This is a genomic window from Actinoplanes italicus, assembly GCF_003001815.1.
Taxonomy (GTDB): Bacteria; Actinomycetota; Actinomycetes; order Mycobacteriales; family Micromonosporaceae; genus Actinoplanes; species Actinoplanes italicus.
Genome location: NZ_PVMZ01000021.1, coordinates 169,848 through 226,528, shown reverse-complemented (window position 1 = coordinate 226,528; position 56,681 = coordinate 169,848). Strand labels below are relative to the sequence as shown.

The following is a 56,681-nucleotide window of genomic DNA, read 5'->3' as shown; positions in this document are numbered from 1 at the left end:
GATGTCACCCGGGTCGAGCTGACCGACAAGCCGACCGAGGCGGGCACCGAGGGCCTCAAGACCGTCTGGGTCGGTGACCAGCAGTTCTTCGCCCGCGCCGTGATCCTGGCGACCGGTTCCGCGTGGCGTCCGATCGGTGTGCCCGGCGAGCAGGAGCTGCTCGGCCACGGTGTGTCGTCGTGTGCCACCTGTGACGGCTTCTTCTTCCGCAACCAGCACATCGTCGTGGTCGGCGGTGGCGACTCGGCGATGGAGGAGGCCACCTTCCTCACCCGGTTCGCCGAGACCGTGACCATCGTGCACCGTCGCGACTCCTTCCGGGCCAGCAAGGTCATGCAGAAGCGGGCGCTCGACAACCCGAAGATCAAGATCGAATGGAACTCGGTGGTCGAGGAGATCCTCGGCGAGGACGGCAAGGTCGTCGGTGCGCGTCTGAAGAACGTGCAGACCGGCGAGTCCAAGGTCCTCGACGTCACCGGCGTCTTCGTGGCGATCGGCCACGACCCGCGCAGCGAGCTCTTCAAGGGCCAGATCGAGCTCGACGACGACGGTTATGTGAAGGTGCAGTCGCCCAGCACCCGGACCAACATCGCCGGCGTCTTCGCCGCCGGCGACCTGGTCGACCACACCTACCGGCAGGCGATCACCGCCTCCGGCACCGGCTGTGCCGCGGCGCTCGACGCCGAGCGCTTCATCGCTTCATTCGTAGAGCTGTAAGGCCCGGGAGGCCCTCGTGGGAGCAACAAAGGTCGTCACCGACAAGACCTTCGCCAGTGACGTGCTTCGTTCCGACAAGCCGGTACTGGTCGACTTCTGGGCCGAGTGGTGCGTGCCCTGCAAGAAGGTCGACCCGCTGCTGACCGAGATCGCGGCCGAGCTGGGCGACCAGGTCGAGATCGTCAAGGTCAACATCGAGGAGAACCCCGAGACCGCCATGGCGTACGGCGTGATGACCGTGCCGACCCTGACGATCTTCAAGGACGGCGAGCCGTTCAACTCGGTGACCGGTGCCAAGCCGAAGAGTGCCCTGGTCAAGTTCATCGAGACGGCGCTGTAAATCTTCCGTCGCGTACGCCCCGCGCCCACACTGGGCCGCGGGGCGTACTCTCCGGGAGGTTGTGTCCTTTCTCGCCCTAGGGAGTCGTGAGTGCGGTCCATCCGACGCGGAGACACCGGTGTGGCTGTTTCCGAGATCCGGTCGATCCTGGTCGGCCTGGAATTGCTCGACGACGCTGAACCCGACGTCTTCGACGACGCGCTGGAGACCGCGGTCCGGGCCTTCCAGCAGGACCGTGGGCTCGGCGTCGACGGCATGGTCGGCGACGAGACGTGGGGCGCGCTCGACGCGGCCCGCTGGCGTCTCGGTTCCCGGGCGCTCTATCACTCGGTGCCCGACGCGCTGGTCGGCGAGGACGTCCGGGCACTTCAGGAAAGACTTCTGGAGATGGGGTACGACGCCGGCCGTCCCGACGCCGTCTACGGCGCCCGGACAGCCCGTGCGGTGGCCCAGTTCCAGCGCGAGGTCGGTCTCGTCCAGGACGGCTCCTGCGGCCCGCAGACCATGAAGGCGCTACGTCGGCTCGGCCGCAAGGTCGTCGGCGGCCGCCCGCAGTGGCTGCGCGAGGCCGAGGCGTTCCGCCAGTCCGGCCCCAACCTGGTCGGCAAGACCATCGTCATCGACCCGGGACACGGCGGCGGTGACGACACCGGCGTGGTGGTGCCCGACGGCCAGCGCCGGTGGAACGAGGCGGACCTCGTCTTCGACCTGGCGTCCCGCCTCGAGGGCCGGCTCTCCGCGGCCGGTATGCGGGTGCACCTGACCCGCGGTCCGTCGCCGTCCACGCCGATGAGCGGCGCCGAGCGGGCCGCCCTCGCCAACACCCTCGGCGCCGACCTGCTGATCTCGCTGCACCTGGACGGCCACTCGTCGACCGCGGCCGAGGGTGTGGCGACCTACCACTACGGCACCGGCAACGGTCTGAGCTCCACGGTCGGCGAGCGGCTCGCCGCGCTCGTGCAGCGGGAGATCGTCGTCCGCACCGGTATGCACGACTGCCGGACCCACGCCAAGACCTGGGACCTGCTACGGCTCACCCGGATGCCGACGGTCCGTGTCGACCTCGGCTACCTGACCTCCCCGGTCGACCGGGTGCGTCTCATCGACCCGATGTCGCGCGAGCAGATCGTCGAGGCGCTGCTCGCTGCCGTACAACGGATGTATTTCCCGGTTGAAAGAGACGTCCCCACCGGTTCGATCGACGTCCGGCAGCTCCGAATGGCACTCGCAGACAAGGGCTAGCAGCTCTAGTTGTCGGCTGATCTTGTTGCGGTGACCGGGCGGACCGGGCGCAGCAGGGTCTCCGGGCTCATCGAGCCGAGCAGCTTCTCCAGCGCGTACTCGACGTCGGACTTCCAGGACAGGGCCGTCCGCAGCTCCAGCCGCAACCGCGGATAACGGGGATGCGGGCGGACCGTCTTGAAGCCCACCGACAGGAAGAAGTCGACCGGGGCGATACAGGCCGACTGCTCGTCGTTGTCGTCCGGCTTGGCGTCGCCGAAGGCCTCCACAGCCTTCACACCACGCTTGGTGAGGTCGCGGGCCACTCCCTGCACCAGCATGCGTCCCAGGCCGCCACCGGCGAAGGCAGGCACCACCTTGGCCGTGGTCAGCAGAGCGGCGTCGGCGCTCACCGGCGAGGTCGGGAAAGCCATGCCGCGCGGCACGTAGGCCGGTGGTGCGTACATCACGAAACCGGCGGGCATCCCGTCGACATAGGCCAGCTTGCCGCAGGATCCCCACTCCAGCAGCGTCTGCGAGACCCAGGCCTCCTTCTCCAGGCCGGGATCGCCGGTGGCGCAGGCCCGCTCCGCGGAGACCGGGTCCAGCTCCCAATAGACACACTGCCGGCAGGGCCGGGGCAGGTCCTCGAGGGTGTCGAGGGTCAGATTGACCAGGCGTCGCGACATGTGCCGACCCCTTGCAGTTCGCAGACGGAACACGGACCGGACGCCGCCGCGCCCCCGCCGAATCTTACGTCGGAACCACCATGAACGGGAGCAGGTCGGGCAAGTGCCGGGCGGGGCTAGGATCGGTTCCCGACGAACTCTACTGAGAGAGGTGAGAGCCGCATGACCGGTACGACGCAGGATGATTACACCGATCGGTACGCGCGACGCGTACGCGGGATGACGACATCGGAGATCCGGGCCCTCTTCGCCGTGGCGAGCCGCCCCGAAGTCGTGTCGCTGGCCGGTGGATCGCCCTACATCGCCGCGCTGCCCCTGGACGCGGTCGGTGAGATGCTCGGCGATCTGGCCGCGCAGCAGGGTGCCACCAGCCTTCAGTACGGCATCGGCCAGGGCACCATCGAGCTGCGCGAACGCATCTGTGAGGTGATGAGCCTGTCCGGCATCACCAACGCCTCCCCCGACGACGTGGTGGTGACCGTCGGCGGCCAGCAGGCCCTCGACCTCATCGCACGCCTCTTCCTGGACCCGGGTGACGTGGTGCTCGCCGAGGGGCCGACATACGTCGGCGCACTCGGCGTGTTCCAGGCCGCCCAGGCACAGGTCCGGCACGTGGCAATGGACGCAGAGGGCCTGATCCCGGCAGCACTCGAGGAGGCCATCGAGGCCACCGCGAGGGCCGGTCGCCGGGCCAAGTTCCTGTACACGATCCCCACCTTCCAGAACCCTGCCGGAGTCACCCTGTCGGAGGAACGGCGCGAGCAGGTCCTCGACATCTGCGAGCGGGCCGGGCTGCTGGTGGTGGAGGACGATCCGTACGGGATGCTCTCCTTCGAGGGCGACGCCCCGCTGCCGCTGCGAGCGCGCCGGCAGACCGGGGTGTTCTACTGCTCCACGTTCTCCAAGACGTTCGCGCCCGGTCTGCGCGTCGGCTGGGTCCTCACGCCGCACGCCGTGCGCGAGAAGCTGGTCATGATGAGCGAGGCCAACGTGCTCTGCCCCAGCGCGTTCGCCCAGGGTGCCGTCACGCAGTACCTCTCCACCATGCCGTGGCAGGAGCAGATCAAGGTCTATCGGGAGATCTACCGGGAACGCCGGGACGCGCTCCTGAGCGCTCTGGAAGACCTGATGCCAGCCGGTACCACCTGGACCCGGCCGACCGGCGGACTCTTCGTCTGGGCGACCCTGCCGGACGGTCTCGACTCCAAGGCGATGATGCCGCGGGCCATCGCCGCCCGCGTCGCGTACGTGCCCGGTACCGGTTTCTACGCCGACGGCACCGGCCGTGGCAACATGCGGCTCAACTTCAGCTTCTCCTCGCCGGAGCGGCTACGTGAGGGTGTCCGCCGCCTATCCGGCGTCATGGAGCAGGACCTGGCCATGCGCGCCGTCTTCGGCGGTGCCGGCCTTCAGCCGGGCCATCAGCGGCGTCGTGGTCCGGCCGCCGCGGACGCTCCCGGTCCCGACTTGGCATGATCATCGACATGGGTACGCGTGACGAAGTGCGAGTTCTGGTCCTGGCCGGCGGGCTGTCCTACGAGCGGGACGTGTCGCTGCGTTCCGGTCGCCGGGTCCTCGACGCGCTCCGGTCCACCGGCCTCACGGCCGAGATGCACGACGCTGACGTGTCCCTGCTACCCGCGCTGCAGGCCGACCCGCCGGACGCCGTGGTGATCGCCCTGCACGGCGCCACCGGCGAAGACGGGTCACTGCGGGGGGTGCTCGACCTGTGCGGCGTGCCCTACGTCGGCGCCGACGCGCGTGCGGCCCGTCTCGCCTGGGACAAGCCGTCCGCCAAGTCGATGCTGCGCGAGGCCGGGCTGCCCACCCCCGACTGGGTGGCGCTGCCGCACGACCGGTTCTCCGAGCTCGGTGCGGTGGCGGTGCTCGACCGGATCGTCGAACGGCTCGGGCTGCCGCTCATGGTCAAGCCCGCACAGGGCGGGTCCGGGCTGGGCGCCGCCGTCGTGCGGGACGCCGCGGATCTGCCGGCCGCCATGGTCGGCTGCTTCGCGTACGACTCGACCGCGCTGGTCGAGCAGTACGTGACCGGCACCAACGTGACGGTCTCGATCGTCGACACGGGCAACGGTCCGGAGACGCTGCCGATAGTGGAGATCGTGCCCCGCGACGGGGTCTACGACTACGCGGCCCGGTACACGGCCGGTCTCACCACATGGCACGTGCCGGCCCGGCTCTCGCCGGAGGTCGCGCAGCGGGTCTCGGAGACGGCGCTCACCGCGTACAAGGCCCTCGGTCTGCGGGATCTCTCCCGGATCGACGTGATCGTCACTGACGACGGGGAGCCGCACGTGCTGGGTTGCAACGTGTCGCCCGGGCTCACCGAGACGTCGCTGCTGCCGCTCGCGGTGCAGGCGGCCGGTGCCGATCTGGGGACGGTGCTGAGCGCACTGGTCGCACGTGCGGTGGCGCGGCGGGAGATCTGACAGCTCGTCGGACACGGACAGGCCCGGCGGTTTTCCCGCCGGGCCTGTCCGTTGTCGTCACACTGCCCTGTCCCGTGCTTCATACCTCGGCCGCGCTTGCCACGGCTGCGTTTGCCACGGCTGCGTTTGCCACGGCCGCGTTAGCCACGGCCGCGTTAGCTCCGGCTGCGTTTGCCACGGCCGCGTTTGCCACGGCCGCGTTAGCTCCGGCTGCGTTTGCCGCGGCCGCGCTTTATGCCTCGGCTGCCTCGACGTCCCCCAGGGTCGAGGGCCGGCGGTCGTTGTCTCCGTCCATGCCGGTCGGAACGTCGATCGTGGCCGGCGACTCCCACGCGATGTGGGCCGGCTCGGCATTGGCCTGACCCCCGAAGTCGGCGAGCCAGGCGGCGACGAGAGCAAGGTTCTCCCGCCACTGAGACTCGGGAACGACCGGCAGGATGTCGTCCCACAGCGACAGGAAGGTCCCCCGCAACTGCAGCCGACCGTACGGCCGGGCCAGGAACCACATGTGCAGGTGTGCCGAGCCGTCCCCCCAGCGATTCACGTGGACCCGGGCCACGCCGTCCAGCGATCGGATCGCCCGCTCGAGCCGGACCGTCATGACACCCAGCTCCGCTGCCAGCAGGTTCGGCAGGTCGCCCAGATCGAGGTGCGAGCGGCATTCGAGGATGAGGACCATCGGCAGCCCGGTCGGCCGATCCATGGCCCGGACACGCCACCGCTCACTGACCCAGATGTAGGAGTCGTCCGGCGTACCGCAGGCCACGCAGTCGGATGCGTCCTCTCCGCTCCGCGGCGGTTCCACCTCCACCGGCGGAGCGAGCTTCTTGACCCGCATATCCCCTTCGAAGGGGAACGACGGCCAGCGAGTGAAGTCAGGCAGGGGGGTGGTGTTCTCAGACACGACGTGACCTTAGCCCAGCCAGGAGCACCTGTCCCGGGTCAATTTCGCACGACGGAGGGACCCGCCTCATGTTGACGAGGATGAAATTGAGTCCTTACACACACCCGTCCCGAAGTTATCCACAGGAGTTATCCACAGGCACTCCCGTTTCACGTGAAACACGACGTAGAACGCTTGCGCACCCTGTGGATAGAGCGGTGGACGACCCTCACGACATCGGCGTCGTTTCACGTGAAACACCGCCCGCCCCAGCATCAACAGGCGCAACACACAGGTTGTGGATAGTGGGGTTCACGCATGTCTGCCGCGCTGCGGCCCCCACCCTCACGTCGGCGGCGTCGCGCCTGTCACCGGCGCCATGCAGACCGGATGGTGAGCTCATCTCAGTTGTCTCGCCACTCGTCACCTCGCCATGAGAAGAAGATTCACACAACGAACGTGGTGGTCCATCAACCCCACCCGCGGGTGCGGTGCATGGGTCCAGGGCGCGGTGCCGTAAGGCCGGTTAGACCCCGCAGCAGCGATTGAGGTGGTCACAGGGTCTGGGTCGGAGTTCGACTCGAGCGACCAGCTGACGACGCCGAGGCCCCAGCCCTCGTAGTCACAAACCGGCCGGGTCTAGAGGTGCGCCCCGGCATCTTGGTAAGAGCAACCCCGTGCGCCTGATCCCCTCGCATCAGGACGCAACTCGTTCCCGCGACACATCCGCCGGGCTTGCGAGCTTCACGGCGCATGTTGCTGACTGCTCCTCACGGTCGGCGTCATGAGGGCTGCGCCGGCCTTGATGCAACGCAACCGGCTTCGCTGGTCGCCCACATGCTCACGCCAGTCCGCTGGCGAGCCGTTTCACGTAAAACATCGCGGCCACCAGTGCCCCTCACCCTGGCGTTGGGACGCGGTTCCCGCCCGGCCATACCGCCCTGCCGACGGGCTCGAGTGGGCATCTCAATCTTGCTGGAGCAGCGCCTGGAGGCGACGTTTGGTGGCCGGATTCAACGGTGCGCAAAGAGGCCGCTCAAACGGTGCAGCCCACCTCTGGTGTCCTGCCCGAATCACCCACGGAACGCCGAGCGATCACCTAACCATCCGCATGGCATACGGCACACGACGGAGACACCTACCAGCTCGCCCGGCTATAAAGCCCCCGGTGCTTGAAGTCGTACGGAGCATCCGCCATCCACCAAGAGCCCTCGCCGCAGAGATCTTCGCCAAACTTGCCGAGCCCACCATCCTGATGTCCCGACACTCGTCCCGAACGTTCGAGAGCACCGCCCCCGCGCTCGTCTCGAAGCTTGACGAACACAACGGAACACTGCACCTGCTCTCTCGCCCGCCTGACGAACGCAATCAACATCGCGCCGCCCCTGGCCGTCTCACCCGATGATGCCGTCCGTATCACCGCCGTGCCGGCCTCGACAGCCTGCTCGACGTCAGCGTCAAAATTGCTCTCTGCAGCCTGGCGATCGGCGTCGTCATCACCAACCCGAAGTCCGGCCTCGTGGGCCGTCAGTGTCAGGCCCTCTCGGGTTCCCTCCAGATCTCCACGAACGAGGGTGGCATCAAAGCCTGCCTCATATCGAAGCTCCGCAGAGATTGTCGGCAACCAGGGTCGAGCTGCTTGCCGTAGCGCGCGAACGCCATCGCGACTCAGCTCGTGTTCGCCTCAGAGAACCCGCAGATGGGACTCATCACAACCGCAATGGCACCGGCCGCCTGAAGCCCGAGCACCATCCATGGAGTTCGGGCCAGCACCTCTGTGCCACGCCTACAGACGTACAGTGCGAAGACGAGGCGTCCTAATTCGAAGTAGGCCCCTTTGCGAGGCCGCCTGCCCGGCTGCACACCAAGAACAGGACCAGCCTTCCGGAACCTCTCTGCAGTGGCCTGTCCCTGTCCGGCCGAATCGCGTCGCTAAGCGGATTGGCACCCCGATCCACTACATCCCCAAGCCGGTGTCCTTGAAGCACCCGCGTGCCATCTGTCCCAGATGCGATCCAGACATCCACCCCCTCGCCTACCGCAAGCGACGTCTCGCCTTACGCGGTTGACTATGTCCAGATGCCTCGGTCTGCCGAACGCTTCAGCGCCACTTCGACTCGCACCCGAACCGCGCTTCGACTGGCCTCGGACTCTTTGCCGGTGCTCTGGCCTCGAATCCGAGTCGTAGGAGGCGGCATGGTGACCAAGCTCCCGGCTGCAGGTACTTAAAGATGCCGGCCACCCGGGGACACCCGTCCTGCCAGCGACGTCCGACGAACGATGCCCTTCCGGCGGAGCGTCCTGCACGCGGAACGTCCTGCAGATGGAGCGTCGCCAACGAAGCATGTCACCTAGCGCCAGGGCTCCAGATCGTAGAGATGTCTTGGCGAACACGACTTCCACCGAGCATGTCGGTTCCTCGACTCCAAATGACTTAGGCACCGTAGAACGGCCTCGACACGAGCCAAGGCTCCAACGCTTGACTCTGGCGATCAAGCGGACTTCCCATCCCTCACTTCTCGCCTGGTTTCCCGAGTTAGGGAGTGGCTTGGACCATCCGGAACGCAGCTGCGGTGTGGCTCTCTTACTGGCTACAGCCAGGCACCGGCGACCGTGAGACGGATGAGTGGCGGGGCTTCGGCGACCGACACGAGCCTCAACAAAGATTTGGAGCGTCAGGATTTAGAGCAGTCACAAGAGCCCTCTCCGGTCCGTACCTACTCCTCCGCAAGCCACAGAGGTCCCGGAACTGTCAGCCAGTCCCGACCGTATAGCTCTTCACGCGGTCGAGGACCGTAGCTTCCACCTTCCACCGGCCGTGGCGGTCAACCGTCCACGGTCGTGCCCTGGCTGCGATCCGCAGCCCATTGAACCGCAGATTCCACAACACCTCGAGTACTACAGCTTCCAGGCACGGGTCAAAGATCCCTAGCGACACAACCACTTCCAGACCAAGTCGATGGCCTGAACTGTCCAGCGTCAACTCCCGGGCCGGCTAAGCGCGCGGGCCGTCGCCGAACATCTCGGCTAGGTTCCCACTGATGAATCCCATCCCCTGCCGAACAGGTTCGAGCCTCTGCCAGTCAGGAACTAGAACCCCACGGGCGTCGGGAGCCAGATCATCGACACCCAAAGGCCCTCAGCCACATGGAACGTCACGGCGCCCGACCGACCTGACTCGCTAGACAGTTATCGCGGCCAAGAGGGCGAGCACCCCCTCGAGGAAACAGGCGGGCGGCTGCTCACGACGCTCTCACGATGGACGAGTGGCTTAGCCCCTTCTGGGCCGACGCCCACGGTCCGTTCATGCATTGCAACAGCGCTACGCCATGTGTCACTGAGCAGTCTGTTCAATGCGCGCTACGTCGTGAATCTCGTGAAACAGAGGCACCCCGTTTCACGTGAAACGCCACCGGGCCACCGGGCCACCGGGCCACCGGGCCACCGGGCCACCGGGCCACCGGGCCACCGGGCCACCGGGCCACCGGGCCACCGGGCCACCGGGCCACCGGGCCACCGGGCCACCGGGCCACCGGGCCACAACCCGATTGATGGGCGCGCGGTTTCACGTGAAACGGCCAATCACTCGATCGAGAAGTAGAAGAGTCAAGCGGCTGCTCCCCGCTGCCAGTCCTCGACCGTCCCGCCGTCGCCGGGCGACCTATCGAACCGACTAGCCGAGGGTGGGCACCTCAAGCCAGCTTCGCAGCTCATCGGTTGGAGCATCAGAACGAGCAGCAAAGGCCGACGATCGGCAGTGCCCAGTCCAGCCCGAGTCAAGTCGAGACAAGATGACTGAGAACGGTCTGGTTTCGCGGCTCCCGTGGCGGGTGTGTAGATAGGCCAACCAGACTTCTTCGCGATCACCGCGGGATTGGCCATTCATCACCTCATGAGCGCTCCACCGCAAGCTCGGCCATAGGCTCATCCCCTAGCCAATCCCGCTCGCAACGGCGGCCGCTGATGCGAACGAATCGCAGTCGCGGACGGACACCGACGGATGCGCACCACGGCGCGCCACCACGGCGCGCCACCACGGAGCAGGCACCACAGAGCAGGCACCACGTTTCACGTGAAACATGTCCCCTCGCAGTGCCTGGGTAGTTCGCGCCGCCAATAGTCATTCGCCACCAGAAGCGCGATCCGCATGCACAGTAAGAGCTGCTGCACGGCGGGCAAGAACAGCGATCCTGAGGCCGGATACCAGCGGAACCAGGTCAGCTCCTAACCAACGAGCAGAGCGCGTCTGGCCTCCCCGGCATGCCATGTCAGAGACCGACTGCATCCACACGCCCAGACGGAACACCGGACAACATTCACTGCGGCTAGGCAGCCGGCCCGGCCGGCTTCCAACACAACACCGAGATCCGATACGCCTGCCTCGAACGCAGCGGACAGCAGGTGGGCGCCGCGGTGCCGTCGACGCCGATCCCTGCCGCTGGCAACACCAAACTGACGCGGCCCGGAGCCCTGGCGTAGGTCCCGAAGACGACATCCAGTGGCCAGGCTCCATCGTCTCGCCACGGGAGCTGACAAGTCCGGGCACTCAGCACCCGGCGATGCACTTCGGGCTGCCGCAGCAACGCATTCGAGCCGCTATGGCAAATCCTCAAGGCAAAGCCCCGCCGGTCCGACCGGTGCCGCCGGAGCGTGCAGTCCGCAGGGGCCAAATCACACGGCACATCCACGGGTGCAGGCGGGCGCACGAATCCGGCACAGGGAACCTGCAGTGGTCGGCGCTTAGTCCATCGATTCACACAGAGTTTGCTCCGCGAGAGGTGGAAGCGCCGCAGTTTGGGTTGGCGAGCCTCTTGTTGGCTAAGGCCGTTTGTCGGTGACGGGATTCTCGAGGCGGTACCCGCCACCGATGTAAAAGTCGTTCCTCTCCCGCGGCTCGGGTGGGGGTGTTGATGGATTCGGTTTCAACGTGGCGATCTGAAGGTTTGCGGTTCGGATGCGCTGAGGGTCGTAGGTGAGGGTTGATACTGGCGCGTCATCAGGGCGCAGATTCATTGGTCGCCAACCCGGTTGCGGCCTTCGTTGTCTGTAAGCCGAACTGACGTCGCCGACCGATCCCTTCACCTCGGCGGCAGTCATGGTGTTCTGCGGCGGTGGGCTGTTTCACGTGAAACGCGGCACGGTGGCGTGGTCACATCTTGCAGCTCCCGACTGAACGAGTTCGCCCCATGTGGCGAAGATCAGCGTCGGGAGAGTCTGGGAGCGGATGACGCTGCAGCTGGATACCTCGCTTGACAGTGCGCGGCGCCTCAAAGCCCTTATCGACTTCGCCCACCTACCAAAGGGGCATACAGCCGCTGATTCAAGACGATCACGGGTACAGGAACGGAGCACCTACAAGGCGCCACACGCAGCGGAACGCAAACAAGAGCGAAGCAACCCAAGAGCGAAGCAACCCAAGAGCGACCATCAAACCCCGGAACCGAACACCATCAACCGCCGGCCCCAGAAGGCGTCAGAGGGCTTTCACGGAAGGGTGCGGCCGTCCGGCCGGAGCTCAGCCACGGAATCCGGCTGGCATTGAGCAAAGGCTAGCGACGAGATTGCTGGCTGCGCCAAGGCGTGCGGCCTGTTCCGGTGCCCGGGAGTGCGGTGGTGGTGGAGACCTGGTGCTGCGGCGGTGGAATCGCACGTAGCGGCTGCGCGCGACCCTGCCGTCGCGATGGCGACGGTGAGCATCCCCAGACTCGCAATGTAAGGCTTCCCGTCGTCGCTGGCGACGGGAGCACACGCGCAAGCCAGATGTGTAGTCCACGACTCGCGGGCAGGTACGGCGCAGGCCTAACTATCCGTCGTGATCGCTTCGACATCCCATGTTGCGTAGGACCGCAACGGCGGGTAGGGAGCTGTGGCCGGCCGCGACCTACGGATGAGTTGCGAAGCAAAGAGTCCCGGCAACCGCGAAGCGGACAGCCCGAGGAACCGGGCCGTCGGACGGGAACCGGATCCGCACCCGTTAGCAGCACAGTGCCGAGGACGTCGACCACGAAGGTTCACATCAGAGGCCAATGCAACTACCCACGCCCTGGCAACCCACGTCCGACGTTCACATCAGAAAATCTCGCACCAACCAGGTTTCCCACATCGACAGGCGAGACCGCTCACCCAGAAAGATGAACAAGTCTCAGCCAAGACAGCCGGGATGTGAGCGGCCATAGGACCCACCCACCCCATGCTCAGGAGCGCCGATCCAGTTCTGTCAGAACGATTCTCCTGGGATTTTGCCATGACAGCCGAGCACCGGCCCAGCACTTCAAAAAGCGAACTTTGCCCGTTTCGAAGCGCAACACGTCAACCTCAGCCAAAAGGCAAAGGAAAAGGCGCGTGACAACTCACGCGCCTCAACATCACATCGGAAGGGAAGGTCTACTCCTCCGGCTCGCCACCATCGCGAACCGACCCCTCTTCCTCCACGCCGATCATGCTGACGATCCGCTCAAGATCATCAACGGTGGCGAACTCTATCGTGATCTTCCCCTTGTTCCGGCCGATGTCGACCTTCACCCGGGTATCGAAGCGATCGGACAGCCGCTCGGCAAGATCATTCAACGCAGGCGCATGCACCTTGGCCCGCCGGGCCGGCGACGTCTTCTTGACCGCCGTGTCCTCGGACGCGGCCAGATGAACGATCTCCTCGGTGGCCCGCACCGTCAGCCCTTCGCGAACGATCCGCTCAGCGAGCGCATCCTGAGCCGCGCTGTTGTCGAGTCCGAGAAGCGCCCGCGCATGCCCGGCCGACAGGATCCCGGCCGCAACACGGCGCTGCACTGCGGCCGGCAGATTCATGAGCCGAATGGTGTTGGAGATCTGCGGTCGGCTACGACCGATCCGCCGCGCCAGCTCCTCGTGTGTGGCTCCGAACTCCTCGAGCAACTGCTGGTACGCGGCCGCCTCTTCAAGCGGGTTGAGGTTGGCCCGATGGATGTTCTCGAGCAACGCGTCCCTGAGCATCGCGTCGTCGGGGGTGTCGCGCACGATGGCCGGGATCGTGTCCTTACCGACGGCCTGCGCGGCCCGCCAGCGCCGCTCACCCATGACCAGCTCATACCGGCCGTCGCCGAGTTCACGAACCACGATCGGCTGAAGGAAGCCGACCTCCTGGATGGAGGTCTTGAGCTCATCAAGCGCTTCCTCGTCGAAGACGTGCCGCGGCTGCTTGGCGTTCGGCTCGATGGCCGAGACCGGCAACTCCGCGAACCGAGCTCCTGGAACCGGAGCGAGCTCATCATCTGCTACCGATGACGACACCGGAGACGACACCGGGGCGGACACCGGGGCGGTCGCCGAAGCGGAAACGGGAGAGGGCGGCGCTGCCGAAGACACGGCCGGCTCGGCGTCGGAGGAGGCGATCGCCGGCGCGGTAGACAGCTCCGCAGGCGAATCCGGGACCGTCGGTTCACCAGCGGGTGCCGTCGGGATCAGCGCGCCCAGGCCGCGGCCCAGGCCACCCCGCCGGTTCTTCATGCCGTGCCTCCTGTGTTGACCCCACGCACCGCGAGTTCCAGGGCCGCCTCGAAGTAGCTGGTGGCTCCTCGTGAACCCGGATCGTAGGTCATCACCGACTGGCCGTAGCTAGGAGCCTCCGATACACGCACGTTTCGGGGGATCACCGCGTTCAGCACCTTCGTGCCGAAGTGGTTTCGAACATCCTGTTCCACCGCATCTGCCAGTCGTGTACGCCGGTCGTACATCGTCAGCAAGATCGTAGAGACGTCAAGGGTGGGGTTGAGGTGCTGACGCACCAGGTTGATGTTGTTGATCAGCTGATTGAGACCTTCCAGCGCGTAGTACTCACACTGGATGGGGATCAGCACCTCCTGCGCCGCGCACAGGGCGTTGACGGTCAGGAGGCCGAGCGACGGCGGGCAATCGATGAAGACGTAGTCGAACTTCTCGGGGTGTCCGGCGATCGCCCGGGCCAGCCGGGACTCGCGGGCGACCACCGACACGAGCTCGATCTCGGCGCCGGCCAGGTCGATGGTGGCCGGCACACAGAACAGGTTCGGGATGCCCTCCACCGGCTGGGCGACCTCTGCCAGGGGCACGTTGTCGATCAGGCAGTCGTAGACGTCGGGCACACCCGCGTGGTGGGGCACGTTCAGGCCGGTGGACGCGTTGCCCTGCGGGTCAAGGTCAACCACCAGCACACGGTTGCCGTGAAGCGCGAGAGCCACGGCGAGGTTGACCGTCGTGGTCGTCTTCCCGACGCCGCCCTTCTGGTTGGCGACGCAAATCACCCGGGGGTGGTCTGGGCGCGGCATGATGATCTCGCCGCTCGGGTTGAGGATCTGCACAGCTCGCAACGCTTCCATAGCGAGGGGCGGATCGTCCTCATCCGGCACTGGCGTTTCACGTGAAACATGCTCGGGGGACTGAACCGGCACCCCAGAAGAAGGAGCGGCCGAAGCCGGCACACCGGGCATCGGCGCACCGTACTCATATGCCGCTCGAGGCTGCGGAACACCTTGATCGCCAGCGTGCAGCCCGCCCACGCTCACTCCCGACGGCCCGTCGAGAGGCGACTCGGTTTCACGTGAAACACCGTACTCATGCACCGCTTCATCCCTGATGGTTAGGAAGGGGTTGGCCGGCAGAACGTGCGCCCCGGCTGGTAGATCCGGTCCACACTATCGACATCCGGCCAGCCTACGGGTGTCGGGCATGTGTCGCCATGGTCGTCCGTCCGACGAAACGGCACAATGCCGCTCCATCGTCTTCCAACGACGCCGTAAAGACCATGACGCCGGGCACAAGCATCCGGCGAACATCCGGACACGACAAACCCGACCTTCAAAACCTTGCTGTCGTACGGCCAAAGCCCGCCGACAACCGCAACAACGGCACCCTCAAGGATCCCGCAACCCTCTCAGCACGTCGTTGAAGCAAAGAAACCGCCGGACCTGCCCCGCGATCGATACGCACCGCAAACGTGCCTCAGGAGCCACATGGAGCGCCCTTGTCACCCCCGGCGGCCCCGACCACCACGGCGCGGGCCGGCCGATGAGGGGGTTCGCTGCCGCCCGGGCACGACGTGCCGCTCCTTCACGATCTCCACGACGGTCGTCGGTGGTTCGATCAGCCCTTCGCCACACAACCGGATGACCGGCTCGGCGCCACCGAGCGTCGCGATCGCCGCGCCGCCCTGGACGATCTCCTCAGCCGCGGAGGAGCCCTTCATGGCCAGCAACCGTCCGCCGACCGCGGCAAGCGGCAGGCACCATCCGGCGAGCTTGTCGAGCGCGGCCACCGCCCTGGCGGTCACCACGTCCGCTCCGGGGAGCGTTCCGACGACCTCCTCGGCACGCCCGCGGACGACCGTGACGTTGTCGAGCCCGAGCACATCGACGGCCTCGTCGAGGAAGGCGGTCCGCCGGGCGAGTGGTTCGACCAGGGTGACGACGAGGTCGGGCCGCGCCACCGCGAGCACCAGCCCGGGCAGGCCGGCACCGGATCCGACGTCCACGACGGAGGCGCCGTCCGGGATCATCTCGGCCATGACGCCGCAGTTGACCAGGTGTCGTTCCCACAGGCGCGGCGTCTCGCGCGGGCCGATGAGCCCACGCACCACACCCTCGGTGGCGAGCAGTTCGGCGTACCGGCCGGCCAGCGCGAGCCGGTCACCGAAGACGGAGGCGGCTGCAGCCGGCGGTGCGCCGAGTTCGAGCAGGGCAGCTGAGGGGGCGGGGAAAGACGACGGCCCGGGCATTGTGTCGCCCGGGCCGGTGTCACCCGCGCCGTAGCGGGGCTCGCTCACGGTCAGTCCGCCACCCGCACCACGATGCGGCGGTTGGGCTCGACGCCCTCGGACTCACTCTGCACGCCCGGGATCGCGTTGACCACGTCGTGCACGCACTTGCGCTCGAACGCCGACATCGGCTCGAGCCGGACCGGGTCGCCGTGTTCCTTGACCTTCTCGACGGCGTTGCGGGCAACGGCGCCGAGTTCCTTGCGCCGGGCCGCCCGGTAGCCGCCGATGTCGAGCAGGAGCCTGCTGGGCGAACCGGTGGCCCGGAAGATCGCGAGGCGCGTCAGCTCCTGCAGCGCCTCGAGGGTCGCGCCCCGCTGGCCGACGAGCGGCTGGAGACGGCCGCCGACGACCTCGACCATCGGGCGGCCCGCCGAGACGAGCTCGTCGATGTCGCCGTCGTAGTCGAGGATGTCCAGCAGACCCTCGACGTAGTCCGCGGCGATCTCGCTCTGCCGGAACAGGTCGCTGTCCGAGGCGACGCTCTCCGACTTCTTGGCCTCGTCGGCGCCTGCCGGATCGGCAGCGGTGATCTCCTCTGACGAGTCGGCGGAAGGGGGAGTGCTGGTGTCGGTCACGGTCTCATCTCCGTTGTCATTCGGCCGGACCGAGGTCGGTCCGCTATTTCCCGCCGCCTCACGGCGCGGGCAGGTCTCTGTGATCCCAGGGGTGCGCTCGGGCCCTGCGAACGGGGCCCGAGCCGCGATCATCCCTTGGGTTTGTTCGCCGGCCGGGCGCCCTTCTTGGGATTCACCGGTTTGGCACCCGGCTTGGGTGCGAGTGCCTTGGTGTCGACCACCGGACTCACGGCGGGCTCGGGCTGGTTCTTACGACCGAACAGGCCACCGGTGCGGGCGGGCTGGACCGGGCTCTTCGGGCCGCCCGCAACCTTGGTGCCGGGCGCCGGGCGGTTGCCGGCAGGGCCCTTGCCGGCCATCTGCGGCGGCGGGAACTTGCGCAGCACCCACTGCTGCTGGGCCAGGGTGAACAGGTTGTTCGTCACCCAGTAGATGACCACACCGATCGGGAACAGTGCACCGGAGAACAGCAGCGTGAACGGGATGCCGTAGAGCATCAGCCGCTGGATCATGAGCTGCTGCGGGTCCTCGGCCCACCCGGTCTTGAGGATCATCTGGCGCTGGGTGAGGAACGTCGTGGCCATCATGACCAGGACCAGGATGGCGGCCAGGACCTTGACCGTGGTGCCGTCGGCGCCGAGGGCGGACAGTTCGCTCGCCGAGGAGCCGAACTTGGCACTGATCGGGGCGTTGAACAGGTGGGCAACCGCGGCGCTGTTGAACTGGTCGAGCGGCCAGCCGTACAGCTGCTTGTTCGCGTCGGAGATGTTCGGATCCAGGTGCTGGAGCACGTGGAAGAGGCCGAAGAAGACCGGGATCTGGAGGAACATCGGAAGGCAGCCCATCAGCGGGTTCGCCTTCTCGACCCGGTAGAGCTCCATCATCTCTTTCTGGAGCGTCTCCCGGTCACCCTTGTGCTTCTCCTGAAGAGCCTTGACCTTGGGCTGCAACGCCTGCATCGCGCGCTGGCTCTTGATCTGCTTGACGAAGACCGGGAAGAGGATGACGCGCAGCGTCACCACCAGGAAGAAGATGGCGAGGATCCACGCCCAGTTGGTGCCGAACACACGACCGTCCGGTACGCCGACCGCATCCCACAGGGAATGCCAGCGCAGAAGGATCCACGAGATGGCGTAGTAGATCGGGTCGAGACTCAATCTAATCTCCAGTCACATCGGCAGGACGGTGACGGATCGGGTCAGGCACCGGGTCATACCCGCCAGGGTGGAAGGGATGGCATCGTAAAAGCCGCCGGATCGTCAGGCCCGTACCCCGAAGCGCGCCGTGCCGCGCCAGGGCTTCCTGGCCGTAGGCACTGCACGAGGGGTAGAACCGACAACGTGCCGGCAGCACCGGACTCAAGTATCGACGGTACGCGACGACCAGAGCCGTCAGGAGCCGGGCGGCCAGGCTCATCGCGGCCGCCGGGGTCGGCGGGCGGATGTCAGAGCGTCCTCCAGGTCGGTACCCAGAGCGGCGTACGTGGCGTGGGCCGCCGGAGGTAACGCGCGGACCACCAGGGAAGCGCCCGCGGGAAGCTCGGCCAGCAATGGCCGGACAAGGTGACGCAGACGACGCTCGACGCGGTTGCGAACCACCGAGTTGCCCACCGCCTTGGACACGACGAAGCCGGCGCGCGCCGTTGAGGCGAACGCCGGCTCGTCGATAAGCAGGTGAACGACCAGGGTTCCGCGGCCGGCTCTGCGGCCACCTCGGATCGCTGCGGCGAAGTCCGCGCTACGCCGCAGTCGTTGCGCCGCGGCAAGCACGACTACCTGGGCATTCTGACCGGACTAGCGGTCGGCTCAGGCCGACAGCTCGCCGCGGCCCTTGGCCCGGCGGGCAGACAGGATGGCACGGCCGGCACGGGTGCGCATGCGCAGCCGGAAGCCGTGGGTCTTGGCACGCCGGCGGTTGTTCGGCTGGTAGGTGCGCTTGCTCACGTCAAAACTCCGTCTTCGTACTACGACTCTGGGGGCATCTTCCGCTGCAAGACGCCACTTTATCAGAGCGCGGCGGAGCAACCGCCCAACCCTACGCAGGCCCCCGGGGACGGTCAACCATATCCTGGGTCGGCACGCCGACATGGGTGGGCGGCAAAGGTCTACCAGGTCTTTCCGTGCACAAAGTGAATCTTTTCTTAGCTCTGACCGGGGGATGGCCCGGTCGGCGGTTGTAGTCCCCCTGTCGCCGCTGTTAGCGTGCGCGGTTGCTGGTCTCATCGGCCGTACGCACACTGCGGGGCGGCGGCCAAAACCGGACAAGCAGGTGGATCGTTCGCCACGGTGAGCCTGTTTACCGCCCGCGCCACCACAGGCTCCGGTAAATCTGCCGACCATCCGGCCGGGAGCGGCCACCGGCACCGACACGGGTTGTGGATAACCTGTGGATAGCCGGTGGCGCCGCGCGTGTTCAGCACGTTAACTGTGCTGGGTCGGGGGGAGCCGGACGGTTGCCTGCACGGGCGCCGGAAGGCACAGGCGAAAGGCCGGACAAGGCCCACCGGGGGTCGGTGGCGATGGGGGTGGCGCGGCGGTGGCCGATCAGGTCGACCTGGGCACGTTGTGGCGTGACACGTTGGACGAGTTGTCCGACGAGATCGCGTCACGGCAGCAGCGCGCCTATCTTCAGTTCACCCGTCTGCGGGCCATCGTCGAGGACACGGCGCTCCTATCGGTTCCGGACACGTACACCCGGGACATCATCGAGTCGCGGCTGCGTCCGGCGATCACCGAAGCTCTGACGAAACGGCTCAGCCGGCCCATTCAGGTGGCGGTCACGGTCCGCCCTCCGGAGGACGGCTCGGGTATGCCGGGGACCGTCTACGGCACCCCCTCGGAGCAGACGGCGCCGATCGCCGATCCCCAGCCACGGCACTACGCCGACCCCGGGCCCTATCAGCCGGAGCTGCCCGGTTACTCCGGGCCGCAGCGGATGCCCGACCAGCCGTACCCGCAGGCCGCCTTCGGTCCCGCCCAGCACGCCCCCGAGCCGTACCCGACCGGTTCCGCCCAGCATTCGTCGCCGCAGTCGCCGTACTCCCGTGGTGTTCCCTCCGCCCGCGACGGCCAGGAGGCGCTCTTCGCCGACCCGATGCCGCAGCAGACGCCGCCGCCGGTGAACAGGTCCGCGGCCACCCGCCCGGGGGAGAAGGACGCGCCCAACGACGCCGTCGCGCACCGGATGGCGGCCGACGCCGCGCAGCTGCGGGAGAATCAGCGTCACCCGGACGATCGCCCGATGCCTATGCCGGACCGCCGCGACGACGTTCCCATCCGTGCCGGTGACAACGGCCCCGGCCGGCCGCCGCTCGACCTGCGTGGTCCGGGCGCCTCGCCGCGGCCCGGCGGGCAGGACGGCAACCGGCTCAACCCGAAGTACATGTTCGAGACGTTCGTCATCGGCTCTTCCAACCGGTTCGCGCACGCGGCCTCGGTGGCGGTCGCCGAGTCGCCCGCCAAGGCGTACAACCCGTTGTTCATCTACGGCAGCTCCGGGCTGGGCAAGACCCACCTCCTGCACGCGATCGGCCACTACGCCACCACCCTGGGCCACGCACGGTCGGTGCGCTACGTGTCGACCGAGGAGTTCACCAACGATTTCATCAACAGCCTGCGCGACGACAAGACCCAGGCGTTCCAGCGCCGCTACCGCGACGTCGACATCCTGCTGATCGACGACATCCAGTTCCTGGAGAACCGCGAGCGGACGCAGGAGGAGTTCTTCCACACGTTCAACACGCTCCACAACGCGAACAAGCAGATCGTGATCAGCTCGGACCGCTCGCCGCGCCAGCTGGCCACGCTCGAGGACCGGATGCGGACCCGCTTCGAGTGGGGCCTGCTCGCCGACATCCAGCCGCCCGACCTGGAGACGCGTATCGCGATTCTCCAGAAGAAGGCCGCGCAGGAGCGGATGTACGCCCCCGACGACGTGCTGGAGTTCATCGCTTCGCGGGTCTCCAACTCGATCCGGGAGCTCGAGGGCGCCCTCATCCGGGTGACCGCGTTCGCCAGTCTCACCCGTTCCCCGGTGCAGCTCTCGCTGGCCGAGGAGGTGCTGCGCGACTTCATGCCGGACGGCGCCGGCCCGGAGATCACCGCCGACCAGATCATGGTGTCGACCGCCGACTACTTCGGTGTCTCGCTGGAGGACCTGCGCGGGCATTCGCGCAGCCGGGTGCTGGTCAACGCACGCCAGGTCGCCATGTACCTGTGCCGCGAACTCACCGATCTCTCACTGCCCCGCATCGGTCAGGCCTTCGGCGGTCGTGATCACACGACCGTCATGCACGCCGACCGCAAGATCCGGCAACACATGGCGGAGCGACGCTCGCTCTACAACCAGATCGCCGAGCTGACCAACCGGATCAAACAAAACACCTGATGGGTACGCCCTAAGCGTCCACAACCGCACCACGGGGCTCCGGCCTCGCGCTTTCGGCGTGGCTGCCCGGTACAACGCACCCCTCGCCGCCGGGCTGCTGCCCGCTCACCGGCTATCGGGTCTCACCACGCAAGCTGGCCGCCCCGCGCATGGCCGGCTCGCCCCGCACGCCGTCGCATCCTCAGCGCGCGTCGTCCGTACCCGATGGGATTTGTGGTCCGCACGACCCGGAACCGCTGTGGAGAGCCGCGGCCAACCGCCTCGGCCGCGCAGGTTTTCGCTTGTCCACAACACGGACCACGCAGGGACGGCCGTCGACGCCCTACACGCCCATCCGCGGGGTTACCCACAGGCTCGCCACGATCGAGTGAATGCCCTCTGAACTGCGGTTTCGCAGCTTCTGACGAGTTGTCCACCGGTTCTACACGGGGTTGTCCACAAGTTGTCCCCAGATCATCAGACTTTTAGCCATACATCGAGCCTGATCACTGCCAAAGATCGAGGGTCCTTAAAGGTGGTTTGTCAACGTCGCGACGTGACAGTTTCGTGCCAACGTTGTCCACACTCGTCCACAGGCATCCACAGGCTCTATCCCCAGACGGTGGAAAACACCTGACACCGTTCCCCACAGATGTGGACCAACCCTGGGGATATCGATGTGGACAGACACGGAGAGTCACAAAAGATCTCACAGGCTGTGGAGGCCTGTGGATTACCTGTTGAAGGTTCTGGGGACGACGAGCCGGTAGCGTTCCTGCGTAATCCACAGCGCAGGGGATAAGACCGGTGGATAACCGGTGGATAGCCTGTGGGCAACGGTGGACAACTCTGTGGGCGTCACGTGTCTGTGGATGCAGACCCCGGGTTATACCCCGGTTGCCCACATGTGAATCACCGGTGGATAACCCTGTCACCAGCACAAACGCGGGTTCTCCACAGTTTGCACAGGACCTATGAAGACGACTAGTTATTTCTTCTAAGAGAACAAAAACCAATCATCAGCGTTGTGGAAGGTGTGGATGCTCAGCTCTCGGCTCAAGCCGGGGCCGGGTAGACCAGAGCACCGGGAAGCAAGGCTTGGCGTTCCACGCCCTTGGTGGTGTAAGAAGCCGGACCAGGGCCGGGCACGCGCCAGTACCGCCGGAGCCATAGAGTTCAGTGGGGTCCATGCCCCTGTATGAGGACGCATCGCGGAGGACAGCATGAAGTTCCGGGTGGAGCGAGACGCGCTCGCCGACGCCGTGGCGTGGACAGCCAAGAGCCTGCCCAGCCGGCCCTCGGTGCCGGTGCTCGCCGGTGTCCTGCTCAGGGTCACCGACAGCCGCCTGCAGGTGTCGGGCTTCGACTACGAGGTCTCGAGCCAGGTGACGGTGGAGGTGCAGGCCGACGCGGACGGCGCCGCCCTGGTCTCCGGCCGCCTGCTCGCCGAGATCACCAAGGCGCTCCCCGGCAAGCCGGTCGACATCGCCGCTGTCGGCGCCCATCTCGAGCTGGTGTGCGGCAGTGCCCGTTTCACCCTGCCCACGATGCCGGTGGAGGACTATCCGAGCCTGCCGGACATGCCGTCCAGTGCGGGCACCATCGACGCGGCCACGTTCGCCTCAGCGGTTTCCCAGGTCGCGATCGCCGCAGGTCGGGACGAGACCCTGCCGATGATGACCGGTGTGCGACTGGAGCTGAACGGTTCGAACATCGCGTTGCTGGCCACTGACCGGTATCGCCTGGCCATGCGCGAGATCGAGTGGTCCCCGGAGGATCCCGAGATCAGCCTCAACGCGCTGGTCCCGGCGAAGACGCTGAACGACACCGCCAAGGCGCTCGGCCCGATCGGTGGCTCGGTGACCCTGGCGCTCGCCCAGGGCAACGCCGGTGAGGGCATGATCGGTTTCGCCGGTGGCGCCCGCCGCACGACGAGCCGCCTGCTGGACGGCGCCAACTATCCGCCGGTGCGCTCCCTCTTCCCGGCGTCGCACAACGCCGAGGCCCGCGTTGCGGTCTCGTCGCTGGTCGAGGTGGTCCGACGCGTTGCGCTGGTCGCCGAGCGCACCACTCCGGTGCTGCTGAGCTTCAGCGAGGACGGTCTCGTGGTCGAGGCCGGTGGCACCGAGGAGGCCCGCGCCAGTGAGGCGATGGAGGCCGAGTTCACCGGTGAGCCGCTGACGATCGGATTCAACCCGCAGTACCTGATCGACGGTCTGCAGAACCTGGGCGCACCGACCGCGTTGCTGTCGTTCGTCGACGCGTTCAAGCCGGCTGTGATCTCGCCCGCTGGCGAAAGTGGCGAAATCATCCCGGGTTACCGCTATCTGATCATGCCGATCCGGGTCACTCGCTGATACTGAGCTTGAACCAATCGCTCATCTAGGGGGATCACCATGCAACTCGGCCTGATCGGTCTCGGCCGCATGGGTGGCAACATGCGGGAACGACTGCGTGCCGCGGGGCACGAAGTAGTCGGATTCGACCAGAACCTGGAAGTAAGCGACGCTGCCAGCCTGGCTGAGCTGGCCGAGAAACTGGCGGCGCCGCGGGTCGTCTGGACCATGGTGCCGTCCGGCAAGATCACCGAGGACACCATCAACCAGCTCGCCGAGGTCCTCGAGCCCGGCGACATCATCATCGACGGTGGCAACTCCAAGTTCACCGACGACGCCCCGCGGGCCGAGCGGCTCAAGGTCAAGGGCATTCACTACCTGGACGTCGGCGTCTCCGGCGGCGTGTGGGGCATCAAGAACGGCTACGCGCTGATGGTCGGCGGCGAGGCCGACAAGGTCGAGCACTGCAAGCCGATCTTCGAGGCGCTCAAGCCGGCCGGTGAGTTCGGCTTCGCGCACGCCGGCACCCACGGTGCCGGGCACTACGCCAAGATGGTTCACAACGGCATCGAGTACGGCCTGATGCACGCGTACGCCGAGGGCTACGAGATCCTCAAGGCCTCGGAGTACATCCACGACGTGCCCGCCGTGATCAAGAGCTGGCGTGAGGGCAGTGTCGTCAAGTCGTGGCTGCTCGACCTGCTGGACCGGGCTCTCGACGAGGACCCGGAGCTGGAGGCGCTGAAGGGTTACGCCGACGACACCGGTGAGGGCCGTTGGACGGTCGACGAGGCCGTGCGTCTCGCCGTTCCGGCACACGTCATCGCCGCGTCGCTGTTCGCGCGTTTCCAGTCCCGCCAGGACGACTCGCCCGCCATGAAGGCCGTCGCCGCGCTGCGTCAGCAGTTCGGTGGCCACGCCGTCAAGCGCTGATCCATGCACGTACGCCGGGTCGAGCTCACCGACTTCCGATCGTATGAGCGGGTGGCGGTCGATCTCGATCCCGGCGTGTCAGTGCTGGTCGGCCAGAACGGGATGGGCAAGACGAACCTGATCGAGGCGCTCGGCTACGTGGCCACTCTGGACAGTCACCGGGTGGCCACCGACGCGCCCCTGGTCCGGGCCGGGGCGGCCTCGGCGGTGATCCGCTGCGCGATCGTCCACGAGGGACGCGAGCTGCTGGTCGAGCTGGAGATCGTGCCGGGCCGGGCGAACCGGGCCCGGCTCAACCGGTCACCGGTGCGCCGGCCGCGCGAGGTGCTCGGCGCGCTGCGGATGGTGCTGTTCGCCCCCGAGGACCTGGAACTGGTGCGTGGCGACCCGTCCGAGCGCCGCCGGTACCTCGACGATCTGCTGGTGGCCCGGCAGCCCCGCTATGCCGGGGTGCGTGCCGACTACGACCGGGTCGTGAAGCAGCGCAACGCCCTGTTGCGCAACGCCTACCTGAACCGCAAGGTCGGAGGCACCCGTGGCCAGGACCTGTCGACGCTCGAGGTCTGGGACCATCACCTGGCCCACCACGGCGCCGAGCTGCTGGCCGGTCGGCTGGAGCTGTCCGCGGCGCTGGCCCCGCACCTGACCAAGGCGTACGACGCGGTCGCTCCCGGTCGCGGGGCGGCGGCGATCGCGTACGCGTCCCGGCTCGGTGAGTCGCCACCGTCGGACCGTCCGGCGCTGGAGTCGGCGATCCTGGACCGGCTGCGGGAGCGGCGGCCGGTGGAGATCGAGCGGGGCACGACCCTGGTCGGGCCGCACCGCGACGATCTCGCGTTGCACCTGGGCGACCTGCCGGTGAAGGGCTATGCGAGCCACGGGGAGAGCTGGTCGTTCGCCCTCGCGCTGCGGCTGGCCGCCTACGACCTGCTGCGTTCGGACGGCATCGAGCCGGTGCTGGTCCTCGACGACGTCTTCGCCGAGCTGGACACGCAACGGCGGGAACGGCTGGCGGCTCTGGTGTCCGAGGCGGCACAGTTGCTGGTGACGTGCGCGGTTCCGGAGGACGTGCCGGCGAGCCTGCGTGGCGCGCGCTTCGACGTCGTGACGGGATCGGTGAGCCGTGTTTCCTGACTCGGACCGTGAGCAGCCGGGCGAGCCCCCTCAGAGGCTCACTGAGGCTCTCGGGGATCTCTGGGCGGGGGTCGATGAGGACCGGGAGTTGCGGGGCTCCTCACGGGGCGCTGAGCCGGTTTCACGCTCCGAAGCCCGGCCGGGCGCTGGGCGTACGCCCGAAAAAGATCCTCCACAGCCTGTGGATAACGCGGACCTTGCCGGGCCCGACCTGGCCCGCGCCGTGCTGGACGCCGCCTTGGCCCGCCGTCGGGAAGCGGCCAAGAAACCGCGTCGCGCGACCGGGCAGGGCAGCGGGCGCCGTCTGCGTGGCTACTCAGGACCGGGTCCGGATCCGCGCGACCCGCAGTTGTTCGGCGCGATGCTGGAGCGGCTGGTGCGGACGCGTGGCTGGGAGAAGCCGAAAGCCGAGGCCACCGTCTTCGGCGCCTGGGAGAAGGTGGTCGGGCCGGACATCGCCGCGCACAGCCGCCCGGTGCGTCTGGAGGGCGGGGTGCTGACCGTCGAGGCCGAGTCCACCGCCTGGGCCACCCAGCTGCGGATGCTCGCCGCCACGTTGCTGCGCAAAATCGCCGGCGAGGTGGGCAACAACGTGGTCACCCGGCTCAACATCCATGGTCCGGCCGCGCCGTCGTGGAGCCGTGGGCCCCGGCGCGTGCAGGGTCGCGGGCCACGGGACACCTACGGCTGAAACCTTTCCGGCCCGGTGCGCGTCTGATCGCGCATGACACTGCATCTGCGTCGATTTCTCGTTCTGCTGCTGCTCATCCTCGCGCCGCTGCCGGTGGCCGCCCGACCAGCGTGGGCGTGTTCGTGCGCCGAGAACTCCGATCCGCTCGGGCGGTCGGAGACGGCGTTCGTCGGCGTGGCGGAGGACGTCGACGAACCGTGGTTCGGCAACGAGGTCGAGGTGCGGTTCGCCGTCGAGTCGGTGCTCAAGGGCGAGGCCGGTGACTCAGTGACGCTGATCACCATGAAGGACTCGGCGTCCTGTGGATACGAGTTCGTCGCGGGCGGCCGGTACCGGGTGTTCGAGACCGGCGGTGAGACCAACCTGTGCGACGGCAACGAGCTGCTGTCGGAGGGGCATGCCACCGGCGGCGAGGACCGGACCCTGATCTTCTGGGGCGGGACCGCTCTGGTGCTGCTTCTCGTCGCCGGTGGGGTGACCTGGTTGATCAGGAAGTCCTAGCGATCTGATGGTCTAGTAATCCGCGAAGATCGCGAACCCGCGCTCGGCGCACCGGCGGTAGAAAGCGGCCAGTACGGCCAGTTCGGTGCGCGCGAAGCTCCAGTGCGGTGAGTTCCCGGCGTCGTCGCGCAGCGCGGAGAGCCGCTGGTCCAGCCAGCGCAGCTGCTGCTCGGCGAGCCGGCCCGCGGAGATGGCGGTCCGGAGCACCTCGGTGACGGTGTCGAAGGTGACCAGGTCACCGAATTTCTCGTGGCCCTCGACGAACCGCTCGAGACCGCCCGCGATCCACGCGCAGCCGTCCGGGTCGATGACCGGGTCCTCGTCCTCGGCGGCAGCGTCGGTGGCGTAGAGAACACCCTCCAACCCCAGGAGAAGATCGACGAGTTCGGTGTACGCGGTCGCGCGTACCGTGCCGGTCTTGGCGATGTGCAGCGCCAGCGCGCCGGTCGGCGCCGCGATCTCGGGCCGGTCCGCGATCGCTCCGAAGTCGACGAACTCGGCGGGAGCCACCGGGTCGTAGTACTGGTTCGTCCGCGGCCAGTGCACCGCGACGTTGTCCAGGCCCTTGTCGTGCGCCATCCGGGGCCACCCCTCCTCGACCTGTCCTGCGACCACCCGGCCATCTCCGGCCCGCGCGGGCGAGGTTACGACACAGGCGCGGGACGCTGTCGAGCAGTGTCGCAGTGAGTGCGCACCGTGCATCGCAGGCGCGCCCGAGCGTCGAAACTGCCGCAGCGTTTGCCATTGCGTGGGTCGACTGTGCCGTGTAGGGGAATACTCGGGTAGCGCCTCAAATCGCTCTCCGGCAGTCTCAGGCACCCGGAAGGGGTGCCGGACCCTCGCCGACTCGTTCCGGCGGAGTAGAATCGACAGCGACCGGGAAAACTGTGCATGACGTTGCGGACGGCCACCAAGTCGTCCCTCATCGTCACGCTATGCGGTTTTTCCAGCCGATCACGATCCGCGGGGCCGTCCGCGGCGACCGGCGCGCACGGTTCCACCGGTGGTCCGCTTCTTTCCGCGGTGTCATCTGATGGATCCTCGTGCGCGTCTGCGCCGTTGCCGACGGGCCCGCCAACCCCGTTGCGGGGCCTCACCGGCCCGGCGCGAGAAAGTGGCCGAGGGTGTCAGAGAATCAGCAGGAATACGGTGCCGGCTCCATCACCGTGCTCGAAGGCCTGGAAGCGGTCCGCAAGCGTCCCGGTATGTACATCGGCTCCACCGGTGAGCGCGGTCTGCACCACCTCGTGTGGGAGGTTGTGGACAACGCGGTCGACGAGGCGCTGGCCGGTTACTGCGACACCATCGACGTGGTCCTGCTCGCCGACGGTGGCGTCTCGGTCACCGACAACGGCCGTGGTTTCCCGGTCGACCTGCATCCGACGCTGAAGAAGCCCGGTGTCGAGGTCGCTCTGACCGTGCTGCACGCGGGTGGCAAGTTCGACGGCCAGGCCTACAAGGTCTCCGGCGGTCTGCACGGCGTCGGCGTCTCCGTCGTGAACGCGCTCTCGACGAGGATGGCCGTCGAGATCCAGAAGGACGGCTTCTGGTGGCGCCAGAAGTACGACTATTCCATTCCCGGTGAGCTGGTGAAGGGCGAGCCGACCGACAAGCTCGGCTCGACCGTGCAGTTCTGGCCGGACCCGGACATCTTCGAGACGGTCGATTTCGACTACCAGACCATCTACCGGCGTCTCCAGGAGATGGCGTTCCTCAACCGCGCCCTCACTATCAACTACACCGATCAGCGGCCGGACCAGGTCGACGAGAACGGCGAACACCGCAAGGTCACCTTCATGTACGAGGACGGCATCGCCGACTTCGTACGGCACCTCAACGCCACCAAGAGCGCCATCCACAAGACCGTGATCCAGTTCGAGGCCGACGCGCCCGAGGACGGCATGGCGGTCGAGATCGCGATGCAGTGGAACGAGTCGTACGGCGAGTCGGTCTACACCTTCGCCAACCGCATCAACACGCACGAGGGTGGTACCCACGAGGAGGGCTTCCGCGCCGCGCTGACGACCATCGTCAACAAGTACGGCGTCGAGAAGAAGTTCCTCAAGGCCGACCAGAAACTGTCCGGTGAGGACATTCGCGAGGGCCTGGCCGCGATCATCTCGGTGACCCTGGCGAACCCGCAGTTCGAGGGCCAGACGAAGACGAAGCTCGGCAACACCGACATGAAGAGCTTCGTGCAGAAGGTCTGCAACGAGCAGCTCGCCGACTGGTTCGACCGGAACCCGGCGGACGCCAAGCTGATCATCACGAAGGCCGACCAGGCAGCCCGCGCCCGGATCGCCGCGCAGCAGGCCCGCAAGCTGGCCCGCCGCAAGTCTCTGCTGGAGTCCGGGTCGATGCCCGGCAAGCTGGCCGACTGCCAGTCCACCGACCCGCGCGAGACCGAGCTGTTCATCGTCGAGGGTGACTCGGCCGGCGGTTCGGCCAAGTCCGGCCGGGAGAGCCGGATCCAGGCGATCCTCCCGATCCGCGGCAAGATCCTCAACGTGGAGAAGGCCCGGATCGACCGGGTGCTGAAGAACAACGAGGTCCAGGCGCTGATCACGGCCATGGGCACCGGTATCCACGACGAGTTCGACATCTCGAAACTGCGATACCACAAGATCATCCTGATGGCCGACGCCGATGTCGACGGCCAGCACATCCAGACGCTGCTGCTGACTCTGCTGTTCCGCTTCATGCGGCCGATGGTCGAGCAGGGACACGTCTACCTGGCCTCTCCGCCGCTCTACAAGCTCAAGTGGAACAAGCGGGGCGACGACGCGCAGTACGCCTACTCCGACCGTGAGCGTGACGGTCTGATCGCGCTGCGCCAGCAGAAGAAGCCGAACGCGAAGCCGGACGACATCCAGCGGTTCAAGGGTCTCGGCGAGATGAACTACGACGAGCTCTGGGACACCACGATGAACCCGGACACCCGGACGCTGCGTCAGGTGACGCTCGACGACGCCGCGGTGGCGGACGAGCTGTTCAGCGTGCTGATGGGTGAGGACGTGGAGGCCCGCCGGTCATTCATCCAGCGCAACGCCAAGGATGTCAGGTTCCTCGACATTTAAGTCTCGAGCCGTATCCACAGCGTATGGCCACTTTCCACAGTGTTATCCACAGCCTTATGCCCGTTCCGGCAGCATTTGCCCGGCATCACCTTGAGTAAGGGTTAAAAGTGACTGACACTCCCGAGCCCCCCGGCGACGACGAGACCCCGGCCGATATCGGCGGCGGCGTGACGCAGCGCATCGAGCCGGTCGGCCTTGAGGTCGAGATGCAGCGGTCGTACCTCGACTACGCGATGAGCGTCATCGTCGGCCGTGCGTTGCCCGACGTCCGGGACGGCCTCAAGCCGGTGCACCGCAAGATCCTCTACGCGATGTACGACGCCGGCTTCCGTCCCGACCGCGGTTACGTCAAGTGCGCCCGCATCGTCGGCGACGTGATGGGCAACTACCACCCGCACGGCGACTCGTCGATCTACGACGCCCTGGTGCGCATGGGGCAGCGGTGGTCGCTGCGCTACCCGCTGATCGACAGCAACGGCAACTTCGGCTCGCCCGGCAACGACCCGCCCGCGGCCATGCGCTACACCGAGGCGAAGCTGTCCCCGCTGGCGATGGAGATGCTGCGGGACATCGACGAGGACACCGTCGACATGCAGGACAACTACGACGGGCGAACCAAGGAGCCGACGATCCTGCCGGCCCGGTTCCCGAACCTGCTGGTCAACGGCTCCGAGGGCATCGCGGTCGGGATGGCCACCAAGATCCCGCCGCACAACCTGCGCGAGATCGCCGCCGCCGTCCAGTGGCAGCTCGACAACCCCGAGTCGGACGAGGCGACCGCCCTTGAGGCGATGCTCGAGCTGGTGAAGGGCCCGGACTTCCCCACCAAGGGCCTGATCGTCGGCCAGTCGGCGATCAACGACGCGTACCGGACCGGCCGCGGCTCGATCCGGATGCGCGCGGTGGTCGAGGTCGAGGAGGACACCCGGGGCCGGCCGTGTCTCGTGGTGACCGAGCTGCCGTACCAGGTCAACCCGGACAACCTGGCAGAGCGCATCGCCGAGCTGGTCAAGGAGGGCAAGCTCACCGGGATCGCCGACATCCGGGACGAGTCCTCCGGGCGTACCGGCATGCGGTTGATCTTGGTCCTGAAGCGCGACGCCGTCGCCAAGGTGGTGCTGAACAACCTCTACAAGCACACCCAGCTGCAGGAGACCTTCGGCGCCAACATGCTGGCGCTGGTCGACGGCGTGCCCCGCACGCTCAACCTGGCGCAGTTCATCCGCTACTACGTCGACCACCAGATCGAGGTCATCCAGCGGCGGACCGCCTACCGGCTGCGCAAGGCCGAGGAGCGGGCCCACATCCTGCGCGGTCTTGCCAAGGCGCTGGACATGCTGGACGAGGTCATCGCCTTGATCCGGCGCTCGCCCACGGTCGAGGACTCCCGCCAGGGCCTGATGCAGCTGCTCGACGTCGACGAGATCCAGGCGACCGCGATCCTCGACATGCAGCTGCGCCGGCTGGCTGCTCTGGAGCGGCAGCGGATCGTCGACGAGCTGGCGAAGATCGAGATCGAGATCGCCGACTTCAAGGACATCCTCGCGAAGCCGGAACGGCAGCGGGCGATCGTCTCCGAGGAGCTGGCCGAGATCGTCGCGAAGTTCGGTGACGAACGGCGCACCCAGATCATCCCGTTCGACGGCGAGGTCTCGATGGAGGACCTCATCGCCCGCGAGGATGTTGTGGTGACCATCACACGAACCGGTTACGCCAAGCGCACCAAGACCGATCTGTACCGGTCACAGAAGCGCGGCGGTAAGGGTGTGAGTGGCGCCACACTGCGCCAGGACGACATCGTTTCGCACTTCTTCGTCATCTCGACCCACGACTGGATGCTGTTCTTCACGAACAAGGGCCGGGTTTATCGGGCGAAGGCGTACGAACTGCCCGAGGCGAGCCGGGTGGCGAAGGGCCAGCACGTTGCGAACCTGCTGGCGTTCCAGCCGGACGAGCACATCGCGCAGGTCATCCAGATCCCGAATTACCAGGTCGCGCCGTACCTTGTGCTCGGTACCAAGAATGGTCTCGTGAAGAAGACGCGCCTGGAGGAATTTGACTCCAACCGCAGCGGTGGCATCATCGCCATCAACCTGCGGGAGGATGACGAATTGGTGGGCGCGTCGCTGGTGGCACCTGAGGAGGACCTGCTGCTGGTCTCCAAGAAGGCCCAGGCCATCCGCTTCAACGCCACCGACGAGGCCCTGCGGCCGATGGGCCGCGCGACGTCCGGTGTGATCGGCATGCGGTTCGGCGACAACGACGAGCTCCTCGCGATGGAAGTGGTTCGCGCGGACATGGATGTGTTGGTCGCCACCGACGGTGGGTATGCGAAACGAACGCCCATCGAGGAGTATCCGGTGCAGGGGCGTGGTGGTAAGGGGGTGCTGACCGCCAAGATCACTGAGCGTCGTGGTGGACTTGTCGGCGCTCTGGTGATCAGCCCGGAGGATGAACTGTTTGCCATCACCAGCAATGGTGGTGTCATCCGGACTCCCGTGAAGCCTGTACGGCGCACACGGGATCGGAACACAATGGGGGTCAAGCTGATGGACCTCCCAGAAGGTGTAACCATCGTGGCGCTTGCTCGCAATGCCGACGAGCCTGACGAACAGGACTAGTTGATGCCGGAGACACAGGCGAAGTCGGGGGGCCCCGGAACCTCAGCGACTCCGGACGATGCGGCGAAGAAAGATGCTGCCGCACCGTCCGGACGCGAGACCGCTGGGCGTGCCTCTGTCCCCGCCGATGCCCCGTCCCCGCCGAAGTTCACCCGTGCGCCGGGCATGGCCCCGCCGCCGGGTGAGCCGGCCGCCGGCAGTGCCGACGGTGCCGACGCGAAGCGCCCAGGCGTGCAGCCACCGGTGAAGGGCTCGGCTTCCGTGCCGGTCGTCACCAAGGGCAAGGGTGCGGCACCGGGTTCGACCTCCGGTCGTACCCCCGTCAGCGCTCCCGCGGCACCCCAGGGGGCAGCGCCACGGCTGACCACCCCACCGCCCGCGCCGCAGGCGGCCGCCCCCGGCGCCGCCAAGCAGCGCACCGGTTCATCGGCCCCGGCCGGCGGAGCGGCGGCGGTCGGAGCGGCCCGCGTCACCGAGGCGGTGCGGTCCGCCCGTTCCACGGTGTCGTCGGCAGCAGCCCGCGGTCCTCGCCGGGCCCGGCTGAACCTGAAGCGGATCGACCCCTGGTCCGTGATGAAGTTCTCGTTCGCCGTGTCGATCGTGCTCTTCATCGTGGTGGTCGTCGCCACGTCGGTGCTCTACCTCGCCCTCGACACGATGGGCGTGTGGAGCTCCGTCAACGGCAACCTGCAGGAGCTCGTCACCGCCAGCGGCGGCACCGAGGGCAGCACCACCGCCGCGTTCCGGATCACCGCCTGGGGCGTCATCGGCACGTCGATGCTGATCGGCGCGGTCAACGTGGTGCTGTTCACCGCGCTGGCCACGCTGGGTGCATTCATCTACAACGTTTGCGCCGACCTGGTCGGAGGCATCGAGCTGACACTCGCCGAGCGAGACTGACGTGCGGCATCGGGTTGCGGGTACCCCGCTTTGGAAGCCTGCAACCCGATGCGGTAACGTTCTGTCCGCAGGTGAGGGGCTATAGCTCAGTCGGTTAGAGCGCAGAGCTGATAACTCTGAGGTCGATGGTTCGATTCCATCTAGCCCCACGAGTGACCAGGTGGCCTCTGTTCGCGCAAAGCGCGGACCGGGGTCACTTGTCATTTTTACTAACCTGGGGGCCGAGCCCCCAGACCCCGCGTCACGGTGGTTGCGGTGTGCGGTGCGGTCTGGTGAGCGTTTCGCTAACCGTTACGGCAATCTACTGTTGTACGGGGTTAGTCTCGTCCTGGCCTGATGCGTAAGGGGTGGCGGTTTCAGTGTTGAAGAAGCTCCTGATCATTGCCGGCGTCGTCGGTGTGGCGGCCCTGGTGGTCAAGAAGGTCAAGGCCTCCAGCGACGAGCGTGCTCTCTGGCACGAGGCGACCACCGCTCCCGACCTGCGATAACGCGGGTCACGGGGCCCTAGCTCAACTGGCAGAGCACCGCCTTTGCAAGGCGGGGGTTAGGGGTTCAAGTCCCCTGGGCTCCACTTTCCAGGCCTGTGACCAGGTCAAACGCAAGACCAAGATCGTTGGGACCACATTGGGACCATCTCAGCCCAGGTCCCACCGGCCCGCGACCGCTTCTTTCAGGGTCTCGCCGACGATCCCCCGACGCCTCTCACGGCGCGGCCAGAAGTGCACGTAGGTCTCCAGCGTGATCGATAGCGTGGAGTGCCGGAGCGCCCGCTGAACGTCCTTCGGGTCCGCGTGATTCGTGATCAACGTTGTCGCGACGAAGTGCCGCAGAGCGTGAAAGCCGCCGTGCTCCTCCGGCCAGCCTGCCGCCCGACGCCACTTCACCCACTCCGACGACCATGTACGGTCAGTGAACGGATTGCCGCGTGATGTGGTGAACAACAGCGGCACCCGGCGGCGGACCACCGGGCCGGAAGTGATGTCAGGCATCTCGACCTCAACCGGCCGGAACTCCCTCACGTGGTACGCCAGCGCCGCCGCGACCATCGGGTCCAGGTCCACCGCGCCCGCGGCCGGATCGAACGACCGCACACCCTTGGGCAGGCTCAGGTAGAACCCGCCGTACTCCTTGGGCGCGTAGCGGAGCTGCTGAACCACATGTAGCTCCTCGTTGCCCACGTCCAGGCAGCGCGGCCCCAGTTCGAAGCCGAGCGCTTCGCCAATGCGAAGACCGGCGCCGGCCCCGAGCCAGAGAAGGCCGTGATACCGCTCGGGCACCTTGTCGAACAGCCGGAGCACGTCGTCCGGCGTGGGAACCCACTTGGGTGCCCGACTCAGCCCGCGGAATACCTGGGACAGCTTGATCCCGTCGCACGGGTTGTCCGGGGTGATCTTGTCCGTCACGGCACCGGACATCACGGCGTCGAACAGCTCGAAGTAGAGGCGGAGGCTCGACGGAGCCGTCCCCGCGCCGAGGCGTTCCGCCAGCCACAACAGCACATCTGTCTGAGTGATCGAGCGGAGAACGCGGTTGCCGAACGCCGGCACCAGGTGCAGCCGGATGTTCGACTCGATCCGGGTCTGAGTCTCTGGCAGCTCGCGACATCGCCCAGGTGTTCCGGCTGATCCAGCGGGAGACACGGGCCAGTCAAACCCTTCTCGGGGTGGCCATCGGCCTCAGTCAGGCCCAGGTCAGCGAGATCCTTGGCGGAAGCCGCAAGGTCACCAGCATCGACGTACTCACCCGTATCTACACCGGTCTCCACATGCCGGCCGAAGCTCGCGCCGCGCTCATGCTCGGCGACCGGAGCCACGGCATTGCCCCGACCACGAACTCATCCGGCGATGTGATCGCCACCCCGTACTCCCAGGCTCTCGTCGCGGATGCCTTGGCCGAGCGGTTCGCCGACGTGGAGGCGGTCTACCCCAGTCGGTCGGAGTTCACCTCGAAGATGCCGCCGCACGCACTGTTCGACGGCGCCACCGAGATCCGTGCTGTGGGGCTATCCCTCAACCTGATATGCCAGCAGTACGCCGATAGCTGGCTTGCCCAGCTGGTCCAGGACGGCGCCCGCCTTCGTCTGCTCTTCCTCGATCCGGCTGGCAATGCGATCCGTCAACGAGAATTCGAAGAAGACATGACAGCCGGTACTCTCGGCGCCCTCACCGCGCTCAACCTCCAGGGAATCTTGCGTGTGCGGGACCGCCTCCCCGCCGAGATCCGCGACCGTATCGAGGTAGCCACCTACGACCAGACCATCCGGGTCAACATCACGCTGATCAACGAATCGCTCTGTATTGCCCAGCAGTACCTACCCCACGCCCGAGGCGTCGAGTCCCCCACAATGGTGATCAAGAAGCGATGGCCGACTGCCGGCCTCTACCACGTCTTCGAGCGCACCTTCGACGAACTTTGGAGCGGTGGCCAGGCCCGATGACCGACTACACCGACCTACTTCCGATCGCTCACCAGGCCGTCGATCTCGCCCAGGGCATCATGCGCACGATGCAACCCGGCGCTCTTACCGCCAAGGGCGACCGAGACATGGCCTCCGAGGTTGACCTCGCCATCGAGGAACAGGTTCGAGCCCTCCTGGCGAATCTCACACCGGACATCGGTTTCCTCGGCGAGGAGAACGGAACGAGCGGAGTCACCGACGGCCTGATGTGGGCGCTGGACCCCGTCGACGGGACCGTGAACTTCGTGCACGGCTCGCCACTCTGCGCGATTTCGCTTGGCCTGATTGCCGAGAATCGGTCGGTGCTGGGCGTGATCGACCTTCCCTTCCTGACGAGTCGCTACTCCGCAGCTGAGGGAGCTGGTGCTCAGGCGAATGGTGAGCCCATCAGCATTAGCAGGACGGACCGTATCGGCGAGGCGGTCGTGGCGCTCGGTGACTACGCCGTCGGTGTCGGATCGGAGGCGAAGAACCAGATCAGGTTCGCATTGACTGAGCGACTAGGCAGCGACGTACAGCGGATTCGTATGCATGGTTCAGCCGCGATCGACCTGGCATGGCTTGCCGCCGGCCATGTTGATGCAGTCGTCATGCTTGCTAACAAGCCGTGGGACACCGCAGCCGGCGTAGTCATCGCGCGTGAGGCTGGTGCCCTGGTTGTTGACCACGACGGCTCGCCTCATACCTTCGAGTCGCGAGCGACACTCGCAGCGAGTGCAGGGCTGATGCCCGCGATACTCGCCTTAGTCGGCGAGGAGTCGTTGAATGGTGACTTCACCATCGGTGAATGACTCTCGCAGAGTTCCTGGACGTTCTCGTGGCCAGCGCTTCCTACGCCGCCAGGAAGCAGGGCTGCCATGCGGTGGAAGGCCGACCAGTACACCAAAGCGGCACAAAGTTGGTCGAGGCCGGTCTTCGACCCCGAGATCTACAAGGCAACGCCACGCCGTGGAGTGCGGCATCACCCGACTGAAACGGCATCGGGTCGTCGCTACCCGATCTGAAAGCTCGCCATGCGTGTTACATCGCTCCCGTAACCATCGCAGCGATCAGCGAGTGGCTGTGACTTCGATACACGCCCCTAGCCGCGTAACGCCCCCGAGTCCCACCCCGCATTTGCAAGCCGCTGCATCGACCGTTCGGCGAGGTGGGGCTTGGGAGTTCGCGGCCTCCGCCTAGTGCAGGATGGCGGCCAGTACGGACCCGACCGCAGTCAGCAACGTTGCGGCCGCAACGATGTAGCTGACGATGGTTCGGTGACGATCGAGGTCGGGGGAATGCCCTGGCTGCTCAGCCGGTTCTTCCATAAGAAGCTCCTTGCTCCGTTGAACGAGGTCGAGGTGCGCTTCAAGAGCGGCCCTCTGTTGGCGCAGGGGGCCGCTCGCCTTGTCACCTACACAACAAATCGCCCAACGCACTGATTCCAGTGGGTGGGTCGAAAGTGTCACGAATGCCTGACTGAAGGCTGAGATTCCGCTGAGGATATTGGTGTCACCAGCAGGAGAGTCCGCGCCCGACGCGGGGAATCGCGTCAAACGTGCTGTCGGACGTGCTGTTACTGCCGAATTCGCCTTTTCTGGATCAAGGCGCCGCGCAAGCGCGGCGCGGGCCGGTCACGCTCGGCCTGCTGGCGGGCTTCGCCCGGCATCGGCCGGCGCACCGGCCACACACTGTGTGGAGCGTTATCGTCCTGGACGGCGTGCAGGTAGTTCGTGATCGCCGTTAAGTTGCTGCCGCGCCGCTTCGCGGCTTGCCACTGAATATGGCGGTGCTGCGTCCGACCATGCCGGAGACGACGATCGCCGCCGGTCTGCACAGGGCGTGCAAGCCGACGGCGAAGGTGACAGTTGCCTCAGGTGCCGCAAGATCAACGGGACCATTTCGGGACCACATGAGCCCGCAAAGGGATGTCAGAGAACGAAAGTTGATCTAAACGAACGGCAGCTCAGCGGGCATTCGGAGCGCCATTCCATCCATGATCTTGTATTAGGGGTTCAAGTCCCCTGGGCTCCACTCAGCACCTCTGCGTCAGCTGCATCACGACGACGATGAGGATCGACAGGAAAGGCACGCCGCCAGGCCGATCGCAGAGATGGTCAGGACTGGTTTCGGGTTCTCGCGGCGGGTGGTCACTCCCCGCCAGGCGAGCACTATCGATGCGACCGCTGTCAGCACCACGAGCAGGCTGATGAAGAACAAGCCGGCGCGGATAAGGCCGCTGTAGTCGCTGAGTCCGGCTCACCGTGTCCCGCCTGGCCATGTCGGCTGGCGGCGCGGGACCCGCTGGCTGGCCATCCTGGCGCGTACCGGCACACCACCCTGGTCCGGGCCACCGTCCGAAGAGATGGTGCTTCTCAGGGCGGCCCTGCGGGAGCTTCCACCTCGGCAGCGGCCGGCGGTCGCGCTGTTCTACCTGTACGACCTCCCGGTCGCCGGATCGGCGCTGAACACTGATACCGACGGCATGCCGATGCCGGTACGCGGACGCGAGAAGGTCCCTGCCGCCGTGGCCGGGCCGGCCGTGGTGGTGACACGGTCGTGGTCCCCGACTTCAACGGCGGCCATCTCGTCGGCTCGGTGGATCCGGGAACTGTGGAAAACCTCATTTCGCGCGGCTCACCGACGCCTGGCCGGTTGGCGTCAACCATGACGGGGGCGTTACGGGCCATCGATCTTTGATCTACTGGTCAGGTGAAACGCCGTTCGGTCCTGCTTCTGCTGCCTCTCGTCTCCGCCGCCGGGTGTGGTTCGCCCGGCTCCGCCGAGCCGCTGCCGTCGATCTCCGCCGTGCCGGACCTCGGGTGGCCGGCCCGTAGCGCCGACCTGACGAGCGGGTTCTGCTTCACCCTGGTGCGCGGTATCAAGCCGTACGCCCTGATCGAGCGCCTGGGCGGCGACGAGCTGGAGCGGGTCGAGTGGCATCGGGTGATCGGCCCGGGTGACGGCGAGGCGGGTGCCCGGAGCCGTTTCTTCATCGCGATCGGCCGGGTCGAGGACTGGTCGGTCATCGTCGAGGACAACGGGTCGCTCGGTGTGACCCAGGAGATCGTGGAGCCGTTGTCGGCGGACGGTGGCGAGGTCGTCGCGTACCGCGGTGGTGGTGGCCGATCCGGCCGCCTCATGGTGTTCCGTGACGGAGATCTCGCCCTCGACCTGGACACCTCGGCACCGGACCGGCCCAGTGGTTCCAGCCCGGACGAATTCCGGTCGGATCTGCTGGCAGCGGGCCTTTCCGGGAGCACGGCCACGGCCGAACCCACCGCGGCGGCGCTCACCTTCCTGGCCGCGCGTACCGGCGTCGTACTCACCGCCGAACAGGTGGAGAAGATGACGTATCTGCTGGTCACCGTTCCACAGGTGTAGGCACGGATGTGCCGGTTATCCACAGGGGAATGACGGAGGCCTGCGTCCCTGGTCTCCGCCGGTTAGCCTGCATGTCGTGAGTGAGCGAAGACGGGCCGCCGCTGTGATCGTGCGGGACGGCCGTGTGCTGATGGTGCACGAGCGGAGCCGGCGATCCGGTGGCGGCGAGTGGTGGACCCTTCCCGGAGGTGGCCTGCAGCCCGGTGAGACGGCCGAGGAGGCCGTCCGTCGCGAGGTGTTCGAGGAGACCGGGCTGATCGTCAGTGACACCCGCTACGTGCTCGAGATGCCCTATCCGTCGGGCATGACGTCGGTCTTCGCGGTGACCGTTGCGGACGGGGAGCCACGGGTCGGACAGGATGACGGCTTCGGGCCGGAGCAGCTCGGGGTCGACTGGCTCCCGGTGCCCGAGCTGCCGATCGAGACCAGCGGTGTGCCGGTGCCGCCGTTGATGGTGGTGCTGCCGACTCTCGCCGGTCAGACCGACGGCGCCGAGTCCGCCAGCGGATCTCTGGACTCGACGGGCGTTTCGGGCTCCGGCCGGAACACGGAGGCGAGCGCGACGGCACGGCGGCGCTCCACGACGAAGTAGGCGCAGGCCGCGGAGTAACCGACGGCCAGCAGCGCCCCGACGGCCCGGACCGGCAGGGATGCGAAGGGCACCGTGGTGGTGACGGCTGCGATCAGCGTCCAGCAGGCGAGCAGGACCACGTTGATCGTGTCGGTCCGGTACCACCGGATCTGGGAGCGGCGACGCGCCTGACGCTGGATCTCGACGACGAGCGCGTGCGCCATCACCATTGCCAGGAGCCCGAGCAGCAGAACCGCGAAGAACGAATGCCGGCCTCCGGAGACGGCCACCAGTGCGGTGGCACCGGTCATCAACGCGAGACCACTGACGGTCCCTACGCGCGCTTGCCGACGCTCCTCCACAACCCCTGACGGTCGGCATGATCGGGGCGAATCTGAGTGCTTTCCAGGCGCTTTCTGGCCGTGGAGGCGTTCACGGGCGCCGATTCAGCTGCGTCTGGGAGGAAACGGGACTACTGTCCGGTGGCCCCTGTCATCACTCATCGGCCGAGTGGGTAAGGATGACGCCATGATGGGAAGCCTGCAGACCGAGATTGCTCAGACCCGTCCGGACCTGCTGGCTCCGCCGGTTGCCAAGGCGCTGGCGGTGTGGCCGCCGGAGGGCCCGATCGACGCCGATCAGGTGCTGGTCGCTCCGATCGATTCCGGTCTGGCCGACACGGCCGCGTTCTGCGAGGCGTACGGGGTGAGCCTGGCCGAGTCCGCCAACTGCGTGATCGTCGCCGGCAGCCGCGGCGGGGTCACGAAGTATGCGGCCTGCATCATCCTCGCCACCACCCGTGCCGACGTGAACGGTGTGGTCCGTCGCCACCTGGACGTACGCAAGGCCAGCTTCGCGCCGATGGACGACGCGGTGTCGCTGACCGGGATGGAGTACGGCGGCATCACGCCGATCGGGCTGCCCGTCGACTGGCCGATCCTGGTCGACAGCCGGGTCGTGGCCACACCGCACGTGATCATCGGCTCCGGCGTGCGGCACAGCAAGATCGCCATCGCCGGCCCCGCGCTCGGCGCCCTGCCGGGCGCCGAGGTCATCGACGGCCTGGCCCGCGAGGTGGCGTGACGGTCATCTATGTCGTTTCACGTGAAACGTCATAGACCGGCGTTGGCGGTCTCCCGGCGGGTGATCTCCTCGAACGCGGCCAGCAGGGTGTCCGGCTCCTGAGCGCCCTGGACGACGTACTTGCCGTCGATGAGCAGAGTCGGAACGCTGCTGAGCCCGAGGGCCCGTGCCTCCTCCAGGTCGGTGTTGACCGCGTTGGTCCCCGCCGCGGACCGGAGGTGGGCCAGTGCGGCAGCGGCGTCCAGCCCGATCGATCCGGCGACGGCCGCGAGGTCCGGGAGCGAGCCGATGTCGACGCCGTCGGTGAAGTGGGCCCGCTGCAGTGCGTCCAGCATGTCCCTCTGCCGCTCCCGGATCGCCGCCCAGGCAATCAGCCGATGCGCTGCAAAGGTGTCGGCGGCGATCGCCCGGCCGAAGTCGAACGCCAAGCCCTCGCTCGCACCGGTGGCGGTCACTCGCGCGAGCATCTCCCCGGCGCGCGCCGGGTCGCCGGTCTTCTCCGCCATCACCTGCCTGATCAACCGAGGTTCGGGTACGGGCTCGGGGTTCAGCCGGTACGCCCGGTAGGTCACCGTCACGACACCGTCGAATTCGGTCAGTGCCTTCTCCAGCCGTATCCGACCGACGTAGCACCACGGGCAGACGACGTCGGACCAGACCTGAATGTCCACGTCACTCCGCCTTGAAAGAGGCGACCTGCCGCTTGAGGCGGGCGAGGATCGCCGTCCCGCCGCGCACCCGCAACGGACTGATCGCCTGTGCCAGACCCATTCGGGCATAGAGATCATCGGGTACGGCCACGACCTCCGCCGCGGTCGCCCCGGCCAGGCCCTCCGCCAGGATGCCGGCGAACGCCCGCGTGGTCGGGGCCTCGGGTGGGCAGTCGAAGTGCGTCACCACGGTGCCGTCCGGCCGTACGACCGCCTTCAGGAAGAACGCCGTCTGACACTCCGGCACCTGTTCCATGCCCTCGTGCCCGGCCAGGTCGGCGGGTAGTGGCGGCACCGCGTCGGCGAACTCCAGCAGCATCTCCAGCACGACCTCGCGGGGAGCGGAGGCGAAGTCGTCGACGATCTCGGCCAGCTTCGGCGGCATGTCACTCACGACATCGACCCTACGCGTCGATCACCGCATCGACCGCCGCGCTTCAGGCGGCGGCCGACGACGTGGGCAGCAGGGCGATGTCGCTGAGGCTCAGGATGCCGACCAGCTTGCGATCCGCGTCGCAGACCAGCAGGCGGCGGACACCACGATCGCGCATCGCCTGGACCGCCTCCTCCACGGTGGCACTCTGTTCGACCATCAGGAGCTCCCGGGTGGCGATCGAGCCCAGCGTGGTGACCACGGGGTCGAGCTTCTCGGCGATCGCCCGGACCACGATGTCGCGGTCGGTGACGATGCCCGCCATCGTGGGGCCCTGGGTCACCACCACGTCACCGATGCCCTGATCTCGCATCACCTGCGCGGCCTCGTCCAGGGACGTGTCCTCCGGCAGGTAGACGACCCGCCGGGTCATGGCATCCGCGACCAGTCTGACCATGCCTCTGCCTCTCCAGCGCCGTTGAGTCACGGTTACCCGAGCTCCGCTGTGATTACACCCGAGACATCCACAAGGGGCACTTCCCTTCGTTCCTGTGTCAGGCGGTCGCGCACTTCGGCGTACCCCTCGGAAAGACGGCGGCCGACCACGACGCACCGGGAGATGCCGATGAGCTCGGCATCGGTGAATTTGACCCCGGCCGAGACGTTGGGCCGGTCGTCGACGAGCACGCGCAGCCCGGCCCGCGAGAGAGTGCCGGCCAGGCTGAGGGCCGCCTCGATCTGCCCGTCCTTACCGGCCGCGACGATGTGTACGTCGGCCGGTGCGACTCCGGCCGGCCAGGTCAGGCCGCGGGCGTCGTTGTGCTGTTCGGCGATGGCCGCGACCGCACGGGACAGCCCGATGCCGTAGCAGCCCATGGTGGGCCGGACCGGCTTGCCGTCGGAGCCGAGCACGTCGACCTTGAAAGCATCGGTGTACCGGCGGCCGAGCTGGAAGATGTGCCCGATCTCGATGCCCCGGCGCATCGAGAGGGTTCCGTCGCCGCAGGCGGGGCAGGGGTCGCCGGGCCTCACCTCAGCCGCCTCGATCGTGCCGTCCGGGGTGAAGTCGCGACCGCAGACCACGTCGGTGGCGTGCCGGCCGGGTTCGTTGGCGCCCGTCAGCCAGGCTGTGCCGGGTGCGACGCGTGGGTCGGCCAGGTAGCGGATCTTGATGTCCTGCGGTCCGATGTAGCCCTTGACCAGGTCGGGGCGGGATTCGAAGTCGTCGAAGAGTACGGCGGTGGCCGGGGCCAATGTCGCGTCGAGCCGCTTGAGGTCGACCTCCCGGTCGCCGGGCAGGCCGATGACCAGCAGTTCCGGCTCGCGCCCGGGGTGGTGCACGGTGACCACGACGTTCTTGAGGGTGTCGGCCGCGGTCCAGTCGGATCGCCCGCCGAGCCGGCGTGCGTTGGCCAGGTCGACGAGCGACGCGATGGTCGGCGTCCCGGGGGTGTCGTGCACCGTCAGCGGCCCGGCGGTGATCTCGCGTGCGGGCGGGGCCGGGGTGGTCACGGCCTCGGTGTTGGCGGCGTAGTCGCAGTTCGTGCAGCCGACGTAGGTGTCCTCACCGACCTCGGCGGTGGCCAGGAACTCCTCCGAGGCGGAGCCGCCCATCGCGCCGGACACTGCCGAGACGATCGCGTGATCCAGGCCGAGCCGGGTGAAGATCCGCTGGTAGGCGGCACGCATCCGGTCGTACGCCTGGATGAGCCCTTCTTCCGTCAGGTCGAAGGAGTAGGCGTCCTTCATCAGGAACTCGCGGCCACGCAGCAGGCCACCCCGGGGCCGTGCCTCGTCACGGAACTTGGTCTGGGTCTGGAAGAGCAGCAGCGGGAAGTCACGGTACGAGCCCGTCATGTCCTGCACCAGCAGGGTGACCATCTCCTCGTGCGTGGGCGCGAGCAGGTGATCCGCGCCACGCCGGTCCTTCAGCGTGAAGATGTCGTCGCCGTACTCCGTCCAGCGGCCGCTCGTCTCGTAGGGCTCGCGAGGCAGCAGCGAGGGGAAGGCGATCTCCTGCCCGCCGGCCGCCCACATCTCCTCCCGGACGATCTCGACGACCCGGTCGAGGACCAGTTTCCCCAGCGGGAGCCAGGTGTAGCCGCCCGGAGCCGCGCGACGGACGAAGCCGGCGCGCAGGAGGAGACGATGACTCGGCACCTCCGCGTCCGCCGGCTCCTCGCGCAGTGTCTTGAGCAGCAAGGTGGACATCCGAAGCAGCATGGGAACCGAGCTTAGGGACAGGTCACCGAGAAGACATCCGGATATCCCCCTGAACAGGCGCTAGCGTGACAGGCATGTCCGTTCCGAACGATCCGGCGCAGGCGCTGCAGGCGTACGCGCACCCCGACAAACTGGTCACCACCGAGTGGCTCGCCGCGAATCTCGACACCCCCGGCCTGGTCGTCGTCGAGTCGGACGAGGACGTGCTGCTCTACGACACCGGTCACATCCCGGGCGCGGTGAAGGTCGACTGGCACCTGGAACTCAACGACCAGATCAGCCGGGACTATCTCGACCCGGCGGCGTTCGCGGCACTGTGCGCCGCCAAGGGCATCGGCCGCGACGACACGATCGTCTTCTACGGCGACAACTTCAACTGGTGGGCGGCGTACGCGCTGTGGGTCTTCAGCCTCTTCGGCCACCGCGACGTGCGGCTGCTCGACGGCGGCCGGCAGAAGTGGGCCGCCGAGGGGCGCACTCTGACCAGGGAGAAGACCGTCCGCCCGGCCGCCGACTACCCGGCCCCGGTGCGCAACGACGCCGAGATCCGGGCCTTCCGTGACCAGGTGATGGGCCACATCTCCAGCGGACGGCCGCTGGTCGACGTGCGTTCGCCCCAGGAGTACACCGGCGAGCTGACCCACATGGCGGCCTATCCGCAGGAGGGCGCACTGCGCGGCGGGCACATCCCGGGCGCGGTGAGCAAGCCGTGGAAGTCGGCGGCGAACGAGGACGGGTCCTTCAAGCCGCACGACGAACTCGTCAAGATCTACCGCGACGAGCTCGGCCTGGAGTCGGCGGACGACATCATCGCCTACTGCCGGATCGGCGAGCGGTCCAGCCACACCTGGTTCGTGCTGCGTTACCTGCTCGGTTATCCCCAGGTCCGCAACTACGACGGCTCATGGACCGAGTGGGGCAACCTGGTCCGGGCCCCGATCGCGAAGGGCACCGAACCCGGCGGTCTCAGCTGATCTCCACTCATCGACGGCGCTGCTCACGGGCAGCGCCGTTTTTTCATGAACCGAATTCCGGCCGGTCGGCGATAGTCCAGATGTGCGAGCGAGAAGACCGGTCAGCGACCAGAGCAGCGACGCCGAGTTGCTGCGCGCCATCGCCGGCGGGGACACCGCGGCGCTGCGCCTGCTGCACCACCGGCATGCCGGCTGGCTACGTGCCCGGCTCCGCCGGCGCTGCGCCGATCCCGATGTGGTCGACGCGGCGATCCAGGACACGTTCGTCGCGGTCTGGAAAGACTCCCATCGGTATGAGGAGACGACCGCCGACGCCGCGGCCTGGCTCTGGACCATCGCCGTCCGCCGTCTCCTCTCGGCGTTGCGTGGTCCGGCCCACCGCTGGCTGAACGGCGCTGGCGACGAACTGCCCGACGTCACCACCACTCCGTCCGCCGAGGAACTGGTGCTGCTCGGGGTGGAGCACGGCGCCCTGGGCCCGGCACTCGACCGCCTCTCCCCCGAGCTGCGCCGGCTGATCGAGGCGACCGCCCTCGACGGCCTCTCGGTGCGTGAGGCCGCGAAGCTGCTCGGCATCCCCGAGGGCACCGCCAAGACACGGCTCATGCGGGCCCGTATCCGGCTGAGGGAGCTGCTGACATGACCACCGACTGGCACATCGACCCAGGCCTGATCGAGCAGTACGAGAACGGCACCCTCGTGCCGAGCCGTGTCATGGCGGTCGAGGCGCACATGCTGAGCTGCGCCGCCTGCCGTGCCCTGATCCCGGCCGAGGACGCCTGGCTGGACGACAGCTGGTCGGCCGTCTACGACGAGCTCCACGCCCCGCGGGTGGGCCCGGTCGCGCGTCTGCTGACCCGGGCCGGGCTGCCCGGGCACCGGCTGCGGCTGCTCACCGCCACCCCCGCGCTGCGCTGGTCATGGGTGCTCGCGACGTCCGCGGTGCTGACGCTCGCGGTCGCCGCGGCCTGGTTCGGCCGGGAGGGATCGCAGGCGATCGGTCAGGCGTTCCTGGCGCTGGCCCCGATCCTGCCGGTGATCGCGGTCTCCGGCGCCTACGGCCCCCCGGCCGACCCGATGCACGAGATCACCGGCACCACACCCGCCGCCGGACCGGGCCTCGTGCTGTGGCGTGCCGTCTCGGTGATCGGCGTCGCCGTCGTGATGGCCGGCGTCGCGGCCGTGCTGCTGCCCGGGCCGGGGTGGTATGCGGCGGCCTGGCTCCTGCCGGCGCTGCTGCTCAGCACCGGCACGCTCGCACTGGCCACCAGCCTGACCCTCCCGGTCGCGGCCGTCGTCCTCGGCGCCCTCTGGCTCACCGGTGTGCTGGTCGTTGCTCGTACCGCCGAAGGTCTGTTCGTCTCCTCCGTCTTCGGCCCCACCGCACAACTCGCCTATCTGCTGGCCGCCGCGGTGTTCGCGGCCGTCCTGATCACGCGGCGCCGCCGCTTCGACCTCGGGGAGAGCCGATGACCACCGTGACCCTGCAGGGCCTCGGCAAACGCTATGGCACGACCACCGCACTCGACGCCGTCGACCTGTCGATCGGCGTGGGCGTGACCGGTCTGCTCGGGCCGAACGGCGCCGGTAAGACCACGCTGCTGCGCTGCCTGGCCACCGCGCTCGGCCCGGACAGCGGGACGATCCGGGTGCACGGGCTCGACCCGGCGGTGGCGGCACAGCGGACCGAGGTGCGGCGCCGGATCGGTTACCTGCCGCAGAATCCCGGCCTCTATCCGAACTTCACGGCGTATGCCCTGCTCGACTACGTCGCCGTGCTCAAGGAGATCACCGACACCCGGCAGCGGCGGGCCGAGGTGCGGCGGGTGCTCGACGAGGTCGAACTCACCGACCGCGCCAAGACCAAGGTGCGCAAACTCTCCGGCGGGATGCGGCAGCGGCTCGGCCTGGCACAGGCGTTGCTCGGCGACCCGGAACTCGTGATCCTCGACGAGCCGACGGTTGGGCTCGACCCGGAGCAGCGGATGCTGTTCCGGGCCCTGATCTCGCGGCTCGGGGAACGGCGTACGGTGCTGCTCTCCACCCACCAGACCGAGGACGTCGGCGCACTCTGCGAGCGGGTCGTGGTGATGAGCGGCGGCCGGGTCGTCTTCGAGGGCGGTCCGCGTGACCTGGCCCAAGTTGCCGAGGGACAGGTATGGCTCTCCGAGACACCACCGCAGGGCAACGCGGCGTACTGGCGCAACGCCGACGGGTTCTACCGGACGCTGGGACGCCGCCCGGACGGCGCGGAGCCCGCCCGCCCGTCCATCGAGGACGGATACCTGCTGCTTCTCGGCAACGTCGCGGTCACCGAGGCGATCCGATGACGATCACGGCGGAACGTGTCGAGCGGCCGGCACCGTCCCCGGCGACGGCGACGATCGCGCTGGCCTGGGCGGAGGCCCGGCGGATGTGGCACAGCCCGATCCTCTGGATCGGCACGCTGCTGACGGTCGCGCTGGGTGTCGCCTGGTCCTGGACCAGGATGCCGTCCTGGGAGACCTTCCACGAGAACGCCGGTGTGGCGTCGATGGTGCTGGGGGCCGCGCTGCTGATGGCCGGTCACCTCGCCGCAGGCCGGGACCGCCGCGCCGGCGCCGAGGAGACCACCCGGACCCTGCCGGCCGGCCCGGGCCGGCGAAACGTCGCCCTGCTGGTGACGGTGCCGATCGCGGCCGCCACGGGCGCGGTCGCCTATCTCGCCCAGCTGTTGCTGTTGCTCCCGGCCTGGCCGGTCGGCCGGTTCGACCCGTGGGTCGCGCCGACCCTGGTGATCATTCCGGCGATCGGGGCCGCCGTCGGTGTGCTGGTCGGCCGGGCGCTGCCCGGTGTAGCGGCCGGGCCGCTCGCCGTCGTCGTCATGGTCGGCATCCTCTTCATGTTCGTCTTCGTGCCCAACGACCAGGCCAGCGTCATGACCCATCTCTGGCCGGTGGTGCACGTCAACTGGAGCTTCGGGATGCCCCGCCCCACCGGATGGCACCTGCTCTACCTGGTCGGAGTGCTGGTCGCGGTCGTCTCGGCGATCTGCCGCCCGGCCGCGCCGAAGAGCGCGATCGCCGCCACCCTGCTGGCCGTCCTGTTCGCCGGCTTCGCGGTCCATCGGGAGGCCGCCGAGACGCCCGACGTCATCTATTCGGACGAGGTCGCGAAGTATGTCGCGCCCGAAGCCCTGGACTGCCGGACACACGAGGAGGTCCGCTACTGCGCACTGTCCGGGTACACGGCGTGGATCCCGTACTGGCGGGAGGCGGCCGAGCCGGTGGCGCGGCTGCTGCCGGCCGGCGCGCAGCGGCCGTCGATCCGGCAGATCAGCACCTCGGACGACATGGTGCCGATGCGGCCGGGCTACCCCGAGATGCGCGTCGGTGACACCTGGGGCCGTATCGGGAGCTGGGCACAGGACTCCCGGACACGCCTGACCCGCGACTACGCGGCGACCGCGGTCGGACTGCTCCGGCGGGACGACGTGGACAACTGGCGCAGCTGTGACGGATCGGGCCAGCACCGGACGGTGGTCGCCCTGTGGCTGCTCGACCAGGCCGCGCCCGGCGAGGGGCTGACCGTACCGCGGACCCGCTACGGCGACGCGGAGCGTCAGGCCGCCGAGGTTCTACGGGCCAAACCCCGTGAGGAGGTACGCGAGCATCTCGCCGCGCACTGGTCCGAGGTCCTCGATCCGTCGGCGACACCGCTGGCCGCCCTCGGCGTGACGCTCACCCCGCCGCCGATCCCGGCCGAGCCGGAGCCCCGGCCCGAGGGACAGATGGTCTCCGAGGAACGTGGGGTCTGCCGGTGACCCGGCTGCTCGCCTCACACATGGCCAGAGCGATGCCCTGGTGGACCTTCGCCGTGGCGGTGCTGCTCGCGGTGGTGCTGCAACTTCCGGCCGTGCAGTCGGAACCGCGGCTGCTGCCCGTTCTGATCGGTCTGCGGCTGGCGGCCGCGGTTCTCGGAGCGGCCGTCGGGTTCGCCCTGCCCGACCTGATGGCGTCCACAGTGGTCACACCAGTGGCGCGATGGCGCAGGCAGTGGCTGCGCATCGCCGTGCCGCTGGTGCCCGCGGTCCTCGTCTGGGCCGGGCTCTACCTGGCTGTCCGACAGACGGTGGCGCCGGCCGTGACCTGGCCGGACGGGTTCGTGATCCTCCAGGCCGCGGTGTGCGGGTTGCTGCCGGTGGCGGCCGCCGCGATGGCGGCCCGGTACCGGGACGACTCCCTGGGCGGCCTGGCCGGTCCCATGGCCCAGGGTGTCGCGCTGATCGGCACCCTTTTCTTCGTCGAGCGCAGTTCACCCTGGCAGCCACCGGCGACCACCGACTGGACGACGGCGCAGCGCTGCTGGCCGGTCGCGTTGGTGCTGGTCGTGGTCGTCCTGCTGGCCGCCAACCGGGAGACCTTCCGGGCAGCCCGGACCTTTCGCTGACCGCGACGGCGACACGACGGGGGCCGTCGCGGTCAGCGGGATCCGATGATCCACAAAGCGATATCGGTCTGATTTTGTCGGTGTCACCCGGTACCGTGCCGCCCGTGAGCAACACGTTCCAGGTCGACCTGCGGGGCATCGTCGACCTGCTCAGCCACCACCTCTACGCGAGCCCCCGCGTCTACGTCCGCGAGCTCCTGCAGAACGCCGTCGACGCGATCACCGCCCTCGGCCCGGAGCACTCGGGCGTGGTGTCGGTGGTCTCCAGCGACAGAGCCGACAGCGACGGCACGCTGCGGATCGACGACAACGGCATCGGCCTGACCGAGGCGCAGGTCCACGAGCTGCTCGCCACCATCGGCCGCAGCTCGAAACGTGACGAGCTGGGGTTCGCCCGCCACGAGTTCCTCGGCCAGTTCGGCATCGGCCTGCTCTCCTGCTTCCTGGTCGCCGACGAGATCCGGGTGCACACCCGGCGCGACGGCGCCGACCCCGTCCTCTGGACCGGTTTCTCGGACGGCCGCTACACCGTCGGTCCCGGCGCCCCGCGTGAGCCCGGCACCACGGTCACCCTGCTTCCGCGCCGCGGTGCCGAGCAGTTCCTGACCGGCGAGACGGTGACCGATCTCGCCCGGACGTACGGCTCGTTGCTCCCGGTCACGGTGACCGTCGACGGCCGGAAGGTCACCACCGGCACGCTGCCCTGGGAGTTGCCGACCGAGTCCCGCCTGGCATATGCGGAGCGCACCCTCGGGTTCCGCCCGTTCGACGTGATCGAGCTGAACGTGCCCGCCGCCGGCCTGACCGGCGCCGCGTTCGTGCTGCCCACCCCGGTCAACCCGGCCAGCCGCGGCGGTCACCGGGTGTACCTGAAGCGGATGCTGCTCTCCGAGAACATCGAGGGCCTGCTGCCGGAGTGGGCCTTCTTCGCCCGCTGTGTCGTCGACAGCACCGAGCTGCGCCCGACCGCCAGCCGCGAGGCCCTCTACGACGACGGCATGCTAGCCGAGACCCGGGAGGCCATCGCCGACCAGCTGCGCGGCTGGCTCATGCGGTTGTCGGCGACCGATCCGCGTCGTCTCGGCGAGTTCCTGAGCATCCACCATCTCGGTGTGAAGGCGCTGGCCCTGCATGACGACGAGATGCTGCGCCTGGTCGAGCAGTGGTACCCGATGCAGACGAACATGGGTGAGGTCACGCTCGCCGAGTTCCGCGCCCGGCACGGCGTTCTGCGCTATGCCGCCACCGCCGACGAGTTCCGGCAGCTCGCCGGTGTTGCGGCGGCCCAGGACGTGGGCCTGATCAACGGCGGTTACGTCTACGACGCCGAGCTGATCCAGCGGCTGGCCGCCATCGACGGTGAGGTTCGCGCCGAGCGACTCGACCCCACCGACCTGACCACCCGCTTCACCAATGTGGACGCCGAGGCGGAGCTGCAGATGCGCCCGTTTCTCGCGGCCGCCCAGCGCCGGCTCGACCGACTCGGGTGTGAGGTCGTGGTGCGCGCCTTCGACCCGGTTACTCTGCCCGCGCTCTACCTGGTCAGTCGTGCCGCGGCGTTCCAGGAGGAGTTCACCGCGAGCCGCGACCAGGCCGACGACCTGTGGGGTGGCGTGCTCGACGCGCTGTCCCGGACGGTTCCGACGGACCGGCCGCAGTTGGTGCTCAACCACCGCAATCCGCTGATCCGCCGCGTGGCCGCACTCGGGGATGCCGAGCTGGCCGGCCTGGCCGTCGAATCGTTGTACGGCCAGGCGCTGCTGCTCGGCCACCACCCGATCCGTCCGTCCGACGCGGCGCTGCTCACCACGTCGTTCCTGGGCCTGCTCGATCGGGCCGTCCCGCGGGAGGAGAGCCGATGAAGACCGCGCAGGAACTCTGGCGACTGCTCAGCGAGGCGCGGGAGATGCCGTACGGCACCGCCCAGATCGCCATGTTCGACGAGCTGATCCGCCACGTGGACACGACCGACGACCAGGCTCTGAAGTTCTACGCCCGCCTGTTCGCGACCACCGCGTACATCTATGGTGGCGAGCCGGTCCGTGCCTTCCCGTCCTTCTCCTGGTGTGTGGCCGATTTCGATCGGAACCCGAGTCCCTACCACGAGGGCGGGACACACAACCTGCTGTGGCTGTTCAAGAACATGGTCCACTCGATGACCAGGTTCCCGGAGCTGCCGCTCGAGCGCACCTACGCGGTCCTCGACGACATGGAGCGGCGGTACAGGGAGAGCGGTCACGGCCTGCAGCCGGTGTACAAGCATCGATACCTTGTCGCCTCGCACGTCGGGCTGACCGAGGAGGCGGACGAGTGGTTCCGCAAGTGGCAGGCCGCGCCACGGAACCGGCTCTCCGACTGCGCCGGTTGTGACCCGACCACGCTGGTCAGCCACCTTGCGGACGAGGGCCGCTTCGAGGAGGCCGCCGAGCTGGCCGCCCCGGTGCTCGCCGGTGACCTGTCCTGTTCCGAGCAACCGCAGAGCATCCTCAGCGAGCTGATGGAGGTCTATCTGAAGACCGGCAGGCCGTCGGAGGCCGCCGACGCGCATCGCCGGTCCTATTTGGTCGAACGCAACAATCTCGCCGATCTGTGGGGAATCGGTGACCACATCACCTTCTGTTCCCGCACCGGTAACGAGCACCGTGGCCTGGAGATCCTGCAGCGCCACATCGATTGGCTGGACCGTGCGCCCTCGCCCGCCGCCGCGATGAACTTCGCCGCCAGTGCGGTGCAGCTGCTGCGCCGGCTCGAGAAGATCGGGCACGGCCACGCGACGGTACGCCGGGCGGGCCGGCCGGATGCCACGGCGGCCGAGCTGGCCCGGGAACTGGAGACGTTCGCGCTGGATCTGGCAGCCCGGTTCGACGCCCGTAACGGCACCGATCACCAGAGCACGGTGATCCGGGAGGTGATGAGCGAGGAGCCGTATGGCATCGAGTTCAACCTGTCACCCACAGCCCGGCGAACCGATGAGGTGACCGTGGCTCCGGTGGTGACGAAGGCGCCGGAACTCAGCCTCACAGCCACCGCCGAGGAGCTGATCGAGCTGGGCGAGCGGTACTCCGCCGAGGACCGGACCGACGCCCTGCAGGCGGTGCTGGACGCCCACGACGCCCGATTCGGTGAGCCTGAGGAACCCGCGCTGGCGGCGCGGCTGTGGTCGCTGCGCGGGGCAGCCCTGCCGGACGAGGCGATCGAGGAGACCGCGACCGCCTGGACACGTGCGGCCGAGCTGTTCACCGCGGCCGATGACGTGACCGAGGCGAGTGCGATGCATGCCAGGCTCGCCGTCCAGCAGGCCATGCACGGCGAGGCGACCGAGGAGCAGCTGGCCGTCGTCGAGGCCGACGTGGCTGCGCAGGACGACCCGGGCGCGACGGCGGACGCGTTGATCCGCCTGGCTCAGATGTACCGCGTCCTGGATCGGCTCGACGATGCCGATGAGGCCGTGGACCGCGCCGATCGGATCGCCGCGGAACTCGGCGAGGAACGCCGGTTGGCCTATCACGCGATGATCCGGGCGCAGAACCGGATGATGGCGGGCCGCGGTGAGGAGGCCGTCGAGGCGGCCCGTCGTGCGTGGGCGTTCTACTCCGAGCACGGTCCGGTCCGGGAGCAGGCCCTGTCGGGCATGGTGCTGGGGCAGGTCACCGACGACCCCGAGGAGGCGGTGGCCACCCTCGGCGCCGCCCTGGCCTTCGGGCTGCCCGGAGCCGCCCTGCCCGCCCGGGTGCGGCGGGGACGGGCGCTGCTGCAGCTCGGCCGTCCCGACCGGGCGATCGATGACTTCGTCGAGGCGGTCGCGCTGTGTACGGAGGCCGCGGCGGCCGAGGCCGGTCCGGACGTGGGCGCGCTGTTCGCCCGGCAGGAGCTGGCCCAGGCGTATCACCAGGCGGACCGTCCGGCGGAGGCGGCCGAGGTGGCCGAGGAGGCGCTGCTCGGCTTCGAGCGTCTCGCCCTTCAGGAGCCGGCCGGCAACACCCGCTTCCTGCTCGCCGCGATCTACCGTGATCTCGGTGACAACGACCGGGCGCTGACGATCTATCGGGACCTGATCGAGGAGCTGGTGGACAACCCGGCCGGTCGCGGCCAGGTCGCCGAGCTGGCCGGTCAGCTGCTCTACGACATGGACCGCGACAGCGAGGCTGCGCTGACCTTCCGGGCGTCGGCCGAGGCTTTGCGTGAGGCCGGTGACCTCGCGGCCGAATTGCGGCTGCTGCGCAGGCGGCTGATGGCGCACAACTACGCCGACGAGGTGCCCGAGGCGGAGGAGGTCATCGAGCTGGCCGCCCGGAGATACGCGGAGTTGCCCGCTGAGCTGGCCGCGGAGCCCACTGTGATCTGGGACCGGTCCGTCTTCGCCTTCGAGATCGGCAATCTGCTGATGCGCCGCGGCCGCTATGCGGAGGCCGTGCCGCATCTGCGCGGTGCGCCGGAGAACCTTCGCGGCATCGGTGCCGTGGATGATGCCGATCGGGTGGAGGGGATGCTGGCCGAGGCGCTGATGCGATCGGGCTCTCTGGAGGATGCGGAGCGCATCCTGGGCGCTCTGCTGAAGCGTATGCGGCCGGACGCACCGACCCGGGACCTGGCCACCAGGCTTTATGACGAGGTCCACACGGCGATAACTGGGCTGAACGATCGTTAAGTAGGGGGTTGACACCGGGTTACAGTTGCCAGGTGACGACGGTAGATCAGCGGAACCGGACCACCCCGCCGGCTCCGAGGCGGCGGTCGCGCCGCGACGAGATTCTGGAGATCGCGGTCGGGCTGTTCGCCTCCCGCGGCTACCACGGCGTGTCGATGGACGACATCGGCTCGGCTGCCGGCGTCACCGGCCCAGCGCTCTACCACCACTTCGCCGGCAAGGAGGCGATGCTGGTGGCCGCGCTCATCCCGGTCAGCGAGGGGCTGCTGGACGGCGGTAAGGAACGTGTCGGCCGGCATCCGGACGACGCGCAGGCGGCGCTGGCCGACCTGATCGACTTCCACGTCGACTTCGCGCTGGCCAATCCCGCGGTCATCGCCCTGCACCTGCACGAGCTGGACCGGTTGCCGGAGGATCCGCGCCGGCAGATCCGGCGACTGCAGCGCCTCTACGTCGAGGAGTGGGTGAGCGTGCTGTCACGGGTCCGCCCGGAGCTGCCCGCTCCTGAGGCCCGGGTGCTCGCCCACGCGGCTTTCGGCCTGATGAACTCGACACCGTTCCTGGGCGGTGAGGTCGACCGGGTGCGCCGCGCCGCCCTGCTGAGGGACGCGACGATCCACGCCCTGATCGGCCGCTGACTACACAAGTTCCCGTGTGATTCTCAACGCGCTTTCCCGCGCTTAGTTTTCCGATTTGTCCGCGTGACTTTCCGCGCGCTCCCGTCGTTACCAATACCGAGTGACCAATACCCACCTGTTCCGGAACTTCATGGCGAACAGGTCCAATCGGTCACAGGGTCGACGACGAGGGGTAGATCATGACGGGTCGGGAGGTCGGGCGCGACGAGCGCACCGCACGCCGGTCCTCGGCGATCACCCACGGCGGCTCCCCGCTCATGCCGTCCCACAGCCAGGGGGCGGAGCGGCGGCCGGAGCGCCGCGCGGAACACACCGAATCCCGGTGGCACCCGCGTGCACACGTCGTCGGCGTACTGGCCGAGCACGAACCCGCGGTCGAACGATCTCCTAGAAGCGGCTGCCCAGCCGCCGGAGTCCGTCGGCGCGCTGCCGCGTACGGCGACCGCACCCCCGCGTGCCAGCGGGGGCACGGCGGACGACCGGGCGCTGCCCGTGCCGTCGGGGACCGTGAAACACCTCGCTGACGCTTCGTAGAGCGTACGGGCCGCACGATTCCCCAACCGTTTGCGAACAAGCGGCGAATCGTGCGCGGGCTCGAGGACTTTTCCTTCACCGCAGCTCGAAGCGTCACCTCGTGGGCGCGCGTCGACAGGCGGAGTCAGGGCTGGAGAAACCGCGCCAGGGCACCGCTGCGCCCGAAAACGGGGACTCAACTGAATACGCGCATTTCATTGCTGACCATTTGTGAAAGGCATCCCTTTCTGATGAAGAAGACTTGGGTTCGTAAGACTCTGAGTGTCGGGGTCCTCGCCGCGGGCGCTCTGCTGCTCGCGCCGGCCGCCATGGCGCAGGCCGACGTCGACCAGGCCACCTTCGGCAACTTCGGAACCCTGAACGGCACCCAGGTGGCCATCCCGGTCACCGTGCCGGTGAACCTGGTCGGCAACTCGGCCGGCGTCCTGGGCCAGGCGCAGAGCTTCGGCGTGGGCGCCAACCAGGTCGAGAGCGGCCGCAACGGCTCCGGGACCCGTCAGGCCTCGTTCCAGAACAAGGGCACCCTGAACGGCACCCAGGTCGCGGTTCCGATCACCGTCCCGGTCAACGTCTCCGGCAACGCGGCCGCAGTCGGTGGCAAGGCGAGCGCCACCGGTGTCTCCGCCAACCGGGTCGAGAGCACCAAGGCCACCGAGCACGGCTGGGGTGGCGGCATCGGCGGTGGCACCACCGACCAGGTCAGCTTCGGCAACTACGGCACCCTGAACGGCACGCAGGTGGCAGTGCCGGTCACCATCCCGGTCAACGCGTGCGGCAACTCGCTCGCCCTGGTCGGTGCGGCCAACTCGTTCGGCGCCTGTGCCAACCAGGTCGGCCCGACCTTCGCCCGCAAGGCCCCGCACGTGGCCGAGAGCAAGGGCAAGAAGGCCGCCAAGCGGACCGAGAGCGGTTCGTGGGTGTGGCCGGCCGCCGCGGTCAACCAGGCCACCTGGGGTAACCACGGCACCCTGAACGGCACCCAGTTCGCGGCGCCGATCACCGTTCCGGTCAACGCGTGCGGCAACTCGCTCGGTGTGCTCGGCTACGCCAGCGCGTTCGGTGCCTGCGCGAACCACGTCGGCGGCGGTGTCGCCTACCAGAAGCCGGCCCAGTGGGTGAAGCCGCTCGTCCCGGTCTACCCCGTCTACCCGGGTCACGGCTTCGGCAACGACTGCGACGACTGGAAGGGCCACAAGGGCCACCAGGGCAACCCCAAGGACAACTGCGGCAAGGACGACGACGGCAACGTCCGCGGTGACCAGGGTGGCTACAACGACGGAAACGTCAAGGGCGACAACGGTGGGTACGGCCAGGGCGGCAACCGCGGCAACGACGAGTACCCGGCCGACGACGCCGACGAGTACCCGGCCGACGAGTACCCGGCTGTCGACGACGACAAGGGCTACGTCAGCCCGGACAAGTACGGCGACAAGGTCGGCGGCCGTAGCGCCGAGAACTCCCCGGTGGCGGGTCTGACCCGTG

At 67.9% G+C, this 56,681-nt stretch carries 48 protein-coding genes, 2 tRNA genes and 1 pseudogene (1 of these 51 only partly in view); 33 read left to right on the top strand and 18 right to left on the bottom strand.

The genetic code is table 11. The features are described 5' to 3' along the window. The 3 genes from CLV67_RS39280 to CLV67_RS39270 all read left to right on the top strand — a co-directional run. On the top strand, window positions 1-717 hold a 717-nt coding region (locus CLV67_RS39280), incomplete at its 5' end, for an NAD(P)/FAD-dependent oxidoreductase (protein WP_106327891.1). Window positions 718-733: 16 nt separating this feature from the next. Continuing rightward, a complete protein-coding gene (trxA, locus tag CLV67_RS39275; protein WP_106327889.1) occupies window positions 734-1,057 on the top strand; it encodes a thioredoxin in 324 nt (107 codons plus the stop codon). Window positions 1,058-1,147: 90 nt separating this feature from the next. Next, complete coding sequence (locus tag CLV67_RS39270) at window positions 1,148-2,299, top strand: N-acetylmuramoyl-L-alanine amidase (protein WP_106327887.1); 1,152 nt, start codon at window positions 1,148-1,150, stop codon at window positions 2,297-2,299. A gap of 5 nt (window positions 2,300-2,304) precedes the next feature. Here the strand turns inward: CLV67_RS39270 and CLV67_RS39265 are convergent, their stop codons facing one another. Beyond that, window positions 2,305-2,967 carry a GNAT family N-acetyltransferase gene (locus tag CLV67_RS39265; protein ID WP_106327885.1) on the bottom strand — a complete coding sequence of 221 codons (663 nt, stop codon included), beginning with the start codon at window positions 2,965-2,967 and terminating at the stop codon, window positions 2,305-2,307. A 162-nt stretch (window positions 2,968-3,129) separates the two neighbouring features. Between CLV67_RS39265 and CLV67_RS39260 the strand changes: the two genes are divergently transcribed. Both CLV67_RS39260 and CLV67_RS39255 read left to right on the top strand, forming a co-directional pair. Next, window positions 3,130-4,443 (top strand): aminotransferase-like domain-containing protein, encoded by a 1,314-nt coding sequence (locus CLV67_RS39260; protein WP_106327883.1) that lies wholly within the window; start codon window positions 3,130-3,132, stop codon window positions 4,441-4,443. A gap of 8 nt (window positions 4,444-4,451) precedes the next feature. Then, complete coding sequence (locus tag CLV67_RS39255; RefSeq protein ID WP_239166490.1) at window positions 4,452-5,414, top strand: D-alanine--D-alanine ligase family protein; 963 nt, start codon at window positions 4,452-4,454, stop codon at window positions 5,412-5,414. 333 nt (window positions 5,415-5,747) lie between these two features. Here the strand turns inward: CLV67_RS39255 and CLV67_RS39245 are convergent. The 10 genes and pseudogenes from CLV67_RS39245 to rpmH all read right to left on the bottom strand — a co-directional run. Continuing rightward, a pseudogene (locus CLV67_RS39245) lies at window positions 5,748-6,252 on the bottom strand (hypothetical protein); the annotation flags it as partial. Window positions 6,253-7,435: 1,183 nt separating this feature from the next. Next, a complete protein-coding gene (locus CLV67_RS51370) occupies window positions 7,436-7,921 on the bottom strand; it encodes a hypothetical protein (RefSeq protein WP_146169468.1) in 486 nt (161 codons plus the stop codon). A gap of 4,760 nt (window positions 7,922-12,681) precedes the next feature. Beyond that, window positions 12,682-13,779: a ParB/RepB/Spo0J family partition protein gene (locus CLV67_RS39235; RefSeq protein WP_106327879.1), complete on the bottom strand. Its 1,098-nt coding sequence runs from the start codon at window positions 13,777-13,779 to the stop codon at window positions 12,682-12,684. Then, window positions 13,776-14,738, bottom strand: a complete 963-nt coding sequence (locus tag CLV67_RS39230; RefSeq protein WP_275414919.1) for an AAA family ATPase — start codon at window positions 14,736-14,738, stop codon at window positions 13,776-13,778. The genes CLV67_RS39235 and CLV67_RS39230 overlap by 4 nt, the downstream gene beginning before the upstream one ends. Window positions 14,739-15,274: 536 nt before the next feature. Continuing rightward, entirely contained in the window at window positions 15,275-16,021 is a 747-nt protein-coding gene (gene rsmG / locus CLV67_RS39225; RefSeq protein ID WP_106327935.1) for a 16S rRNA (guanine(527)-N(7))-methyltransferase RsmG, read from the bottom strand. A gap of 50 nt (window positions 16,022-16,071) precedes the next feature. Continuing rightward, complete coding sequence (locus CLV67_RS39220; RefSeq protein ID WP_106327875.1) at window positions 16,072-16,638, bottom strand: Jag family protein; 567 nt, start codon at window positions 16,636-16,638, stop codon at window positions 16,072-16,074. Window positions 16,639-16,766: 128 nt separating this feature from the next. Continuing rightward, window positions 16,767-17,795 (bottom strand): membrane protein insertase YidC, encoded by a 1,029-nt coding sequence (yidC, locus tag CLV67_RS39215; RefSeq protein WP_106327873.1) that lies wholly within the window; start codon window positions 17,793-17,795, stop codon window positions 16,767-16,769. A gap of 1 nt (window position 17,796) precedes the next feature. Then, window positions 17,797-18,054, bottom strand: a complete 258-nt coding sequence (gene yidD / locus CLV67_RS39210) for a membrane protein insertion efficiency factor YidD (protein ID WP_106327871.1) — start codon at window positions 18,052-18,054, stop codon at window positions 17,797-17,799. Next, entirely contained in the window at window positions 18,051-18,407 is a 357-nt protein-coding gene (rnpA, locus tag CLV67_RS39205; protein WP_106327869.1) for a ribonuclease P protein component, read from the bottom strand. Before rnpA ends, yidD begins: the two co-directional genes overlap by 4 nt. A gap of 36 nt (window positions 18,408-18,443) precedes the next feature. Next, on the bottom strand, window positions 18,444-18,581 hold the full coding sequence (rpmH, locus tag CLV67_RS39200; RefSeq protein ID WP_093620811.1) for a 50S ribosomal protein L34: 138 nt from the start codon (window positions 18,579-18,581) through the stop codon (window positions 18,444-18,446). A gap of 592 nt (window positions 18,582-19,173) precedes the next feature. On the opposite strand from rpmH, the gene dnaA reads away from it, so the two are divergent. The 6 genes from dnaA (at window position 19,174) to CLV67_RS39170 (ending at window position 26,598) form a co-directional block, all read left to right on the top strand. After that, window positions 19,174-21,024, top strand: coding sequence for a chromosomal replication initiator protein DnaA (dnaA, locus tag CLV67_RS39195; protein WP_106327867.1), 1,851 nt, complete (start codon window positions 19,174-19,176; stop codon window positions 21,022-21,024). Window positions 21,025-22,226: 1,202 nt separating this feature from the next. Further along, window positions 22,227-23,360 carry a DNA polymerase III subunit beta gene (dnaN, locus tag CLV67_RS39190; protein WP_106327865.1) on the top strand — a complete coding sequence of 378 codons (1,134 nt, stop codon included), beginning with the start codon at window positions 22,227-22,229 and terminating at the stop codon, window positions 23,358-23,360. Window positions 23,361-23,399: 39 nt separating this feature from the next. Then, window positions 23,400-24,272 (top strand): phosphogluconate dehydrogenase (NAD(+)-dependent, decarboxylating), encoded by an 873-nt coding sequence (gnd, locus tag CLV67_RS39185; RefSeq protein ID WP_106327863.1) that lies wholly within the window; start codon window positions 23,400-23,402, stop codon window positions 24,270-24,272. 3 nt (window positions 24,273-24,275) lie between these two features. Next, complete coding sequence (gene recF / locus CLV67_RS39180) at window positions 24,276-25,406, top strand: DNA replication/repair protein RecF (protein WP_106327861.1); 1,131 nt, start codon at window positions 24,276-24,278, stop codon at window positions 25,404-25,406. A gap of 181 nt (window positions 25,407-25,587) precedes the next feature. Further along, window positions 25,588-26,097 carry a DciA family protein gene (locus CLV67_RS39175; protein WP_203737241.1) on the top strand — a complete coding sequence of 170 codons (510 nt, stop codon included), beginning with the start codon at window positions 25,588-25,590 and terminating at the stop codon, window positions 26,095-26,097. 33 nt (window positions 26,098-26,130) lie between these two features. Continuing rightward, a complete protein-coding gene (locus tag CLV67_RS39170) occupies window positions 26,131-26,598 on the top strand; it encodes a hypothetical protein (protein ID WP_106327857.1) in 468 nt (155 codons plus the stop codon). 12 nt (window positions 26,599-26,610) lie between these two features. On the opposite strand, the gene CLV67_RS39165 is transcribed toward CLV67_RS39170, so the two are convergent. Beyond that, the gene (locus CLV67_RS39165; protein ID WP_106327855.1) at window positions 26,611-27,177 is read right to left on the bottom strand and encodes a hypothetical protein; all 567 of its coding nucleotides are present in this window, start codon (window positions 27,175-27,177) and stop codon (window positions 26,611-26,613) included. A 545-nt stretch (window positions 27,178-27,722) separates the two neighbouring features. Here CLV67_RS39165 and gyrB point away from each other — a divergent pair. The 6 genes from gyrB (at window position 27,723) to CLV67_RS39140 (ending at window position 33,767) form a co-directional block, all read left to right on the top strand. Then, entirely contained in the window at window positions 27,723-29,675 is a 1,953-nt protein-coding gene (gene gyrB / locus CLV67_RS39160; RefSeq protein WP_106327853.1) for a DNA topoisomerase (ATP-hydrolyzing) subunit B, read from the top strand. A 107-nt stretch (window positions 29,676-29,782) separates the two neighbouring features. Then, the gene (gene gyrA, locus CLV67_RS39155; RefSeq protein ID WP_106327851.1) at window positions 29,783-32,296 is read left to right on the top strand and encodes a DNA gyrase subunit A; all 2,514 of its coding nucleotides are present in this window, start codon (window positions 29,783-29,785) and stop codon (window positions 32,294-32,296) included. 3 nt (window positions 32,297-32,299) lie between these two features. After that, a complete protein-coding gene (locus CLV67_RS39150) occupies window positions 32,300-33,196 on the top strand; it encodes a DUF3566 domain-containing protein (RefSeq protein WP_106327849.1) in 897 nt (298 codons plus the stop codon). 75 nt (window positions 33,197-33,271) lie between these two features. Continuing rightward, window positions 33,272-33,345, top strand: a tRNA-Ile gene (locus tag CLV67_RS39145). 210 nt (window positions 33,346-33,555) lie between these two features. Then, window positions 33,556-33,684, top strand: coding sequence for a DLW-39 family protein (locus tag CLV67_RS52885; protein WP_211304171.1), 129 nt, complete (start codon window positions 33,556-33,558; stop codon window positions 33,682-33,684). Between the two features lie 10 nt (window positions 33,685-33,694). Then, window positions 33,695-33,767 (top strand) — tRNA-Ala (locus tag CLV67_RS39140). 64 nt (window positions 33,768-33,831) lie between these two features. Here CLV67_RS39140 and CLV67_RS39135 read toward each other — a convergent pair. Next, window positions 33,832-34,743 carry a site-specific integrase gene (locus tag CLV67_RS39135; RefSeq protein WP_239166493.1) on the bottom strand — a complete coding sequence of 304 codons (912 nt, stop codon included), beginning with the start codon at window positions 34,741-34,743 and terminating at the stop codon, window positions 33,832-33,834. Between the two features lie 116 nt (window positions 34,744-34,859). Between CLV67_RS39135 and CLV67_RS39130 the strand changes: the two genes are divergently transcribed. From CLV67_RS39130 to CLV67_RS54440, 5 genes are all read left to right on the top strand, one after another. Then, window positions 34,860-35,633: a DUF5919 domain-containing protein gene (locus CLV67_RS39130; RefSeq protein WP_146169467.1), complete on the top strand. Its 774-nt coding sequence runs from the start codon at window positions 34,860-34,862 to the stop codon at window positions 35,631-35,633. Further along, the gene (locus tag CLV67_RS39125; RefSeq protein ID WP_106327843.1) at window positions 35,630-36,445 is read left to right on the top strand and encodes an inositol monophosphatase family protein; all 816 of its coding nucleotides are present in this window, start codon (window positions 35,630-35,632) and stop codon (window positions 36,443-36,445) included. The genes CLV67_RS39130 and CLV67_RS39125 overlap by 4 nt, the downstream gene beginning before the upstream one ends. Window positions 36,446-36,910: 465 nt before the next feature. Next, window positions 36,911-37,075, top strand: coding sequence for a hypothetical protein (locus tag CLV67_RS52270; protein WP_170154172.1), 165 nt, complete (start codon window positions 36,911-36,913; stop codon window positions 37,073-37,075). A 1,270-nt stretch (window positions 37,076-38,345) separates the two neighbouring features. Further along, window positions 38,346-39,017 (top strand): DUF6461 domain-containing protein, encoded by a 672-nt coding sequence (locus tag CLV67_RS39110; RefSeq protein WP_106327839.1) that lies wholly within the window; start codon window positions 38,346-38,348, stop codon window positions 39,015-39,017. Between the two features lie 76 nt (window positions 39,018-39,093). After that, on the top strand, window positions 39,094-39,609 hold the full coding sequence (locus CLV67_RS54440; RefSeq protein ID WP_170154171.1) for an NUDIX domain-containing protein: 516 nt from the start codon (window positions 39,094-39,096) through the stop codon (window positions 39,607-39,609). On the opposite strand, the gene CLV67_RS39100 is transcribed toward CLV67_RS54440, so the two are convergent. After that, on the bottom strand, window positions 39,495-39,899 hold the full coding sequence (locus tag CLV67_RS39100) for a hypothetical protein (RefSeq protein WP_239166494.1): 405 nt from the start codon (window positions 39,897-39,899) through the stop codon (window positions 39,495-39,497). The genes CLV67_RS54440 and CLV67_RS39100 overlap by 115 nt on opposite strands. A 220-nt stretch (window positions 39,900-40,119) precedes the next feature. Here CLV67_RS39100 and CLV67_RS39095 point away from each other — a divergent pair, with 220 nt between their 5' ends. Continuing rightward, the gene (locus CLV67_RS39095; protein WP_106327835.1) at window positions 40,120-40,671 is read left to right on the top strand and encodes a YbaK/EbsC family protein; all 552 of its coding nucleotides are present in this window, start codon (window positions 40,120-40,122) and stop codon (window positions 40,669-40,671) included. Between the two features lie 29 nt (window positions 40,672-40,700). On the opposite strand, the gene CLV67_RS39090 is transcribed toward CLV67_RS39095, so the two are convergent. Genes CLV67_RS39090 through CLV67_RS39075 form a run of 4 tightly spaced genes read right to left on the bottom strand, consistent with a single transcriptional unit; the run spans window position 40,701 to window position 43,977 of the window. Further along, window positions 40,701-41,342 (bottom strand): DsbA family oxidoreductase, encoded by a 642-nt coding sequence (locus CLV67_RS39090; RefSeq protein WP_106327834.1) that lies wholly within the window; start codon window positions 41,340-41,342, stop codon window positions 40,701-40,703. Window position 41,343: 1 nt separating this feature from the next. Then, complete coding sequence (locus tag CLV67_RS39085) at window positions 41,344-41,775, bottom strand: SufE family protein (RefSeq protein ID WP_106327832.1); 432 nt, start codon at window positions 41,773-41,775, stop codon at window positions 41,344-41,346. 43 nt (window positions 41,776-41,818) lie between these two features. Further along, window positions 41,819-42,211 carry a CBS domain-containing protein gene (locus CLV67_RS39080; protein WP_106327830.1) on the bottom strand — a complete coding sequence of 131 codons (393 nt, stop codon included), beginning with the start codon at window positions 42,209-42,211 and terminating at the stop codon, window positions 41,819-41,821. 32 nt (window positions 42,212-42,243) lie between these two features. Beyond that, entirely contained in the window at window positions 42,244-43,977 is a 1,734-nt protein-coding gene (locus tag CLV67_RS39075) for a proline--tRNA ligase (RefSeq protein WP_106327828.1), read from the bottom strand. Window positions 43,978-44,051: 74 nt separating this feature from the next. Here CLV67_RS39075 and CLV67_RS39070 point away from each other — a divergent pair, with 74 nt between their 5' ends. From CLV67_RS39070 to CLV67_RS39025, 10 genes are all read left to right on the top strand, one after another. Continuing rightward, the gene (locus CLV67_RS39070) at window positions 44,052-44,951 is read left to right on the top strand and encodes a sulfurtransferase (protein ID WP_106327826.1); all 900 of its coding nucleotides are present in this window, start codon (window positions 44,052-44,054) and stop codon (window positions 44,949-44,951) included. Between the two features lie 82 nt (window positions 44,952-45,033). Continuing rightward, window positions 45,034-45,594, top strand: coding sequence for an RNA polymerase sigma factor (locus CLV67_RS39065; protein WP_106327824.1), 561 nt, complete (start codon window positions 45,034-45,036; stop codon window positions 45,592-45,594). Further along, window positions 45,591-46,424, top strand: a complete 834-nt coding sequence (locus tag CLV67_RS39060) for a zf-HC2 domain-containing protein (RefSeq protein WP_106327822.1) — start codon at window positions 45,591-45,593, stop codon at window positions 46,422-46,424. The genes CLV67_RS39065 and CLV67_RS39060 overlap by 4 nt, the downstream gene beginning before the upstream one ends. Beyond that, window positions 46,421-47,281 (top strand): ABC transporter ATP-binding protein, encoded by an 861-nt coding sequence (locus CLV67_RS39055; RefSeq protein ID WP_106327820.1) that lies wholly within the window; start codon window positions 46,421-46,423, stop codon window positions 47,279-47,281. Before CLV67_RS39060 ends, CLV67_RS39055 begins: the two co-directional genes overlap by 4 nt. After that, window positions 47,278-48,753, top strand: a complete 1,476-nt coding sequence (locus CLV67_RS39050) for a hypothetical protein (protein ID WP_106327818.1) — start codon at window positions 47,278-47,280, stop codon at window positions 48,751-48,753. Before CLV67_RS39055 ends, CLV67_RS39050 begins: the two co-directional genes overlap by 4 nt. Beyond that, a complete protein-coding gene (locus CLV67_RS39045; protein WP_106327816.1) occupies window positions 48,750-49,379 on the top strand; it encodes a hypothetical protein in 630 nt (209 codons plus the stop codon). The genes CLV67_RS39050 and CLV67_RS39045 overlap by 4 nt, the downstream gene beginning before the upstream one ends. A gap of 104 nt (window positions 49,380-49,483) precedes the next feature. Next, complete coding sequence (locus CLV67_RS39040; protein WP_106327933.1) at window positions 49,484-51,241, top strand: HSP90 family protein; 1,758 nt, start codon at window positions 49,484-49,486, stop codon at window positions 51,239-51,241. Further along, window positions 51,238-54,027: a tetratricopeptide repeat protein gene (locus CLV67_RS52265; protein ID WP_170154170.1), complete on the top strand. Its 2,790-nt coding sequence runs from the start codon at window positions 51,238-51,240 to the stop codon at window positions 54,025-54,027. Before CLV67_RS39040 ends, CLV67_RS52265 begins: the two co-directional genes overlap by 4 nt. Before the next feature lie 32 nt (window positions 54,028-54,059). After that, window positions 54,060-54,665 carry a TetR/AcrR family transcriptional regulator gene (locus CLV67_RS39030; protein ID WP_106327814.1) on the top strand — a complete coding sequence of 202 codons (606 nt, stop codon included), beginning with the start codon at window positions 54,060-54,062 and terminating at the stop codon, window positions 54,663-54,665. A gap of 764 nt (window positions 54,666-55,429) precedes the next feature. After that, window positions 55,430-56,681, top strand: partial view of a chaplin family protein gene (locus CLV67_RS39025; protein ID WP_106327812.1) — the 5' portion only. It continues 62 nt past the right edge of the window; 1,252 of the gene's 1,314 nt are visible here — the first part of the coding sequence; its start codon is at window positions 55,430-55,432; its stop codon lies beyond the right edge, outside the window.

Excerpts from the sequence above, each read along its gene's own strand:
- CLV67_RS39255 (WP_239166490.1), top strand. The coding sequence starts at position 4,452 with ATGGGTACGCGTGACGAAGTGCGAGTTCTGGTCCTGGCCGGCGGGCTG.
- CLV67_RS39125 (WP_106327843.1), top strand. The coding sequence starts at position 35,630 with ATGACCGACTACACCGACCTACTTCCGATCGCTCACCAGGCCGTCGAT.
- CLV67_RS39055 (WP_106327820.1), top strand. The coding sequence starts at position 46,421 with ATGACCACCGTGACCCTGCAGGGCCTCGGCAAACGCTATGGCACGACC.
- CLV67_RS39080 (WP_106327830.1), bottom strand. The coding sequence starts at position 42,211 with ATGGTCAGACTGGTCGCGGATGCCATGACCCGGCGGGTCGTCTACCTG.
- CLV67_RS39075 (WP_106327828.1), bottom strand. The coding sequence starts at position 43,977 with ATGCTGCTTCGGATGTCCACCTTGCTGCTCAAGACACTGCGCGAGGAG.
- CLV67_RS52265 (WP_170154170.1), top strand. The coding sequence starts at position 51,238 with ATGAAGACCGCGCAGGAACTCTGGCGACTGCTCAGCGAGGCGCGGGAG.
- recF (WP_106327861.1), top strand. The coding sequence starts at position 24,276 with ATGCACGTACGCCGGGTCGAGCTCACCGACTTCCGATCGTATGAGCGG.
- CLV67_RS39060 (WP_106327822.1), top strand. The coding sequence starts at position 45,591 with ATGACCACCGACTGGCACATCGACCCAGGCCTGATCGAGCAGTACGAG.
- gnd (WP_106327863.1), top strand. The coding sequence starts at position 23,400 with ATGCAACTCGGCCTGATCGGTCTCGGCCGCATGGGTGGCAACATGCGG.
- CLV67_RS39100 (WP_239166494.1), bottom strand. The coding sequence starts at position 39,899 with ATGACCGGTGCCACCGCACTGGTGGCCGTCTCCGGAGGCCGGCATTCG.
- yidD (WP_106327871.1), bottom strand. The coding sequence starts at position 18,054 with ATGAGCCTGGCCGCCCGGCTCCTGACGGCTCTGGTCGTCGCGTACCGT.
- CLV67_RS39150 (WP_106327849.1), top strand. The coding sequence starts at position 32,300 with ATGCCGGAGACACAGGCGAAGTCGGGGGGCCCCGGAACCTCAGCGACT.
- rsmG (WP_106327935.1), bottom strand. The coding sequence starts at position 16,021 with ATGCCCGGGCCGTCGTCTTTCCCCGCCCCCTCAGCTGCCCTGCTCGAA.
- CLV67_RS39070 (WP_106327826.1), top strand. The coding sequence starts at position 44,052 with ATGTCCGTTCCGAACGATCCGGCGCAGGCGCTGCAGGCGTACGCGCAC.
- CLV67_RS39170 (WP_106327857.1), top strand. The coding sequence starts at position 26,131 with ATGACACTGCATCTGCGTCGATTTCTCGTTCTGCTGCTGCTCATCCTC.
- CLV67_RS39165 (WP_106327855.1), bottom strand. The coding sequence starts at position 27,177 with ATGGCGCACGACAAGGGCCTGGACAACGTCGCGGTGCACTGGCCGCGG.
- CLV67_RS39050 (WP_106327818.1), top strand. The coding sequence starts at position 47,278 with ATGACGATCACGGCGGAACGTGTCGAGCGGCCGGCACCGTCCCCGGCG.
- dnaN (WP_106327865.1), top strand. The coding sequence starts at position 22,227 with ATGAAGTTCCGGGTGGAGCGAGACGCGCTCGCCGACGCCGTGGCGTGG.
- CLV67_RS39235 (WP_106327879.1), bottom strand. The coding sequence starts at position 13,779 with ATGAAGAACCGGCGGGGTGGCCTGGGCCGCGGCCTGGGCGCGCTGATC.
- CLV67_RS39260 (WP_106327883.1), top strand. The coding sequence starts at position 3,130 with ATGACCGGTACGACGCAGGATGATTACACCGATCGGTACGCGCGACGC.
- CLV67_RS39095 (WP_106327835.1), top strand. The coding sequence starts at position 40,120 with ATGGGAAGCCTGCAGACCGAGATTGCTCAGACCCGTCCGGACCTGCTG.
- CLV67_RS39265 (WP_106327885.1), bottom strand. The coding sequence starts at position 2,967 with ATGTCGCGACGCCTGGTCAATCTGACCCTCGACACCCTCGAGGACCTG.
- CLV67_RS39230 (WP_275414919.1), bottom strand. The coding sequence starts at position 14,738 with ATGCCCGGTGTGCCGGCTTCGGCCGCTCCTTCTTCTGGGGTGCCGGTT.